This window comes from Cyanobacteria bacterium GSL.Bin1, from assembly GCA_009909085.1.
Lineage (GTDB): Bacteria > Cyanobacteriota > Cyanobacteriia > Cyanobacteriales > Rubidibacteraceae > Halothece.
Window position 1 is genome coordinate 1 of the sequence record JAAANX010000086.1, and the last position, 57,139, is coordinate 57,139.

Genomic DNA, 57,139 nt, shown 5'->3' on the forward strand with positions numbered 1-57,139 from the left:
CGAATGGCTTATGTGTAGCCTAAGAAAATGTGAGTCTCAACCGCATCGAGCGGTATCGACTCACCCGCTTTCCTCCCCCACCTGTTCCGAGGTGGGGGAGTCCCACGGATCTTTTGTTGAACTGAGTTGGCTACTCTCCCAATACTTGATCTCAAACGTAAATCATTAATCATCACTGGTTTGGTGCGCTGTTTTCTAATTCAATAGCTAACTGACTTAAGTTTTGCTTTAATGCTTGCGATCGCGCAATTAAATCGTCCACTTCCCCTGCGAGCGTTTTGAGAAATGTACTCGACATTTTGTCCTTTCTTAAACTGACGGCGAGGAGATCGCCGACAATATGATTGGCTAATGCTCGGGTTTCTTTGGCTTGATTGTAAAGGATTAATTCTTCTTTCATCACTTTATGATTCGTTCCTGTTTTAACCCGATATTAAAACGAAAATTCTTGCTCTGATCAGGAGTCAGTCATGATTCTTGTTATTATCAGGGCAAGAAGATAAGGGTAACCCAATCATGAGTCCAACTGAGTTTAAAGTTCCTGATAACGTCACGTTTGAAGATGCGATCACCCTAACTCAAGACTTAATCGTGAAGATGGAAAATGAGGAAATTAATTCCAGCCAACTCCAAGAGACCATTCGTGCTTTGGTGACAACTTCTAATGGGGCGCGGGGATTTTTTGTCACCTACCTCACCGCAGATTCTCCTGTTGCCGATCAACCTCCAGCTGCCGTGTTAGCCGGCTTAAAAACCGCTCCTGAATTAGTGAGTGAATTGTTAGTTAAAAACGTCGCCATGTCCACGGCAATGGCGATGGCACACCGCCGCCAAGATAACGAAAGTATGGCACAAGGCTCAGATCGCGTGCAACGACGCAGCATTCATTTAATCGAGCAGTTGAACAATGAATGGATACAAGAAAAAGCTCAACAAATGCGAGAGAGTGCGCTGACTGGAAAAGGAGAAGCAGCAGTCGCCTTTTTTGAGCGCTGGGGCTACGATGAAGAACAACGCAGCGCGATCGCGCAAACCTTAGAGAAAGTGGTCTCCTAATCTCACTGGGTCTTCTCTGGGGTGCATTTACTGACTCAAACGCTTAGAAATTTGACGAACAATCCCGTTCCCAATTGCCCCCAACATCAAAATTCCTAAAGCAGGAGTAAAGACAGGTTCCCAGAGTTGGTACCACAAATTCAACCCTAGGGGAATGTCTGCCGAATGTCCAATCAGCGCGATCGCGAACCAAAAGAAGCTGCCCAGCACAAGAAATAAATCGAACATCAAGACGCGATCTAACCACTGCAATAATTGATCCTTCATAAGGTTTATTTCATTTCACGTCATTATTTTACAGTTTATCAATAACCCCTGAAGTTCACGATAAAGTTATTTTATACTTTAAATCAATATTCACTGGGGTTATAGATTACTTTAAACAATGAATTTTCGTCATCCTAAAAGGCGTTCTTCTTGCCGCAAGAAGAAATATCATCGGTCTGAGTATACTAGTGTTTCTCGACTAGTCATAGGATTTGGGATTATGATGCTTTTTTTATGCCGTAATCACTTGTCTTCATTATTTCCCAATCCCACTCCTTGGTTTGATTTATCACAGCCAAAGATTATCTTTTCTGACATTAAAGCAGGGAACATTAACGCTCTTGATGATCAGCATTTGCGGTACATTGATCAAAAAGCCTTCCATCTTAAATATGAGGGATCTTCAATTCGAGAACTTGCCAAAATTTTATCCTCCAAGGCAAAAACAGAAACAGAAAAAGCAAGAATTATCTATACTTGGATTACTAATAACATTGCTTACGATGTGGGAATGTCCCTTAATAATATTGATTTAGTTGATGTTAATCCTGCCACTGTTTTAAAGGAACGCAAGACTATTTGTTCAGGTTACGCTAACTTATACCAAGCACTAGCTCAAGAAATGGGATTAGATGTAGTAATTATTGAAGGAACAGCAACTGGAAGCAGTTATATTGTCGGAGATACTGCGATTAATCATGCTTGGAATGCAGTAAAAATTCAGGATCAATGGTATTTATTAGATGCTACTTGGGGAGCAGGAACTGTTACAGAAACTCAATTTCGTAAGAAATTTAATCCCTATTATTTTGCGACTCCACCTGAACAGTTTATTTTTAATCATTTTCCTGCCGATTCAGCTTGGCAACTCCTAGCCAATCCTTATACCCGGGAAAACTTTGAAGATTTACCCGATGTTTCTCCAGGCTTTTTTCAAAAAAATATTGATTTAGTTTCTCATCGAAAAAGAGAAATTAAAATGGGAAATCAAAGTCAAATTATTTTGTCGGTTCCCCAAAAAACAACAGTAGTTACGGCGCTAAAAAAGAACAATCAAAATATACCTGATCATTACAATTTAGTGCAGAAAGAAGGAAAAACAGTTACTATACAGAGCACATTTCCAGAATTAGGAAAATATAAATTGGATATTTTTGCAAATTCAACACAATCTCAAGACTATGTTCATATTCTTACTTACCAAATAACAGCCACTTCTATTAATTCTCCTTTTCCAAAAACTTCTATTAAATTTCAAGAAAACGAAGGATATTTATACACACCCCTCACTTATCAATTACCTAACCATAAAATGGTAGAATTCAAACTAAAAGTCCAAAATGCTATAGATATACAAGTTTTAAATACGGAAACGAATGAGTGGACTCAACTCACTCGCTTGGATGATTTATTTATGGAAAAATTAAAGGTAGGGGATTCTCCCGTGAAAGTGGTTGCTCAATTTCCGGGAGATCCTCGATATTGGACATTAGTTGAATATAACTAACTTGGTTAAGAAATAGAATGAATTTTCAAGAAATTGGTCCCTTTAGTTCGTTGTACTGGAGAGCCACCCAGGATTAATATTTTATCGCCCGATGCGACCAAGTTGCGTTCTAACAAACACGCTTCCATCTGCATAATTAAGGGTTCTAACCCTTCTTCTTTTGGCTGCAATAGTAAAGGTTTGACGCCCCAAATTAAATTTAAGCGATGGTACACTGCCAGAGTCGGCGTAAAGGCAACAATGGGCGCTCGTGGGCGTTCATCTGAGGCAATCCGCGCGGTGTAACCCGTTGTAGTAAACGAAGCAATACAGCGCAAATTCATCATCTTATCAATGGAATTTAAGGCTTCACTCAAGGCATGAGTTTCTGTATTTTCGGCAGGTGGATGATCGGTAAATTCAATTTCCGGTTCCACTTGTTCGGCAATCCGCGCCATAATTTCCACCGCTTGCACAGGATATTTGCCCACAGCCGATTCTCCTGATAGCATAACCGCATCCGTTCCATCAATGATGGCATTGGCGACATCCGACGCTTCTGCACGAGTCGGGCGTGGGGAATGGATCATGCTTTCTAGCATTTGGGTTGCGGTAATCACTGGGATTCCCTTGCGATTACAAGTTTGAATAATTTTCTTTTGCAGGAGAGGGACTTTTTCTGGGCGAATTTCTACCCCTAAATCGCCGCGCGCCACCATTAAGCCATCACAAGCATCGACTAGGGCATCGAGATGTTCCACGGCTTGGGGTTTTTCAATTTTAGCGATTACAGGAATGTTAGCTTCTCGAGACTGCAAAAATCCTTTCAGGTGATGGATATCTTCTACACCCCGGACAAAACTTAAGCAAACCCAGTCAATCCCCTGTTTAATGCCAAAGTCTAAGTCTTGTTGATCTTTAACGGTTAGGGAAGGCAGACTCAAGTTTAAGTTGGGAAAGTTAACGCCTTTGCGGTTTTTCAAAATTCCACCGTTAATTACTCGACATTCGACTTGTGCGTTAGTGATCGCTTCTACTTCTAGTTCAAGCAGTCCATCATCGAGTAACACTTGCGCTCCCGGGCGCGCTTCTTCTGCTAGATGAGGATAGTCAATGGGAATGACATCTGGGGCATCGCTGGTTTCCAGGCTCGGTGTCAGGGTAACTGTTTTTCCCGCATTCAACGTCACTTCTCCTTGGGGAAGCGCTCCCACGCGAATTTTCGGTCCTTGCAAGTCTTGGAGAAGCGTAATCGGGGTATCTAGTTCTTGGGAAATCTGTCTGATCCGCGCGATCATAGCGGCATGATCATCGTAGCTCCCGTGAGAAAAATTTAAGCGAGCAACGCTCATTCCCGCTTGAATGAGTTGCCGAATGACAGCTTCTGATTGACTCGCCGGACCAATCGTGGCAACGATTTTGGTGTGATGAGGAAAAGGATTGACGGACATGATAGTGCTTGATTATTAATACTAAATCCAGCAATAAGGAGCTGAATAATTACCAATGGTCAGAAGCTGGAGCTGGCTTCAATAGAAGCGATACTCTTAGCTCTGACTCAAATCATAACTTTTTTCTAGAAAACCGTCTTCTTTTTTTTCACTATTCCCGTAGGGGATTATACAATTTTTTGGTACTTTTTATTATGTTTTATAAAATTCTATAAAAAAGAATTCTTTTTATTTGTTAAGAAACATTTATCAAAAAATAATAAGAGATAATCGAATACTTTGACAAACTTAATAGAATAAAAATATAAGAAAAGGAGGGGAAAACGATGGTCAATGCCTTGTCAAAAGATGCGGCAAATGTGAGGAAAGAAACCGCCCTCATCCTCTGGTACGAACAAGTTAATAATCAAGATGTGGGAATTGTTGGTGGCAAAAATGCCTCGTTAGGAGAAATGATCCAACAATTGAAAACCAAAGGGGTCAATGTTCCGGACGGGTTTGCCACAACCGCGAATGCATTCCGCCACTTCATTGCGAATGCCGGAATTGAAGAGAAACTACGAGAACTGTTTTCTCGGATGGATATTAATGATGTCAACAGTTTACAGCGAACGGGTAAGAAAGCGCGATCGCTGATTTTACATACTCCATTTCCCGACTCATTAAAACAAGCGATTACCGAAGCCTATCAAGAACTCTGCAACCGCTACGGGGAAGAAACCGATGTTGCCGTGCGTTCGAGTGCAACGGCAGAAGATCTCCCAGAAGCCAGTTTTGCGGGACAACAAGAAACTTATCTCAATATCCACGGGGTACAAGGGGTGTTAGAAGCGTGTCATAAATGCTTTGCTTCCCTTTTTACTAACCGTGCCATTTCTTATCGGGAAAACCACGGCTTTGATCACCTATCCGTTGCCCTTTCAGTGGGCGTGCAGAAAATGGTGCGTTCCGACTTAGCCAGTGCCGGGGTGATGTTCTCCATTGATACGGAAACCGGCTTTAAAAATGCCGCTTTGATCACCGCCGCTTATGGTTTAGGGGAAAATGTCGTTCAAGGATCAGTCAATCCCGATGAATATCTGGTGTTTAAACCCACGCTAAAAGAAGGGTATCAGCCGATTCTGGAAAAACGCCTCGGAACCAAAGGCATGAAAATGGTCTATGACATGGAAGGGTCAAAACACACCCGGAATATTGCCGTGTCTCAGCGCGATCGCGCGCAATTTTGTTTGACCGATGAAGAAGTTCTACAACTGAGTCGCTGGGTCATTGAAATTGAAGACCACTACTCCAACTTACGGGGACAAAACACCCCCATGGATATTGAATGGGCGAAAGATGGGATCACTGGTGAACTGTTTATTGTCCAAGCCCGTCCGGAAACAGTACAGTCTCAAAAAGCTGGCAATTTGCTCGAAACCTATCACCTGCAAGATCATAGCACCGTTTTAGCCACCGGACGGAGTGTGGGTGCGAGTATTGGACAAGGGAAAGCACGGGTGATTGTCAATGTGAAAAATTTAGATCGCTTCAAACCCGGAGAAGTCTTAGTCACCAAACGCACCGATCCCGACTGGGAACCAATTATGAAACAAGCCAGCGCGATCGTCACCGACCAAGGGGGACGCACCTGCCATGCTGCGATTATTGCCCGAGAAATGGGGATTCCAGCCATTGTCGGTTGTGGCAACGCCACCCAAGCGATCGCGGCTGGACAAGCGGTAACGGTATGTTGCAGTGAAGGAGAAGAAGGGAAAGTTTATGAGGGCTTACTCCCCTTTGATGTGGAACAAGCAACCTTAGATGACTTACCGCGCACCCGCACCCAAATCTTGATGAATATTGGGAATCCCGACCAAGTTTTCTCTCTGGCAAACATTCCTGCTGATGGCGTGGGATTAGCCCGCTTAGAATTTATCATTACCAACCACATTAAAGTCCATCCCTTAGCCTTACTCTATTTTGATCAACTTGAAGATGAACGCGTCCAAGATCAAATTGCCGACATTACTGCTGACTATGATTACAAACCCGATTTCTTTGTGGATCAACTTGCCCGTGGCGTTGGGATGATTGCTGCTGCCTTTTATCCCAAACCGGTTATTGTGCGTATGTCGGATTTCAAAACCAACGAATACGCGAATTTGATCGGCGGTCAGCAGTTTGAACCGAAAGAAGAAAACCCAATGTTAGGTTGGCGTGGCGCATCCCGTTACTACGATGCCAACTATCGGGAAGCCTTTGCCTTGGAATGTCGTGCCCTGAAAAAAGTCCGTGACCAAATGGGCTTAACCAATCTCATTCCGATGATTCCGTTCTGTCGCACCCCCGAAGAAGGACGAAACGTCCTGGCAGAAATGGCAAAACATGGTTTAGAACGTGGAGTGAATGACTTACAAGTCTATGTCATGTGTGAGTTACCGAGTAATGTCATTCTCGCGGATGAATTTAGTGAAGTGTTTGATGGCTTCTCAATCGGGTCGAATGACTTAACCCAATTGACTTTGGGCTTAGACCGCGATTCGGCGTTAGTGGCGCATCTGTTCGATGAACGCAATGAAGCGGTGAAACGGATGGTCAAACTTGCCATTGAAAGTGCGAAGAAAAAAGGTCGTAAAATTGGCATCTGTGGTCAAGCACCGAGTGATTATCCTGAGTTTGCCCAATTCTTGGTGGAAGCCGGCATTGACTCGATGAGTCTTAACCCCGACTCGGTTCTAAAAACGATTTTGAAGATTGCGGAGGTAGAAAAACAAGTTTAGCGAACGTTCTGTTCTTGTAATTTAACGAGAGTTGTTTCTTTCTTTTAAGCTGACTGAAATAGAAACAACTCTGTTTTTATCAGCTTCAGGTGCATCGGAGAATATGAAATACAACCGTTTAGAGGGGATGACCTGATGCAATCGCGCACTTTCCCGAAACGACAATTAACCGTTAACCAGTTCTTTAATTCATAAGTAGGGAAACCCGAATGGCAGAAGCACGGGAATTTGGGATTTGCGATGATCGCGCGATCGCGCACAATTTTGATATGACGTTAGCTGTAAAAATAAAAGAAAACCTATGACTGTTCTCGAACAGGGAAAAATCACGATTCATAGTGAAAATATTTTCCCCATTATCAAAAAATCTCTCTACACAAACCACGAAATCTTCTTACGGGAATTGATTTCTAATGCGGTTGATGCCATTAGCAAATTAAAAATGGCGTCCCTTTCTGGGGAATTCCAAGGAGAACTCGGAGAACCAGAAATCAAAATTAATCTGGATCAAGGGAAAAAACAAATCTCGGTTTCCGATAATGGCATTGGCATGACAGCTGATGAAATTAAGAAATATATCAACCAAGTTGCCTTTTCCAGTGCAGAAGAATTTATCCAAAAATACCAAGACAGTGCCAACCAATTAATTGGTCATTTTGGACTGGGGTTTTATTCCTGCTTTATGGTGGCGGAAAAAGTTGAAATTGATACCCTCTCTTATCAAGAAGGTGCCGAACCGGTACATTGGAGTTGTGACGGTTCGCCTCAATTCACATTAGAAGCTTCGGATCGGAAAACTCGCGGGACAACGATTACTGTTACGCTTTTAGAAGAAGAGAAAGAATACGCTGAACAACAGCGGGTTCGCCAACTGGTGAAAACCTACTGTGATTTTATGCCGGTTCCCATTAAGTTAGAAGGGGAAGCAATTAACCGTCAGCGGGCAATTTGGAAAGAATCTCCCCGCGATTTAACCGACGAAGACTATCTCGAATTTTACCGTTATTTATATCCCTATCAAGAAGATCCCTTACTATGGGTTCACCTCAATACTGACTATCCGTTTCTCCTCACAGGAATTCTCTATTTCCCGAAATTAAAACCCGATGTTGATGTCAGTCGGGGACATATTAAACTGTTCTGTAACCAAGTTTTTGTCAGCGACAATTGCGAAGAAATTATTCCCGAATTCTTGCTTCCTCTGCGGGGGGTCATTGACAGTCCAGATATCCCCTTAAACGTTTCTCGTAGCGCCTTAACCGCTAACCGCACCGTCCGCCGAATTGCCGATTATATTACGAAAAAAATCGGTGACCGCCTCAAATCTCTCTACAAAGATAATCCCAAAAAATATATCAGTAGCTGGCAAGATTTGGGAACCTTTGTGAAGTATGGTGCGTTACGAGATGAGAAATTTAAAAAACAAGTGGAGGATATTATTATCTTCCGTAGCACTGCTAACTTAGGAGGCAATACGCCACAAGTAGAAGTGCAAAAAGAAGGGGATGATGCTTGGGAAGATGCAACACCTACCCAACAAGCAACTGATGAACAAGGGTATTACTACACTACTCTCAAAGATTACCTGGAACGGAACAAAAACAAGCACGAAAATCGAGTCTTTTACTGTACCGATCCTTCCACACAAGGCACTTATGTGGAACTGTACAAAAATCAAGGCTTAGAAGTCCTGTTTATGGACTCGTTTATTGACAATAACTACTTCATTCCTTTCCTGGAAAAAGAATATTCTGATTTGCAGTTTACCCGAGTGGACGCTGAATTAGACGATACCTTGGTGGAAAATGACCAAGGGGGAGAAATTGTTGATCCACAGACGAATAAAACCCGCAACGAAGTGGTTAAAGAGTTATTTGAAAACGCGATTAATAACTCCAACGTCAATGTCAAAACCCAAGCGATCAAAGCGGACGATCCACAAAATTCACCTCCAGCAATGGTCCTTTTACCGGAAGCGATGCGCCGGATGCAGGAAATGACGGCATTAATCCAACAACAGTCAATGCAGTTCCCGGAACAGCACGTTTTAGTGGTTAATACCGCTCATCCCTTGATTCAAAATATTGTTAAACTCAGTCAAGGAGGAATCATTCAAAGTAGTAGTGGGCAATCCTCGACCGGTGAATTAGCAAAAATGATGTGTCGTCATGTGTACGACTTAGCTTTAATGGCACAAAAAGCCTTTGACGCCGAAGGAATGCAACAGTTTATTGAGCGTTCTAACCAAGTGTTAACTCGTCTGACGAAGTAAGAATTATCTTGAGTGGTTGGAAAGGGCGATCGCGCGATTTGGATTCGCGATTGTCCTTTTCATCACTTTTGCAAAACCTTTATGACACGACTTGGAATTTATCTATGCTGCGCGATCGCGCTTTCTTGTTTCCTGCAGAAGGGCTACCCATTGAAATGTTAAGCCGTTATGAACTGACTTTAGATTTTGGAGAATACCGTTGGAGTGGGAATTGATCATTCTCGTAATACCCTTAAAACACTGGGAATTTCAATTTGATCAATCGCTTCGAGTTGTGGCAGTTCCGCTAAGGCCTGACGGAAGTTGTCTTCCTTAACATTATGGGTAACAACAACGATTTCAGCAAGACCATTGTTAAAGTCAATTTGTACAATCGATTCTAAACTGACATTATGCTTGCCAAAGCAAGTGCCAATATTACCAATCACACCGGGTCGATCCACACAAATAATGCGAGCATAGAAACGAGTCACTAATTCAGCAATGGGAACCAGTTGTCTGCTGGGATGTTGAGGAATTTTCAGCAGAGGATTAACCGTGCTGCTGGTTTTGATCATGGCGGCAATATTCATCACATCCGAGACAACTGCACTGGCAGTGGCGCCGCCGCCTGCACCCGGTCCGTAGAACATGACTTGTCCAATGGGATCGCCTTCTACTAGAATGGCATTGTTAACGCCATCAATACTGGCCAGGGGATGATCTTGGGGAACGAGGGTGGGATGGACTCTGACTTGTAAACCTTTTTCTTCTCGTTGCGCGATCGCGAGGAGTTTAATCTTAAAACCTAACTGTTGGGCATATTGGATATCCACTGTACTGACTTGACGAATGCCTTCACAGGAAACCTCATCGAGGTTCACTTGTTCGCCAAAGGCTAAAGTGGCAACAATCGTAATTTTATCTGCAGCGTCATAACCATCCACATCGGCACTGGGATCGGCTTCTGCATAACCCAGTTCTTGGGCTTCAATCAGGACTTCTGAAAAGTTACTTCCTTCCGCTGCCATTTTGGTCAGAATGAAGTTAGTTGTCCCATTGATAATGCCTAAAATGCTTTGAATACGATTCACACTCAGTGCTTGTTGCAACGGGCGAATGACAGGAATTCCACCACCCACTGCTGCTTCGATGAGAACATAGACCCCAGCTGCTTCGGCAGCGCGATAAATTTCTTCCCCATAGCGGGAAATCACGGCTTTGTTGGCAGTAACAACATGCTTCTGATTGGAAATGGCTTTTAAAATCAGCGATCGCGCTGGTTCTAACCCTCCCATCAGTTCAACGACAACGTTGATCTTGGGGTCGCTGATTATCGCTTCTAAGTCAGTGGTTAGTACCCCTTCCGGAAAGTCTACACCTCTTAGTTTATCGAGTGTTTTCACGCCGACTTTCGCAATTTCAATTTCTTTGAGCAGGGGATGACGGGATTCTGGAGAAAGCAAAATGCCAGCCGTTGCCGTTCCCACCGTTCCCAAACCTAACAGACCAATCTTGAGCGGTTCCACCACGTTTTTCTTATATCCTCTTGACTAACCCACAGCATCCTTCATCTTAAAATATCTTTGCGGTTTGTTGTTGGTCATTGGTCATTGGTCATTAGTCATTAGTCATTAGTCATTAGTCATTGGTCATTTGTTATTACATTCCTCAAACGCTCATTCGTTGAACTGCTAAGCGATCTCAAATACCACTTGTAAATCTTTGCTCTCCCAAGGAGGAATCACTAATAAATCTTCTCCCGTATTCAGGGCATTACGGGGGGCAGTCCACGGTTCAAGACAAGCATACTCTTTACCTTTCACCGTCCAAAAAACAGCAGTTGTGTATGCTGGCGAAAAACTCAGTTTGATCTGGAAACCTCGTTCCGGGAGTCCTAATGCTGTCACTTGACGCGAGAGTGGACGCAGTTGAGCATCAATTTCATCTCGGTCGAGATTAAACTGACCCTGGTAATCATAGGTTCCTTGAGTGATGTTATCTTTATACTGGCTAGCCGGAATATCCAGTTGAATTTGATTTTTGTCTGCTACCCAAAAGTAGGGATGTAAGCCGGTGGAAAAGGGCATCGGTTGATTTGAGTAATTGCGATAAGTTTGCTCGAGGGTGAGTGTATTGCCTTTGAGGCGATAGGTAAAGGTCAGTTCAAAATCAAAAGGATACACTGCTCGCGTTTTGTCATTACTTTTCAAAACAAGGGTTAATGCTGCATCATTGTCTGTCTCTTGAGCGCTCACTTCCCACGGTAAATCACGGGCGAAACCATGACGTTTTAGGAAATACGTTTGTCCCTCAAGGGCATACCGATCCTCGGGTAAATCACCACAAATCGGGAAGAGAATGGGGATTCCACCACGAACACTTTTATCGGGATCTTGAAATCGTTCCCAGTCCATGTAGAAGATTTCTTGTCCTTGGATGGACCAACTGGTGACAATTGCCCCTCTTTCTGGGACAATTTCCAAGCGACTTTGTTGGTCTTCATCTGACAAAATATATGTCCGATACGATTCTTCTTGCTTCAGCGCGATCGCGTAACTCATCTTGATGTTTTCCTCAGCCCGAATAAAGTTAATCTATCATTTCCCTGACTCACCTCTTCAGCAAAATTCTGTGCCGCCTCCCCTAATACCTAACAGGAGTTGGCCCTTGGCTGACAAATTGAGGAATTTAAGACAATGAGCACCGATACAAAACTAAAGAAAAGCTGAGAAAATCCCCCTGCTTTCCAAAGTCATCCTTCACAATTGGAACTAACTCGCAACGTAACACCGCAAAAATTTATGACTGTTGCAACCATCGCTCAAAACAAACCCCTCTCCAACGAACAACTAGAAAAAATGCACGCTTACTGGCGGGCTGCGAATTACCTTTCTATCGGACAAATTTATCTCTACGATAATCCCCTCCTGAAAGAACCCCTAAAACTCGAACATATTAAACCCCGTCTTCTGGGTCACTGGGGAACGACGCCGGGCTTAAATTTTCTTTATGTTCACCTCAATCGCATCATCAAACAGCAAGACCTCAATATTATTTATATTGCTGGTCCTGGTCATGGGGGACCAGGGTTAGTTGCCAACACCTATCTCGAAGGCACCTACAGCGAAGTTTATCCGAATATCTCCCCGGATGAAGCAGGAATGAAAAAACTCTTCACGCAATTTTCTTTTCCCGGGGGAGTGCCTTCCCATGTTGCCCCAGAAACGCCCGGTTCGATTCATGAAGGAGGCGAACTGGGATACGCTTTAGCCCATGCTTACGGCGCAGTTTTTGATAATCCTGACTTGATTGCTGCTTGTGTTGTGGGAGATGGGGAAGCCGAAACCGGTCCTCTTGCCACGAGTTGGCACTCGAATAAATTCTTGAACCCCGTTCATGACGGCGCAGTATTGCCAATCTTACACCTCAATGGCTACAAAATTGCCAACCCCACTGTTCTTTCTCGCTTGGATGATAAAGAACTCGAAAACCTTTTTGTCGGGTATGGTTACAAGCCTTACTTCGTTGAAGGGTCTGATCCCGAAACAATGCATCAATTGATGGCGGGAACCCTTGACACGATTATGGGAGAAATTAAGAGTATTCAATCGGAAGCGCGGACCAATGGATTTACTCAACGTCCCCAATGGCCGATGATTATTCTCCGCAGTCCGAAAGGTTGGACAGGACCAAAAGAAGTCAATGGCAAGAAAACGGAGGGCTTCTGGCGTTCCCACCAAGTTCCGTTCACGGATATGGCCAATAATCCCGAACATATTACTCTCTTGGAAGAGTGGATGAAGAGTTATAAGCCGGAAGAACTCTTTGATGAAAATGGGACATTTCGCCAAGATTTGGCAGAACTAGCACCGCAAGGGGAAAGACGCATGGGGGCCAATCCCCACGCCAACGGTGGTCTCCTTTTAAAAGATCTGAAAATGCCTGATTTCCGCGATTATGCGGTGGAAGTCAGTAAGCCGGGAACGACCTACGCCCAAGCAACTCGTGTCTCTGGTGAATTTCTGCGGGATGTGATGAAAATGAACCCGCACACCTTCCGCGTCATGGGACCCGATGAAACGGCATCCAATCGCCTCAGTGCTTTATTTGAAGTGACTGACCGCACTTGGATGGCTGAACGCCTCCCGGAAGATGAAAACTTATCTCCTGAGGGACGGGTGATGGAAGTTTTGAGTGAACACCTTTGTCAGGGATGGTTAGAAGGGTATCTTTTAACGGGACGACACGGCTTCTTCTCCTGTTATGAAGCCTTTATTCACATCATTGATTCCATGTTTAACCAACATGCCAAATGGTTAAAAACAACACGGCATGAAATTCCCTGGAGACAACCCATTGCCTCTCTCAATTATCTCCTCACCTCTCATGTTTGGCGACAAGACCACAATGGCTTCTCTCACCAAGATCCCGGTTTCATTGACCATGTGGTGAACAAAAAAGCCGATGTGGTTCGCGTTTATCTTCCCCCGGATGCCAATACCTTATTATCGGTTACGGATCACTGTCTGCGCAGCCGCAACTATGTGAACGTGATTGTTGCCGGAAAACAGCCGGAACTGCAGTATCTGGATATGGATGCAGCGATTAAACACTGTACTGCTGGCATTGGTATTTGGGACTGGGCGAGTAATGATCAGGGGAGTGAACCCGATGTGGTGATGGGTTGTGCCGGCGATGTTCCCACATTTGAAACCCTCGCTGCTGTTGATATTCTGCGTCAGCAGTTCCCGGATTTAAAAGTACGAGTGGTTAATGTGGTGGACTTAATGACCTTGCAACCGGAAAAAGAACATCCCCACGGACTCACTGACCGTGAATTCGACACCATTTTCACTACTGACAAGCCGATTGTCTTTGCTTATCATGGCTATCCTTGGTTGATCCATCGTCTCACTTATCGTCGCACGAATCACAATAATCTCCATGTGCGAGGCTATAAAGAAGAGGGAACAACCACGACGCCTTTTGATATGGTGGTTCGGAATGATTTAGACCGCTTCCATTTAGTACAAGACGTCATTGATCGGGTTCCGAAGTTAGGCTACGCGGCTGCCTACGCCAAACAAGCACTGCGAGATAAACTGATTGAACATCGTCAATATGTGACGAAATATGGAATCGATATGCCAGAAATCCGCAACTGGAAGTGGCCCTATTAGAGTTCCAACTGTGACAATTAAAGGGTGAATTAATGAGTTACAGGTAACCTAGATCATTTTCTATCGCATTGATCATCTGTCTCACAACCGATTCCTGATTGCTAAATTAATCAATTTCATATTCGGGTTGGTATCGGTAAAAGGAATAAGGGTTAGCGCGATGACTTTGCTGGTTCTGCTAGTAAGCATCGCGCTTTTATTTCTGATACATTTCTTAAAATAAAAGGAGGTACCACTTATATTCAAGCATTGGTGTAATGTCTCAAGGTCAACCGACTCAATGGAAAATTAAACTGCTTTATGATGGCGAATGCCCTTTGTGTCTGCGTGAAGTCAATTTTTTGCAGAAGCGAGATGGCGGTCGCGGTTTAGTAAAATTTGTTGATATTGCTGATGAGAACTATCAACCGGAAGAGAATGGCGGGGTTGATTTTGAAACGGCAATGGGACGAATTCACGGCGTTCTCCCCGATGGAACCGTTGTTAAGGATATTGAAGTATTTCGTCGGGTGTATGAAGCTTTAGGAATGGGTTGGGTTTACGCTGTCACTAAATTACCGATTCTTGGCGCGATCGCGGATTGGATTTATGGTCTGTGGGCAGATCGCCGTTTAGCCCTGACCGGACGACCCGATCTTCAAACCATTGTCGCTGAAAAACAACAACGTTGTTCCCAAGACAGTTGTCGTCTTTAAAAAAAGAGAGAAAACTTCCTTGCCCTTTGAGTTTTAGTGTTTGAACCAGGGGCAATGATTCCCAAATCACCCATAATCAACAGCCCATGATGCAAACCCAAAAAATGGGTCCGGTGTTAACGGTTCTCTTTTTCGGTGTGGTGGGTGTTTCCACCGCGGCAATTTTTATCCGGCTTTGTTTAGAAGTGGCGGAACAAAGCGGACTGGGCTTTAGTTTATTTATTGCTGCCTCTCGCTTGATCATGGCATCGCTGATTATTGTTCCTTTCTCGAAACCTCACGATTCGCTTCCTGTTTCTCGACAAGCCTTGCTGTGGGCGATCGCGGCAGGAATCACCTTATCGCTTCATTTTGCCACTTGGATTACATCACTTTCTTTTACCTCCATTGCTGCTTCTACAACTATTGTTACCACCAACCCAATTTGGGTCACGCTTTTATCTTGGCTGTGGTGGAGAGAAAAACCTAAAGCCTTAACCCTTGTCGGAATTACAATTGCTTTATGCGGGGGATTTTGTATTGCTATTGGTGATGCGGGGAGTTTAACGGGAGGAAGCAATCCTCTATTAGGAGATGCTTTAGCCTTACTCGGGGCTTGGTCAGCCAGTCTCTATTTATTACTGGGAAAACAAGCTCAAGCCTCCGGATTATCCATTGGTCACTATAGCGCGATCGCGTATACCACCGCAGCCATTTTCTTACTTCCCCTACCCTTTTTCTTTGGCATTAATTACTGGAGTTATCCCCCTGAAATTTATATTTATCTTTTTGGGATGGCCGTTTTTTCACAAGTATTAGGACATACCAGCTTTAATTGGGCGGTTCGGTTTATTTCACCAACCTTTGTCACGTTAGCGATTTTATTTGAACCCGTGAGTGCCAGTATTTTAGGCTTTTTTATTTTTGGAGAAGTGCCAAGTTTTTTGGTTCTAGTCGGTGCGATTATTTTGTTAGTTGGGAGCGCGATCGCGATCTTAGGAGGAAAAAGGAATTATCCTTAGTGGAGATTTCCTCAAACACTCTGCAACTGTTGAAGATTTGGCAAGGCGCGATCGCGCAACTGCAAAAAGATTGGATGTAATGCTGAATCGGAAAAGGGAGTCAACTGACATGAGCTTCTCCTTCATTAAGATATTTAAACTTAACGAGATTAATCTCCTAATTTAATTCTTGGATCGACTTGTTGTAAGACTAAATCAGCTAATAAGTTGCCAACAATTAACATCAATGCCCCCATCATTAAACTTGCCATTACCAGATACAAATCTTGGGCTAAAACGGCTTGTAAAATCAGTCGTCCTAATCCTGGCCAATTAAAGAAAAATTCGGCAATAAATGCCCCACTCAATAAACTGGCAAATTCAAATCCCAGGAGGGTAATTAAGGGATTGATGGCATTGCGTAGAGCATGGACATAAATCACTCGGTTTTCTGGTAAGCCTTTGGCGCGGGCGGTTTGCACGTAGTCTTGACGTAAAACGTCTAATAATTCCCCTCGTGTAATCCGTTGTAAACCAGCAAAGCCCGTAATACTCAAAGCAATGGTGGGTAAAATCAAGTGCCAACCAATATCTAGAATTTTGCCTGCTAGGGAAAAGTTACTATGATTAATACTGGTCATTCCGCCAACCGGAAAGAGAGGAGTGGTCGCTTGAGCAATATAAAGGAGGAAAAGGGCAGTAATCAGACTCGGAAAGCCTTGTCCGAGGTAACTAATGACGCGTAAAAACCGATCAAGGGGACGATTTTGCCGAACGGCCCCAATAATGCCTAATGGGATGGCAATGAGCCAAGTAAAGAAAATTGAGGATAGGGTGAGGAGTAAGGTTGCGGGAATGCGTTCTAAAATTAACTCCGATACGGGGCGCGAGTAGACAAAGCTGGTGCCAAAGTCAAAACGGGTAATAATGCCTCCTAACCAATACCAATATTGCAAAAAAACCGGCTGATCTAAACCAAAGCGTTGTTCAAGATCGGCAATGGTTTCTGGAGAAATCTGCGGATTCTGACGTAGCGTGTCGAGATAGTCGCCAGGGGCAAATTGAATAATGGTAAAGCTAAGAACAGAAGCTAGAAATAGGGTCAATAGCGCTTGCAGCGATCGTTTATAGATATACTGGGCTGTATTATTCGTCAGCAGCGCTCCCGTTCTCGAAAAAATGTTGAATGGATTTTTGGAAACTGTTTCACTCATAGTATTTTTGGCTCAATTCCTAGGCTGACTTTGGTGACCAGAATGGCGATTCAGACAACAAACATAAAGATAAATTCTATAAGTTTTGACGATGAGGGATTATGCTTGTTGAGCTTTTAAATGATCAAGAAGATAATGGGCTAACTGTAGCTTACTGCATAAGGGAATTGACTGTTCCAATCCCGCTTTGCCCAGGATGATGCACTGATTTTGATCGCTGCCAAATCCTCCTTCTACTCGATCAATGGGATTGGCAACAATATAATCTAAATTTTTGCGTGCCATTTTCTCCCGCGCTGGCTTGACAAAATTGCCAGTTTGTGCTGCAAAGCCAACTAAAATCTGTTGCGGTTGTTTTTGTGTTCCTAGGGTTGCCGCGATATCAGGCACACTGGCTAACGGCAAACACTCAGGAAGATTGTTTTTCGGGACTTTTTCGGGAGAATAGTGAGCGGGTTTGACATCTGCCACTGCCGCCGAAAGAATTGTGTAATCCGTAGTTGGGAAATGAGCGAGCATTGTTTGATACATCTCATCTGCACTCACCACAGAAATGAGACGGAAATTGGGTGAAGGAATCATTGGCATGTCTGTGTTTCCCCCATGAACGAGGGTGACAGTTGCCCCCCGATCAATGGCGGCTTGCGCGATCGCGCGACCCATTTTTCCCGTAGCCGGATTACCAATAAATCGCACCGGATCCAGATATTCTTGCGTCCCGCCCCCATTAATCAGAACATTCTTGCCCAGAAAATCCCGTTTGCCTTGGCTGTAAAGTAAAGATTGCACTGTGCGCAACAGCTGATCCGGTTCTGCCATGCGTCCGGTGCCAGCGCGATCGCAAGCAAGTAAACCGCCCGTCGGTTCTAAAACATGATACCGTTGCTCCCCTTGCAAGATTTGCCAATTCCGTTGTACTGAGGACTGTTCCCACATTTCCGTATTCATCGCCGGTGCCACTAAAATCGGACACCGAGAGGCAAGAACCGTATTGGTGAGTAAGTTATCAGCAAACCCATAGGCTAACTTCCCTAATGTATTTGCTGTCAAAGGAGCAATCAGAAATAAATCTGCCCATTCCCCCAACTCAATATGTAAAGGACGAGCAGAATTTTGCCAGAAATGGGTGTCTGTATAAGCTTGATGACGACTGAGGGTGCTAACTGTTAAGGGGGTAATAAATTGTTGTGCTGCATCTGTCAGAATCACTCGAATCAAGACTCCCGTCTGATATAAACGAGAAATTAACTGACAGACCTTATAAGCTGCAATCCCGCCGCCAATGCCAATCAGAACATGTTTCCCCGTGGTCATTGCAACTAAGCTTCATCAAATGCTTCCACATCGAGAAGATAGCGATAAGGTTCAACGAGTTCCCAGTTATGAAATGAGATAGCACGTAGTAAATGCCAATCTTGCAACGCTTCAAACGGATTGTTGTAATCATCCTTTTCCAAACGCTCTGCCAACTGGTTGACTTGCTCGGGTGTTAACTCTTGAATTTCTTTCTGGGAAAGACTTAGCGTAGTCATGACAGCCTCCTTTCACAACCCCTCCAGACATCATCCTAACCCATGACCTAGAAAAGGAAAATAATTATTTACTGAAATTATCACACATTTATAATGATACTTAACGAGGATTACTTGCGAGTCAATGATCCCAGAGGATTAATGAGAAGAATATTCTTTGTTAAGAGAACAGTAACAAAGGATAAACCTATCATCCTATGTTTAAACTCTTAAATCGGCAACCTTAAGGTGTTTTTGCAGAACTATTCATTCTCAGGAGATACTGCTAAAATTTGGTTCAATTCAAGTTAATTCTTAAGGAAGGGTCAATATGAAAACAACTTCAAGAAAACCGCTGACACTCTCTTTAGCGGTATTAATGCTTTCCACAGGACTCTTAACCACGGCGTGCCAACAAAATCAAACCACCGATAACAATACAACCGAAGATTCCCCAGCAGAGGGTGGCGATGCTGCAGCAGGGCTTAAACTTGGGGGGTTGTTTCCCACCACGGGGGATCTCTCTTCCATTGGTCAAAATATGCCGAAAGCCGCTAATCTTGCTGTTGATACCATTAACGCCTGTGGCGGCGTTAACGAACAACCGGTAGAACTGATTCAAGAAGATACCCAAACCGACCCGAACGCTGGTTCTGCTGCCATGTCCAAACTTGCAGAAGTCGATCAGGTAGCAGGGGTCATTGGTGCTTTTGCCAGTAGTGTGTCGGGAGCAACTATTGACATTGCTGTGAGAAATGAAGTGATGCAAATTTCTCCTGGTAGTACCAGTCCTGTCTTTACTGAACGGGCGACGGCAGGAGATTTTAATGGCTACTGGGCACGAACAGCTCCCCCCGATACCTACCAAGCCCAAGCCCTGGCTCAACTTGCCAGCGATCGGGGTTTTGAACGAGTTTCAACCGTTGTCATTAACAATGACTATGGTGTTGGCTTTGAACAAGAATTTGTCAAATCTTTCAAAGAAATGGGTGGCACCGTTGTCAACGAAGATGATCCAGTGCGGTATGACCCCAAAGCAACTACATTTGATAGTGAAGCAGCTGCCGCATTTGGCAATGATCCGGATGCAGTTTTAGGGGTTCTCTATGCTGAGACGGGTAGTCTTCTCATGCGTGCCGCCTATCAGCAAGGTTTAAGTGAAGGGGTAACGGAACTGCTGACAGACGGGGTTTATTCTCCAGAATTTGTTGATGATGTGGGCCAAACCCCTGAGGGACAATCTATTATCAGTGGAGCTTTAGGAACAGTTCCCGGTGCCAGTGGTACAGCCTTAGACAATTTCCGAGAAAAATGGGAGGCTGACGTTGGAGGAGAAATCACTGCCTTTGTCCCTCATACTTGGGATGCAACGGTCTTAATGATGTTAGCAGCCGAGTTAGCTGATGAAAATACGGGAACTGCGATTAAAGAGAACTTGCGTGCGGTTGCCAATTCTCCAGGTACAGAAGTGTCTGATCCTTGCGAAGCAATGGAATTAATCCGTAATGGAGAAGAAATTAACTATCAAGGGGCGAGCGGTGATATCCAATTTGATGAAAATGGAGATACGGTTGGGAGTTATGATGTTTGGACGGTCCAGGAAGAAGGGGCTTTAGAAGTTATTGATCAGGTCACACCGGCAACTGAAAATTAATGACTTCTGCCAGCACAACTCGCAACGTACCTTCAGCTGAGCTGGTACTGTCAGACATTTCCTTATCCTAAGCTGCCTCTTGCTGCTGCAGGAGGTAGAGCTAGGGGAATCCAAATCTGACGAGGTGTATCCCAAACCCTGCGCCCAAGTTGGTTTAGCTTGGGCGGAATCTAGGGCTTCGGTGTTCAGCGTTATTGTCCAACACTTTGCACATCTTTCTTTAACTATCCACAGCTAAAAAATCGGGAGTTTGAATAATATCCCAGTACAGTAACAGGATCATCACAATGGTATAAATTGTGGAACCGACTAAACCGAGTAAAATATCCCGTTTCAGGTTAGACTGACGCTCTTCAAAGAACAAATCGATCGTTCCCCATTGCATCATCAAAATACCTAAGAGATTGGAGAGCCAGTACCCAATTACAGTCAAAATAAAGAAAGTATCGACAAATATCCAGTTCAAAAGATAGGCAAAGCCATAAGCAATAGGTAAATAAAAAAATAAATCATTCCACCACGAGAGGGGAGATAAAAGATAACCAAAGCTGACGAGAAATGTTCCTTTCGACTTTTTCAGCAAACTCATAATTCTTTCTTTATTTTTGTACCAATCCCTTTGTAACTGAAGAAGTCAGACAATAACTTATACACCTCTCTCAGAAAAGCAAACAGGAACGCTGACAACAGACTTTTATGATTCAATCATTGCTCGGTTGGGTCACAGAAGAATATGTTTGCAAGCACAAAGAAAACTTTATTCCGATTCAAAAACAAACTGTCTAACCGCTTTCTCCAAAATTTGGCGTGGTTAGGGGGGTCGCAAATGCTTAACCGTGTAGTTCGATTGGGAACTACAGCGACGATCGCGCGGTTGCTCTCTCCCACTGATTATGGGCTGGCTGCGGTTGTTCTCACTGCTCATGAGTTTATCAATGTTTTTACTCGCGGTGGTATTGTCACAAAGCTGATTCAAGCCCCCGAATCGGAATTAGAAGCCTGTAATGAGACTGCCTATTGGTTAAATTGGATTCTCTGCGGGTCACTCTTTGTGCTGCAATGTATTGTTGCTTTTCCTGTGAGTGAGTTTTATGGCAACAGCGCAATCGCGCTCCCTTTAATTGTGATGGCGTTCATTTACCTGATGCTGCCCTTTGCCTGTGTTCAAGCTGCCCTCAATATTCGAGAAAACCGCTTGCGAGTGGCAGCAACCGCCGATTCCTTGCAGTTTATCAGTGATTGTGCGTTAACCGTCATCTTTGCCCTTCTTGGGTTTGGCGCTTGGGCGATTGTCCTCCCGAAAGTTTTAGTCGCGCCGATTTGGGTGGTGATTAATCGGGAAAATCATAGTTGGCGACCTTCAGGGAAATTTACCCTGACTAAAACAAGAGAGATCATGCAGTTCGGTCGTCATATTCTGGGTGTGGAATTACTCTCCACGGCTCGTAATCATGCGGATTATCTGCTGATTGGTCGGTTTTTGGGCTTAGAAGCCTTAGGAATTTATTATTTCGCCTTTAATGCGGGTTTAGGCATTAGCTTGAGCTTAATCGGTGCCTTTAATTCTGCTCTTTTCCCCTGGCTTTGTGCGGTAAATCAGGATTTAGAGAAACTCGAAAAACGCTTTTTGCAGGGCTTAAAAACTCTATCCCTCATTGCAGTTCCCATTATTTTATTACAGTGTGTCTCTGCTCCCTTTTATGTTCCCCTTGTCTTTGGAGAAAAGTGGATCGCAGTCGGTGCCTTACCTGTCCTCATTATTATTTGTCTTTCTGCACTCCCACGACCTTTTGCAGAAGCTGCTTCTCAACTCACTCGCGCTTTAGATCAGCCCCGTTTTGATTCTCAGTGGAACATTATCTTCACAGGGATTTTATTAATGGCGCTGTTGATTGGGGTGCAGAGTGGGCTTTTAGGGGTCGCGATCGCGCTTTTAATCGCCCATTTAATCGCAATGCCGATGTTTACCCTCTGGACAACTCGTCATCTCCGTCGCACCAGACTCGCTTCCAAACTACTCTCTGCTCTCTAAATCTTTATTCAAACTTTATCAAATTAAGCGCATGACTAAAATCTCTGTTATTCTTCCGGTTTACAATGTTGAACACTATATTGCTCAAGCCGTTCAATCTGTTCTCAATCAGACTTACAAAAACTTTGAATTACTCATTATTGATGATGAATCGCCCGATCGCAGCATTGAAATTTGTCGCACCTTCCAAGATCCCCGCATCAAAATTATCCATCAAAAAAACCGTGGTTTAGCGGGAGCCAGAAATACTGGAATCCGCCATGCAACCGGAGATTATTTAGCTTTCTTAGATTCTGATGATGCTTGGTTACCTGAAAAACTGGAAAAACATCTTGCTCATCTCGAAGCGAATCCTCAAGTTGGGGTCAGTTTTAGTCGCTCTGGGTTTATGGATGAAACAGGACAACCCACAGGCTATTATCAAATGCCAAAACTAACGGGAATCACCCCTGAATATTTACTTTGTCGTAATCCCATTGGCAATGGTTCCGCGCCGGTAATTCGTCGGGAAGTCATGTCAGAGATTAGTTTTTCCGATGCGGAAGAAGTGCATTATTTCGATGAAACCTTTCGTCAATCAGAAGATATTGAATGCTGGCTGCGGATTGCCATTTTGACGGACTGGGAAATTGAGGGTTTACCGGAAGCCCTGACGCTTTATCGGGTGAATGCAGGGGGGCTTTCTGCTAGCATCTTCAAACAACTTGCATCTTGGGAAAATGTGATCGCTAAAACCCGCACTTATGCCCCAGACTTACTTGCAACTTGGGAAAATATGGCTCGCGCGTATCAACTGCGTTATTTAGCCCGGCGGGCGGTACGTCTTCAAGACGGAAAACTGGCGGTTGAGTTTGTGTATCGCGCCCTGAGAACCCATTGGCAAATTATTTTACTGGAACCGAATCGGACCATCTTGACACTGATAGCAGCTTATTGTCTGTGGTTACTCCCGCAAAACTGGTATCGAAACCTAGAAGCAAGCGCGATCGCGCTAACGGGAACGATGCAACAGCAACGGATCTCTCAGGAAGCAGCCCAGTAAACCATTACTCAATGCATCATCACTAGATCGGGCATTATGTCCGATTTTTTTATTGATGATCGCGCCTGTCTAATTTCCACAATCGTAACAAGTTATACAAATTTAACAGCAACGCCAACATGAACGCAAACGTGAGGCTTCCATACTAGAAATATAGATATAAATCACTTACACCGATAAACCTCACACCATGAAAGTTTTACTAGTTTGTTCCACTGGCGGTCATTTCGAGACCTTAAATGATTTATCCCCCTTCTGGCAACAGCGCGATCGCTGCTGGGTTACTTTCTCTTCTCGTAGCACTGAGACGGCTTTAGCAACAGAGAGAGTTTACCATGCTTACAGTCCCACCAATCGCAACTTAATCAACCTCGTCCGTAACTTTGGGTTAGCGTGGCGCATATTATCTCAAGAACGCCCAAAACTGGTTCTTTCTTCTGGTGCGGGGGTGGCAGTTCCCTTCTTAATCTTGGCAAAACTCTGGGGTTGTCAAACGGCTTTTGTGGAAGCCATTACCCGAGTGGAACAACTGAGTTTATCAGCGCGATTAACCCTTCCCTTCATTGATGCGCTGTATGTTCGTTGGCCCCAACTGCAAAACCGTTATCCGAAAGCAATGCTGATTACTGTTTAATGATTGGAGAGATTGAAAACAATGCTTTTTATTACTGTTGGTACTGAAAAATTTCCTTTTGATCGCCTCGCTCGTTGGATTAACTGTTTAATGACAGAAGGCTTTATTGATGAACCCGTTATTTTTCAATCAGGGAGTTGTCTCTATCAACCCACTGGTGTAGAAGTCAAGCCACTGCTTCGGGAAACTGACTTTCGCAACTATTTGCAAGAAGCCCGTTTAGTGATTACCCATTGCGGAGATGGGACTCTCAGACAGCTCGATCGCGCTACAACCCCGTACATTTTAGTCCCTCGCACTGTCCACTTTGAAGAGCACGTTGATGATCACCAAGTCGAATTAGCCCAAGCCTTAGAATTACTCGGTGTTCCCGTGGCTTGGTCACTAGGAGATTTAGTCCGCTTTATTGCTTCCCCCTGCTGTGTTACGCAGCGCATCTTCTCTCACGCTCCGATTAACCAACTTTGCCACGATTTAGAACAGCACGTTACTCGCGAGTCACTGGCTGGAGAATTAGCCCTTTCTGCACTGACCAGTTATCAGTGACCAGCTTGCCCTGAGCCTGTCGAAGGGTGACCAGTGAACAAACAACGAATAACAAAGAACAAAAATGATGACTCAAACAACTTTCAAACCTAATTTTACAATCACAATTCTCAATCGTTCCGCTTTAATTCAATTACCCAAACATCTCGATCGCGCTTTCATTACAACCTTAAATCAGCAATTACAATCTGTTTTAGCAACCACAAATTCCCTACAATCATTAGTCTTTGACTTTGCGAATGTGACCTTTATTGATAGCCCAGCTATCGGCGGAATTCGACAGATTATTACTTTAGCGAAAAGCCAAGCAATTAATCTGAAATTTTGGAGTCTTTCTCCCGCTATTGAAACCGCAATGACAGCCACAGGGATTATTGACCCTGAGATTTGCCAACCCGAAACCAAAGGGATTCCTGTTCAAAATACTGCTAAGAAGGCGCTTGTTACCCATGCTTCTGTTAATTCTCCGCTGAAACGGATGGTCGATATTGCAGGTGCGCTGGTGGGTTTAAGTATTCTCAGTGTTTTATATTGTCCTCTCGTGATCGCGATTAAATTAGATAGTCCTGGTCCAGTTTTCTTCAGTCAAACTCGTCACGGTTTACGGGGAGAAAAGTTTCGTGTCTGGAAGTTTCGTTCTATGGTTTCTAATGCCGAACAACTGAAACATCAAGTCGAAAATGAAATTGAAGGGGCATTTTTCAAAAATAAAAACGATCCGCGCATTACTAGCGTTGGTGCATTTCTCAGACGCTCTAGTTTAGATGAATTTCCCCAGTTTTGGAATGTTTTGAAAGGAGAAATGAGTTTAGTGGGAACCCGTCCGCCGACTGTTGATGAAGTAGAACAATATCAAGTTAATCACTGGCGCAGATTAGATGTCAAACCTGGAATTACCGGTGAATGGCAAGTGAATGGTCGCTCTGAAATTCTCGATTTTGAAGACGTGGTTCGTCTCGATTTACACTATCAAGAAAAGTGGAGCATTTGGCATGATTTCAAACTAATTTTACAAACAGTAGGACGAGTGGTGAGTAAAAATAGTGGGGCGTGCTAGAACTATCTCGAAAACCACAATCAGAAAAAAACAGAGCATGAAAACCGATGATATTTTCTATCAAATTTTTCAGCGATCGCCCTCTCTAGCGTTTGAATTAAAATTTAGTTGTATGTCCTTTGTCCTTCGTCCTTAGTTTCTATAGCCAATGACTAATGACTAATGACTAATGACTAAGAGTAATCCAAGAAAATGATCATCCAGTAGCTATAGGCTGCTTAGGGAAATTTCAAGACATTATGGATGGTTTATTTGTTGCAGCACTCTAAATGGTTGCTCTTTTTACGCCATCGGGTACTAGGAACCTCAGCAACAAAACTCACCAACTTCCCCAGAATATAGCCAAACTTAGCGTTTTCTTTGGTCAAGATTAGAAGAGGTTGTTATACTCATTTTGATTAATTCCGAACCAGATTAAAGTTAGACAGTTGACTAAATGATTCGGCTCGTTCTTTAAATTCGTTGCTAATTGTGCCGCAAACTAATTCGCAGAGTTCAAAAATCATCGGATCTTTAATCCGATAGTAAGCACTAACGCCTTGTTGTTCTCGCTTGAGAATTCCCGCTTGCGTTAAGACTTTTAAATGTTTAGAAAGGTTGGCTTGTCCTAAACCGGTGGCTTCTGCCAGTTGTTTCCCATTCATGGGTTTTTCTCTTAAACAATTGAGGATGTGAAGGCGACTCACTTCTGATAACACCTTAAAGTAATCGGCAACTAAGCCAAGGGTTTCAGGAGAGGTTTGATCTAACTGGGGCATAACAGTAAAGTAATAATACTCAAAAAGGACTTAAATCTTAATATTAGTTTTATTGTATCTTAATTTTTTTAACTATGCAGTCATGTTGACATAAAGTATAGTGTAAAACATTTCTTACCCGTGTGATTGAAGCGGGGAAGCAAGCCGGCAATTGCCTCAACCTGATTACCCTAGAAGTATCACGAGTCTTGCGGATAATGTTGGGCGAGATACTGCTGTGCTTCGGCTTTCGTTTGGATAACACCATCAAGGGTCGCGTTTAAAAGGCTTTCTAAAATTTCCCGATATTGGGGTCCTGGCTTGTAACCTAAGGCTTTAAGGTCATTGCCATCTAATGGTGCTTTCAGTTGTGACCAATCCGTGAGATATTGCCAGATTCGTCTTCTGACCTTACGAGAAGTTTGAACAGCAGTTAAGACCAGTGTCGGTAACTTATACTGATGTAATACTTTTACCAGGGTTTGGGGACGATATCCCTCTTGAAAAAGCGTATTTTTAATCGGAATTTCAAGCGTACTTAAAGGTTGCTGCAGTAGATTCGCACGTTGCTGTTGTAACGTTTTGTACAGAGGAAGCGCTTCTGCCGGTGAGATATCTTCCGATAAATGGGTGGTAATGTTTGCTTTTGCAGTTTCCAGTTCTTTGAGGCGCTTAATACTATCACTAGGGAGTTCAAGTTGTGTCGCAACGGAAACTCGTTCTTCTGTAGCGGGTAAATAAGCAAGAATCACTTCTAATCGCATTTGCCAATGCGTTAGTGTATGGTCTGGATCAAAGCGTTTTAAACACCGTCCCAAAAATTGCACTTGCCACCACAACTGTTCATCTAACTCTAACTGGGGATGTAGACAACGCAGGGCGGTTAAATCGGATAATAACTGCAGGGCCGGTCGCCAGTAAGGGGATTCTAGAATATATTTGAGTTCTGCTTTCAGGCGGGTTTGGAGGGCAGGGGCTTTGCCATTTTCGGTCCGAGAGCGATCATACGCCCCACTGGCGATCGCGTAACGAATATATTGTTCGGTTTGCGGTTCAATTTCAAAGCCCAGACGCACCGCAAACTTGACAGCACGATAAATCCGAGTCGGATCTTCAATAAAGCTATTGGCGTGGAGAACCCGGACTAAGCGCGATCGCAGATCAATCAAGCCGCCAAAGAAGTCCAACAGTTCCCCACTTTTCGGTGGCGTTAACCGAATCGCTAAGGCATTAATGGTAAAATCGCGGCGATATAAGTCTTGACGGATGGAACTGGCTTCAACTTCTGGATTCGCTGCCGGATAAGGATAAAATTCCGTTCTCGCCGTGGCAATATCCACCCACAGGGAATCTAATTCAGGATGATTATGCCACAGTAACGCTGCGGTTTGAAACTCCCCATGCACTTCTAACCGAACAGGGGGATAATCATTTTGCAGCGCCTTGGCTAATTCCACACCTGCCCCCACATCCGCAGCGCGATGAAAGCCATCCACCACTAAATCTATATCTTGCAAAAATAGCGGGGCGTTCGATTCCGTCGTCTGAGGCGGACTCGCCAGGAGAATATCCCGCACTGCCCCACCAACAATATAAAGATGCCAACCGCGCTTTTCTGCTGCTTCCGCTGCATTAGAAAGCAAATTCCAGAGGGCGGGTTGCAGACGATGCTTGAAATTAGGGAGTAAACAAGCGGAAATTAAAGATTTCTGGTCTTGATCGGAGTTATCAATCCCCCGTTCTTGATGGAGTTGCCGCAGGACATCGGTGCGGGTGACAATCCCGAGGAGTTGATTGTCTTTTAAAACCGGCAATCGTCCCACATCATAGGTGACCATGAGGTCTTCAATGTCTGGTAGCAGCGTATCCGGCGCGATCGTTTTCAGGTTACGAGTCATATAGCCGGTGACCGGGGCATGACCAAACCCATGATGGAGGGCAAGATCAAGATCGCGACGGGAAATAATACCGACCAATTGGTCCTTTTCATTCACTACCGATAACCCCGAATGTCCGTAACGAAGCAGAATGCGCTGGGCTTCAGCGATGGTGGTATTGGGGCGAATGGTACGCACCGGAGACGACATGAGTTCCTGGGCGGTGGGCGGATGCGGGATTTGCCCTTTGATCTGTGCAATCAGTTCCTGCAGCGTTGCTTCGGGATCAGCGGTTTTTAAGTTAGCAGAAGCCGCTTGACTATGCCCGCCGCCGCCAAATGGGGCGAGAATTTGATTTAAATTCACTTTCGGGAGGCGCGATCGCGCAATTAAACTTCCTCGCGGTTCATTCCCATGAGCATAAGCGTGTAGCAGTAACAAGGCATCGGCTTCAATCACATCAATTAGTCGTTCTGCGACGCTGGATAATCCCGGAACAAACTGCTCACTTTCGAGATGTACCCAAGCTAAGGTATAGCCTTGCACGGTTTCCATTTGCACCTGGTCTAAGGCTTCCGATAAAAACTGTTGCAACTGGGGGGAAAGACTCGGTTCCACATAATCGGCAATGACATTGATATTTGCCCCCACTGCCATTAACCAAGCCAAGGCTTCGGCATCACGGGGAGTCGTTTGGGGAAATGTAAGAGAACCCGTATCGCTATGAATTCCCAATGCCATCACGGTCGCTTCAATGGTAGTGAGGGATATACCCGCTTTTCTTAAGGCTTCGACAATCAGGGTTGTCGTTGCACCAACGTCATCAATGTGCGTCATCGTGGCAGGAATATCCCCTTGGAACGCATGGTGATCATAGAGGATGACATTTTTCAGTTGCGGCAGATCGAACCAACTTTGGGCTTTGCCAACGCGATCGCGCTGCTGGGTATCCACCACAATTAATGTCTCAATTTCTTCCGGGTGAACACTACGTCGTTCGATAACTGCTAATTCATCCCGATGTAAGGCTAAAAAAGATTGGACTCCCGGATGCGCCCCACCCGTTAACACCAGTTTTGCCCCCGCATAAAGACGAGTCAATCCCACCGCTGCGCCAAGAGCGTCAAAATCAGCAGTTTGGTGGCATAAAATTAAAGTAAGCATGAATGAATTAAGAGTTCCGCAAGGGATATATTTAGTGTAAACAGTTTCTCTTCTCTATTCAGTTAACAAAACCGAGTCTCAAAATTAAAAATGTACCCAATTTTAATTTTCTTGGATTTTGAGCAACCAAATTGGATTGGCTTACTATTATTTAATTGGTGAGGGAGAACGTCCATCAAAAACTCAATATTGCACCTGGTATTTTGGAGAAGATATTGAGGTTAATCTTCAATCTTTATCGAAGTTGATGAAAATAGCTAACAGAATTAGCTTGTGCTACTCAGAAATATCAGAGGAGCATGAGAAGCCAAGCCAAATCTTCTCCAACCGAATTAAAGCCCAAAGTTTCCTTAACCGTTGGGTCAAATGGGTGGATTCCAGATAGCCGGTTTGGATTGAGACGGGGTTAGGTTTTCGGGATTCGGGGATAGGGGTCAAGAAGGTTTTAGGGGATAGGGAATCGGGGTTAGGGATTCAGTAACTCCAAGGATCCCTAACACCCAACCCCCTTCCCCAACCCCGCTTTAGTCTTCATCTAAGGGAATACCAAACAAGACTTTGCCTTTCCCAAAGTAGCGACCAAATTGTAATTCATAGACCTCATCCTCATCTTGTGTTTCCACTTTCAAATCAGAACGAGGATATCCGACACAAAGAAGGTTATATCCCTCTTCTTGTAGCTGGGTGGATAAGCCCATTGCTTCTGGATGATCAATTTCTCCTGCGAGGCGTCGCACCGCACAAGTCGTGCAAGCCCCATTCCGACAGGAAAAGGGGAGCGTAATCCCCTGTTCTTCCAGACTTTTGAGAATATATTGATCATCCGGAATCATCGCTGTTTGTTCGATTCCGTTTTGACGATCATGAATGTAAATCGTGTAATAGCGTGTCATCAGAAATTTTTTCAGAAATTGGGGCACAAATGTGCAAAACGTAGAACCTTTATTGTACAATTGTAAATCGCGGTACAAACCGGGAGAGGTGGCCGAGTGGTTTAAGGCGCAGCACTGGAAATGCTGTATAGGGGCAACTCTATCGAGGGTTCGAATCCCTCCCTCTCCGCTTTTAAGCTTGAGTGCGGATGTGATTTAACGATAGATTGATTGTCCTTCTCCCGGAAAAATAGAGAGTTCACTCGGACTAATTTCTTCACCGGAAGTTACCTCAATCTCTCCATTCCAGTCTTCAATCGATAAAAGCTTGCCGTCTTCGCTTTCATAATCAAAGTAATGACATTGTTCTGCTTGCCGATTTAAGACAGACCCTTCTCGTTTCATCTTAGCGACACCAGAGTCAATACAGCGATAGGTCTTCCCTTCAAAGGTCAAGGGATTAGGCGGATTACGGGGGATATCTAAGTTACGGGTGGGTTGTAACCAACTCAATTCAATGCGATCATCCTCTTCCACAGATAACCAACGGATATCTTGTTGATCCTGTAATAAATATTCGAGCCAGGTAAAGCCATCTTCCTCGTAAATCAGTTTTCCTTCGACCACCCAGTCTCGTCCAAAGTATTCCACAATATCTCCGAGTTGGAGGTTAAAAATTGTGCGATGTTCGGGGGCATGATTTTCGGTTGTATCCGTCTGAGGAGACTGGTTACGTTGACGTAAAAAGAGGTAGATTCCCAGGACAATCAGAAGAATAATAACGAGTAAAGTGAGAACAAACATAATCTTTTTCTGTTACTACACTCACTAATATAAAACCCAGCGCCGATCGCGCTCATAATTGACAATTACCGGATGGGCCAAAGTATTCACTTCCACCTCCGCCAGCATTAGATCTTTGGGCAGGACAAATAAACTGGATAACACAGTTGGAGAAAGAAAACGAGTGTTAATAGGAATTTGGTTAACGTTTTCCGGCTGAAACGGGGTTTTTGTCGCTAAAACAAACCCCCAAGGGCCAAAACTGGGAACATTTACCGTATAAGGATGAACTTCAAATGCAGTTGCTTGCAGGGTAGTCGCAATACAAGAAAAAGCTTTTGGTGCAAAAAACGGGCTACTGCCTTGGGTGACGAAAACTCCTGTAGCAGAGAGATGCGCTTGTAATTGCCGATAAAACCCGAGAGAATAGAGTTTAGCTAAAACGTTACGGTCTGGATCGGGAAAATCAGCAATAATCACATCAAATGTGCTATCAATTTGAGAAATTAACTGAAACGCATCCCCATAGCGTACCTTCACTCTCGCATCAGTCAACGCTTTTTGATTGGCTTGTACTAAGGCAGGATAGGTTTTTGCCCATTCCACAACTTTCGGATCCAGTTCAATCAACGTGACCGTTTTCACGCTATCCCATTTCAAAATTTCCCGTAACGCTAAGCCATCGCCAGCGCCTAACAGTAAAACATTTTTCGGTTCCGCAACTGCACTCAGCGCCGGATGAACGAGCGCCTCATGATATCGATACTCATCACTAGTTGAAAACTGCAAATCCCCATCGAGAAACAAGCGAACATCACTCCCCCGTCGGGTTAAAACTAACCGTTGATAGCTTGACTGTGCTTGTTGAACAATCGGTGCGCCGTAGAGGTTTTCCTCTAACCGTTGACTAAAAGGAACCACTATCACGGCAAACAGAGTTAATAAAAGCGCGAGCGTCAGACCCAATAGTCGCCATTGGCGTAACTGGGGAAAGGCACGTCCTAATAAGAAGACCATGACGGCGGGGAAAATCCCCAAAATTGCAGCTGCTGGGAACATTCCCACTAAAGGTAACAAGATCACAGGAAACGCTAACGCCCCCACTAATGCCCCAAAGTAATCCATTGCTAACACCCCGGCCAGGGCATCTTTTACTCCTTCTTCAGCTTCCACCATCCGCGTTAACAGTGGAATTTCTAACCCAGCTAAAGTGCCTAAAATGAGAGTGACAAGGGCTAATCCTAGCCAAATTTCTCCGCCAACAATAAACAGAATAAATAAGCTGAGGGGTAATACGGCATTAAGGGGGGCAATCAGTAGTTCTACTGTCATAAACGTGGTTAACAGGGTGTCTCCCTTGTTGCCAATAAAGCGACTGAGATAAGATCCCACACCCATCGCAGCCAGAAATCCCCCGAGGGCAATACCGTAAGAGAGGGCCTCATTCCCAACCAAGTAACTGGCTAAAGTCCCTAAAAGCAGTTCGCTGGCTAAGCCACTAGCCGAAGAAATGGCAGCAGACAAAAGGAGAAGATTCTGTTGTTGAGGCGTCATATTTAGGGGAAGTTTAGATGCAAATGGATCAATGTTTGCTACCAGTTGATTCGGAGGAGAGAGAAACCAGTAACAAATGAATGAATGACTAATGCCACAATTTTATTTGACTCAAATTATAGGACGAGACTGGCACTCAATCCAAAATTGGGGACGGAATTTCTCTGTGCTGCGTTCCTAAACTTCCTTCATTTTTCCGACTCAGTAATGAGCTGCTGTACTTTTTCAATTACTGTTTCCAGATGGAGGGGTTTAGCAATATAGTCATCTGCCCCTGCTTCTAAACACCGATCGCGATCGCCAGGCATCGCCATCGCGGTAATGGCAATTACAGGAATCTCTTGCCAGTGGGGAGTGGTTCGCAGTTGCTGCAACAGTTCAAAGCCATCCACTTCTGGCAGTTGAATATCCAATAAGATCAAATGGGGCAGTAGTTCGCGCGATCGCAATTCTGCAGCAATCAGTTGCTGCATCGTTCGCCCGTCATAAATGACTTCTACCGCATATCCTTCTAATTCCAACACCTGACAAATTAAGGCTTGATTAAATGGTTGATCTTCAACGACTAAAATCCGTGGACTATTGGTGGGATCGGGCTGGTCTTGACCGAAGTGACGATTAAGGTCATCTGGTGTTTCCTCTTCTCCCACCGCCGGTGATAAGTCTGGTTTTTCTGTTCGTAACTCGGTTAAGGGTAGCCAAACCCGAAAACAACTGCCCTGATTTTCCTCAGACTCCACAGAAACGGTTCCCCCATGCAACTCGGCGAGACGTTTGGTCAGCGCTAGACCTAACCCCGTCCCTTCATGGCGACGAGTGAGGGAAGAATCCACTTGTTGAAACGGGCGGAACAATAATCCTTGCTTTTCCTTGGGAATCCCAATGCCTGTGTCAGAAACTTCTAGACATAAGTAAGGGGTACTGTCATTGACCGGACTGCGATCAGGACGAATTTCTTGTAACAATTGATGTCCATAGCGTAAATTGCCACTGAGTTTGACTTTCCCTTCTTCAGGGGTGAATTTAATGGCATTCGAGAGCAAATTAATTAAAATCTGTCGTACTCGTCGCTCATCTAGCTGCACTTGTTCAACTTGATAATCCAATTCCAGTGACAACGCAATCCGTTTTTTGTCGGCGCGGGGTTGGACCATCCGCATACACTGGCTACATAAACTATGGATGACGACTGGCTTTAATTCTAATTCGGTTTTTCCAGCCTCAATTTTGGACAGATCGAGAATATCGTTAATTAACTGGAGTAAGTGTTCACCGCTGCGTTTAATGGCTTTCACTTGCTTGAGTTGGTTATCACTCAACGGTTCTTTCCGTTGTCGTTCCAGGAGATCGGCAAAACCTAAAATACTATTAAGCGGTGTGCGTAGTTCATGAGACATTGAAGCCAAGAATTCTGACTTCATCTGTGAGGCTTGGGCTAAATCTTCATTCGCTTGACGGAGATTTTGCTGGACTTGTGCTCGTTCAATGGCAACCCCTAAAGCCCGACACGCAGCTAACACCATATCTTCTTGTAGCTGATTTTGCAGGGGATTTTCTGAGCGCGATTCTAAAGTTAAAACCCCAATAATATCACCACTATGTCCGGGAATGGGGAAAATTCCCAGTTGCCCAATCCCAGGATGACGAAAGGCAGCAACAGCTTGGGGATGATTGGCATAATTTTCAACAAATAAGGGTTTCCCTGTTTCCACAACTTGCCACAGTAGTCCTTGTCCGTAAGGAATTCCTGCTTCCATTTGTGCTTCCATATCTGGAATGGACTCACCATAAGTGGCAATAAATTGAGAAGTCATTTCATTAACCAGTAGCCCAGCTTGACGCTCATCGCCGTCACCTGTAATGACTTTGACATCACCAAAGGCAGCATTAGTGGTTTCAATCAGATAAGAGAGAGCAAATTGACCAATTTCTTCAATATCGGTAGCAGGTTGGAGACGTTCGGTTAATCCTAACAGAAAAGTGAGTCGTCTGAGTTCCCGATTCAGGAGATCCTGGGAGTCATCCGTTCCCCGGAATTCAATTCCGGGGCTTGCGGATGACCGTTGGTCGAAATTATTTGTCAGTTGCCGAATGTTAAGTATGTACCCGCCGCTGGGAGTCGCTGTCACCAGAATCTGCAAGTTTTCTCCTGAACCGAGCTCGATCGCGCAAGGGGTTGGATTGGAGTCGGCATTTTGGATCAGATCTGCAAGCATTTGGTGCTGTCTCGCTGGCCAATTGCTTTTCCTGGCCATGGCATCTAAAATGTTCCTGCCAGAAGGATTTTGTGCCAGCCAGTCGGGGGACAATTCACTCAAGTCTAAAAACACTTGGTTATAGTTAATCAGCTGATCGCTGCTGTCAAAGAGCGCGATCGCGCGATCAACTTGATTAAGAATTAAGGCTTGTTGCTCCTGTAATTGCTTTAACTCGGACTCCAGCGATTCTGATGACATTCCCAAACTTAGATCAATCAACTAAATTTTATTGAAGGGCAATTCTTAAATCTTATCAGGGCGTGTTTTTCTCTGTCTTAAGCCTAGAGAAAGAATCTTGTCTTGATCTTCACTAGTTCTTGCAAAATTTTCTCTTTTTTGTCATCCTAGAATTAATGAATTGAGAATGATTTGCAGCGTTGAGTTGGGAGAAATGACGTGAAAGCAAGCAAAAAACAAGTTACGACCTTTGTTCTCGAAGGTCGTTTTCTAGAAGCCTTGGGTAAATCGCCTTTGAAACCAAAATATATTCGCATTGCTACAGCAGCAGGGGAACAACTCCTGAAACTCAGTAAGGAAGCACGTCCTTTACTTGCTGAAACACAGTTACCGGTCGGGAGTTGGATTACCGTCTCCGGACAAGAGACTTACAAGCCAAAAAAGGGAAAACGGAAACGAAAAATTGATCAGATTGAACCCCAACAACCGAGTGCAACCACTCCTCCTTCTCCTCAGCCGACAGTAGCGAAAAAAGAGGGAAAAGAGAAAAAAGATAATATTCTGGTCTGTCAAAAATCTTCTTGCTGTAAACGGGGCGGAAAAGCGGTTTATCAAGCTGCTATGGAAGCCGTGGAAAAACACGAACTCTGTGATCGGGTTAAAGTTAAAGCAACTGGTTGTATGGGAAAATGCAAAAAAGGTCCCTGTTTAGTGATGCAAGCTGATAAATCTCGTCATCTGGGTCTTAAGCCAGAACAAGTGCCAGAATTAATTGCTCAACAATATGGTGCTTTAGTCTCTTAGTTGACATGGGTAAAAAAATTCCCCCAACCGCCACTCACTTCAAGTAGGTCGTTAGGGGAACTTTTTTTGTCGCTTGAGTTAGGACTTTTGGGAGTTATTCCCAATGACTTGTCCTTTTAAGTCATTAAACTCAGAAATTAATTCCTCACGGGTAGAAGCTCGTAACAGGTAGCGATAGATAAACCAGCCCGTATAGCCCAGTCCAACTAACTCAAAAATGGGAGACAATAAGGGGATCCCATTGATAGCGCCGAGAACAGCAAAGGTCACTTTTACGGTAATAAACGCAGCAACGAAGAGTAAAATAACAAGGAGAGGCTGCTGATAGTCGGCAAAAAACTGTCCAAGATAGCTGGGAAGTTTAGAAATGACATCAACCACGGGTTGTACTTGCTGTTGCCACTGGGGTTGGCTGCTAGCAGGAGCAAGTTCTCCACCCGCTTCAGTACTAATTTCTTGTTGGGCTTGTTTTTCTTTGTTTTCGGTTGTTGATTCCATGATTTAACAATTCCTTGTTTTTTAGACCAAACATCTAATCGCGAATTGAGACAATCGGCGAGATATGATTGTCTTGCTTTTGCTGATCTTATCAGAAAAATAACGAACCACTAAATTTTAGAAATAATCCTGAATTCAATGGTTCTCAGCCTAATTCTTACCCAAAGAGACCAGACGTTTAAAGCTTGCTCGAAAGCAAAATTATTGCCATTGTTGTGAAGTTTTGTAAACCGAATTGAGGCTGCTTCCTATGCCATTTTACTGTCAATTTTCCAAAATTGACGAATGTTAGTAATAACTTCAGGGGCAATGCGGAGATCAGCATGGGAAACACCAGAAACACAAATACATTGTGCGTATTGGAATTGCGTCGAACGAACAGAAATGGTGCCATCTGTTCCCAAAAAATAATTGCTGGCAATACTTAAAGTTGGAATTTTTTGGGCAATGGTTTCAGCCAAGTTTTTACGATTAGCAGCCAGTTCTTTGGCAACCCCAATTCCTAATCGAAACGGATCAATGATTCGCGCGAGTTCTGCCCCTTGAATGGGAGAAGCAATGAGGACTAAACTTTCGACTCTTTCCCACCAATGGGGATTTTGATTTAAAATTTCTAACCAAATTAAGCCCCCCATCGAATGGCCGATAATTCTAAGGGGGACCTTGGGGAAATTTTTGAGATAATCGTGCGCGATCGCGCTAACTTTTGCAATTAAAGGACGCATCCGCCACCAGGTCCGATAAAAACCCAAATTCGGCGTAATCACGACAGTATTTGCTAACTGTAAACGATTCGCTAAAGTGCGCATTGTCACTGAAGTATCCGCCCAGCCATGTTGGGCAAACAGAAGATAATCAGGGGTTTGGAACATATTTTGATGCGGAATTGAATTGCTTGAATCTGTTTTTTTAGGGGGGTTGGAAAAAAGTTTTTCCTTTGAGGGTTGACCTTCTTTGTGTCCAACTCAAGACGATAAAATATAAGCCTAGACTAGAGTTAATTTTAGAGGAAAAAGTGATGAGAGCGATCGCGATGACAACCAATGGGACACCAACGGTTTTGCAACCCCAAGATGTCATCAGTCCCCACATTGATGCTCCCCAAGAAATGTTAATTCGTCTGCGCGCTGCTGGCATTAATCCCATTGATACAAAATTACGGCGTCGGGGAACCTTCTATCCAGAACAACTACCCGCAATTCTCGGTTGTGATGGCGCTGGCATTGTGGAAGCTGTGGGCAGTGGGGTGACTCGTTTTCAAGTTGGTGATGAAGTCTATTTTTGTCACGGTGGACTCGGCAAAAAAGGCACGGGGAATTATGCCGAGTATACAGTTGTGGATGAACGGTTTGTGGCGGCAAAACCGAAATCGCTCTCTTTTGCTGAGTCGGCGGCTGCGCCGTTAGTGTTAATTACCGCTTGGGAAGCGTTGTATGATCGCGGACGGTTAGAAGCAGGAAGACGAGTGCTCGTTCATGGGGGTGCTGGGGGCGTTGGTCATGTGGCGATTCAACTCGCTAAATTAAAAGGGGCAGAGGTATGTACGACGGTAAGTTCTTCGGAAAAATCAGAATTTGTCAAAAATTTAGGCGCCCACCCCATTAATTATAAGGCAACAGATTTTGTAGAAGCCGTCAATGAGTGGACCAATGGCGAAGGAGTAGAACTCGCTTTTGATACCGTAGGCGGAGAGAACTTAGAGAAAACGTTTCCTGCGGTGCAACTTTACGGAGATGTCGTGACGATTTTAAGCCCCAGTGAAAGTACCAATTGGAAAGAAGCGCGATCGCGCAATCTTCGCATTGGCTTAGAATTAATGTTAACCCCGCAACTGACCCATAACCTAGATGCCCAACTGGCACAAACAAAAATCCTCGAACAATGTTCACGCTTAATCGATCAAGGGGGACTAAAGGTTCACCTCAACCAAACGTTTCCCCTCGAAAAAGCAGCAGAAGCCCATAAAACCCTAGAAGCGGGTAGCATGATCGGAAAATTAGCGCTGGTGATGGATTAAGCGTTTAGTCATTGATCATTAGTCATTAGTCATTGGTCATTGGTCATTAGTTATTAATTCTTTGTGAGTTTCTAGTCACTGTTTATTATTATCAAACTCATTATTCATTATGATCATGAATCAAACCTTAATCCCAGCAGAGACTTATACGGTTTTACAGGGGGTGCGCTGGGAAACCTACCAAGCCTTGTTGCAAGACTTAGCAGCTACCTCTGGAAAGCGCTTAAGCTATGACCAAGGGACTTTAGAAATCATGACTCCTTTACCGGAACATGAAGTAAACAAGCGACTTTTGGGACGAATGGTAGAAACAACAACCGAAGTGTTGGGGTTAGAAATTTATAGTTTGGGGTCTGTTACGTGGAGTCGCGAAGACTTAAAAAAAGGAATTGAACCGGATGAATGCTACTATATCAATCCAGAAAAGAATATACAGGGAAAACTAAAATTTGATCTCAGTATCGACCCACCGCCAGACTTAGCGATTGCAATCGATATTACAAGTAGTTCTTTGAATCGCCTCGATATTTATGCTGCGATTGGAGTGAAAGAAATATGGCGATTTGATGGAAATAATCTCTTAATTTATGTACTTGCAAGCGGAGTTTATCAAGTACGAGAACAATCTCAAGTTTTATCAGTTTTGAGAACGAATCAACTTTTACATTTTCTCAACAAACGTGGTCAAGTGGGAGAAAATGCATTGCTAAAAGAGTTTCGAGAATGCTTACAACATCAGACATAAATCGATCAGCTTCTTCGATTATCACCTATAGTCCTGCCCATACACTGGTTCCAACCTATGAATGTTTTAATCGCTGTTCTTACTGTAATTTTCGGACTGATCCCGGCAAAGATGCGTGGTTAACGCTAGACGCAGCCCGAGAACGTCTCGTTTCACTGCAAGGAAAAGGAATTTGGGAAATTTTGATTCTCGCCGGAGAAGTTCACCCGCAATCTCCCCGACGCAAAGACTGGTTTCACCATATTTTTCAATTGTGTGAGCTTGCTTTGGAATTAGGCTTTCTCCCGCATACGAATGTGGGACCCCTGAGTTATTCGGAAATGGAACAACTGAAAACGGTCAATGTTTCCATGGGGTTGATGTTAGAACAACTCACGCCCAAGCTATTGGAAACCGTTCATAAACATGCCCCCAGTAAACAACCTGAGGTGCGCTTACAACAGTTAGCGTATGCTGGAGAATTAAAGATTCCCTTTACCACCGGACTTTTATTAGGCATTGGAGAAACTGAAGCCGATTGGTGGGAGAGTTTGGGCGCGATCGCGCAATGCCATCAAAAATGGGAGCATATCCAAGAAGTGATTTTGCAACCCCATCGTTTAGGCACTCAGCAAAGCTGGCAAAAAGATCACTTTAACTTAGAAGAATTTCCGAAACTGATTGCAAAAGCCCGTGAAATTTTACCAGCAGAAATTGGCCTTCAAATTCCGCCCAATTTAATCTCTGATTCCCAGTTTTTACTCGATTGTATTCAAGCAGGTGTCACGGACTTGGGAGGAATTGGTGTGATTGATGAAGTGAATCCTGACTATCCTCACCTCCATCCCGACTCCCTACAGGCTATTTTAGGAAACAAAGGATGGCAACTCCAACCAAGACTTCCTGTTTATCCTCGGTATTATTCTTGGCTTTCTCTAAACTTGCAATCTGTCATCAACAAATATATGAATTCATCAGGATAGGTCGGGTGGAAATCTTCCTGATCCGGAAGTTCGTTACCGGGAATACAAGAGGAAGCTGATACAAGTCTTGAGATCACAAAACGTTAGAATTAGACTAAAATAGATAAGTTTTTTGTGAATTTATTTTTTAGTGTGCTTATGTTCTTCAGCGAACTGACACCAATTTTAAAAGAGCTAACCCAACAACCGATTACATTTACAGGGGGATTAGTTTCTGGGATATTACGCCTCAACCCCAATCAGGATCCCCTCAAAAGCTGGTTATCTCAGCAAGGAAAAACTTCATCTGAGTCCACCACCAATGGTCAAGGGCATCATCCTCCTCAGACAATTGATATTGAATAGTCAGAAAAGTGTTGGCAAAAAAAGTAATGAGCTGATTGTTGAGTAAGGAAGTAATCAGCAGAATTTGTCCCGATCAATCAATGCTGGTGGAAAATTAATCAACAATTTACACACACGCTCAATTGAAACGATTATGATTAGATTAAGTTGCTATTATTCAACAACTTGCCACGGTTAAGACCCTTTTCCCTGTCATTAGCGAAGGCAATGATTAAAATATTCTCAGGAGTTTCAATCAATGAGCTTCTATCTCAATGGCACGCTCAACATCGCCCTTGCTCAAAGTGTTGAGTTTTAGAGGGCTGCATCAGGGATTTGGACTGGTGCAAAGTGGATGATGAATGTGCTAAAAGAGTTAAACAGTGGCGATCAATGCAGTTATTAAAAATATGAAGCAACTCAACATGAAGGACAGATTTGGATGCTCTCTTATCTAATAGAAAAAATTGCTTCTGAGGTCAACACTTTTATCAATCCGACTCATCATCAAGAGTTGGGCAGCACTCATCGGAGTTGTTGTCATTTTGGTAAGAAAGGCTACAATCATGGCTAGACGTTTCCAGTTCAAGTCTCTCCCGCCGTGTGGACAAGCATGAATTAACCTCTAAGAGGGAAGGAGCAGGAAAAGTCACGATAAAATCTCAATTTAAAAAATGATTGATCATCATTTTCAGATGAAAACAGCAAGGAGTAAGAGGAAAACGGCATGATGCAGGTACACGCACTAACCAGCCAGCAGCAAAAAAGTGAATTAGAACGCTTAATTGAAGAACAAAGTCATGAAGCAGCGCAAGGAAATACCATTCCCCTCGAAGTGGAACCGGCAGATGCCGACTTAGAAAAAGAAGCGTTGCTCGAAGCGGAAGGATCAGAAGAAACGCCAACGAAAGCGGTTACTGCAACCAAAGAAGACAATAATAAAGAAGACAATAAAAAGAAATCTTATACAGAAGATTCAATCCGTCTTTACCTGCAAGAAATTGGTCGCATTCGCTTGCTGCGGGCTGATGAAGAAATTGAGTTAGCGCGAAAAATTGCCGATCTATTAGAGTTAGAACGTAAACGCACTGAGTTAGAAGCGACCATCGGCTGTGAACCCACCGATGAAGAGTGGGCGCAAGAGGTGGATATGCCGTTGCCTAAGTTTCGCCGTCGCTTATTGCTGGGGCGTCGAGCGAAAGAAAAGATGGTGCAGTCAAATCTGCGGTTAGTGGTCTCTATTGCGAAGAAGTACATGAATCGAGGGCTATCGTTTCAGGATTTGATTCAGGAAGGTTCATTAGGATTGATTCGGGCAGCAGAAAAATTTGATCATGAAAAAGGCTATAAGTTTTCCACCTACGCCACGTGGTGGATTCGGCAAGCGATTACCCGCGCGATCGCGGATCAATCCCGCACCATTCGCCTCCCGGTTCACTTATATGAAACCATTTCTCGCATTAAAAAAACCACAAAACTGCTTTCCCAAGAATTAGGGCGCAAACCGACTGAAGAAGAAATCGCAGAACGGATGGAAATGACCATTGAAAAACTGCGGTTTATCGCTAAATCGGCTCAACTTCCGATTTCTCTCGAAACGCCCATCGGTAAAGAAGAAGATTCTCGCCTCGGAGATTTTATTGAGGCAGATGGAGAAACACCAGAAGATGAAGTCTCTAAAAGTTTACTGCGGGAAGATTTAGAGGATGTCCTCGATACCCTTAGCCCTCGCGAACGGGATGTGCTTCGCTTACGCTACGGGTTAGAGGATGGACGCATGAAAACCCTTGAAGAAATCGGACAAATCTTTAACGTGACTCGGGAACGAATTCGACAAATTGAGGCAAAGGCTTTGAGAAAGTTGCGCCATCCCAACCGCAACAGTATTTTGAAAGAATATATTCGGATTTAAATCTAAAAGTATTATTCAACTTAAAGAGAGCAAAAGCTGGGTTAGTTGATGAACCTTGCCCAGCTTTTTGCTATAATGTTCTAGCGAATAATTTGTTTGCATTTAACTTTGGGTTAGGAGGGGAGCTAGCCCTTCTACCCAACTTTATGTCTCAATTTGGCTTAGAGGAGTCCCCAGAAATGGAGGACACCTTGTCCGCTGAGGATTTCGGTGAGGAGCGCAGCAATAAAGCCAATCATTGCTAAGCGACCGTTCCAATTTTCTGCAGAAGTATTGAAACCAAATTTGAAATCGTTACGATTCTCTTCCATGATGACCTCTTGATGATGAATAAATGCTAGTGCAATCAACTCTGTAAACAAATGTAACTAAAGTTTGCAAAAAAAGCAATCACCTGTAAGGAATAGAAGCATTGTTTTTGCAAATGTTATCAATTACACTATTTCGAGTCGATGTTAGATAAACAAACCCTTTTTGCTGCGTCTTTATTTCCCTATTTAGGTTTTCTTTGGTTTATGACGCGATCGCGCCAATTTCCTCGCCTAGCCGTAATTGGGTTTTATGTCCTGCTACTATTTGTATTGGTGACGATTCCAGCGGGAATTTATGCCCAGCGTGCCTATGGAGAGTCGCTCGCGAATGTCGACTGGTTGCATGGCAGTGCTGAATCATTTCTCACCCTCTCTAATATTTTGGTCGCCTTAGGGTTTCAAGCTGCGCTTCGACACCAAAAAACGGCTTCTTCGGATCAAAAAGAACAAACATGACGTTCTCCCCTGAAAGTAATTGCTTATCAACGCCTCCGGAACCCGCTACTGTGTTGGGGGTTCCGGTTCATCTCTTATCTGACTATGTCAGCTGGTTACAACAGCGTTGGCAGGAAGGAAAAGGAAGCCATGTGGTGACTTTAAATGCCGAAATGGTGATGTTAGCCAGAAAAGATCGGCAACTCGCCAACGCGATCGCGCAAGCGGATTTGATTATTCCCGATGGGGCGGGAGTGATTCTTTCTTTAAACCTGCAAGGAAAAAAACAGCAGCGTTTGCCCGGTATTGAATTAGCAGCTGCCCTTCTCAAACAGATGGCACAAGACAAGATTCAAGGAGAAATTCTCTTTTATGGAGGAGTTCCAGGGCGGGCGGAAGCCGCTGCCCAATATTGGCGTCAGCAATATTCTGAACTGACCATTCAAGCCGCACATGGCTATCTCTCGGAGGAAGAACAAACAACCTTCCATGAGCAATTAAGCCAACAGCAACCGCAACTGATTCTCGTGGGGCTAGGCGTTCCGCGACAGGAACTTTGGATTGCTCAACATCGTTATCTCTGCCCAAAAGCGATTTGGATTGGTGTGGGTGGCGCATTTGATATTTGGGGAGGAGCGAAATCGCGCGCACCGGCTTGGTTTTGTCAGAACAATCTGGAATGGTTATATCGTTTGTATCAAGAGCCTTCTCGTTGGCGACGGATGCTGGTGCTACCCTTATTTGCTTGGGCTGCCCTGATCACTCGCAATCGCGGTTAACCCGCCACTTTATCTAAAAGCTGCCATTGTGAATATTCCACTAATGCCTGTTGCAATAAATCAAACATTTGGCGACAGTAATTATCGGTTTGTAACGGCAGTTCCTCATTTTTCATCACTAAATTCATCCGAATTGACTCTGGGGTTGCCGTTGTGCGATCAATTAACACTTCTGTTGTCACCAGTTTCGGAAACGGCACCCGATTTGGAATTTCCCGCGCCATCATATAGTCTCCTGTGTCATAAATGATTTCGAGATGACAGGATTCTAAAATTTCAACCAGCGAGGCTTGGAGGTGCTCTAACGGAACCGCAACCGAAAATGTGCAAGTATATCGAGCCATAATGGAAGGGAAGGTATCATTTACCCATCATATTATCGAACCTTACTCCATCCTTATCAAGAGAGTTGACAATTAACGGTTCACAATTGAAAATTGACAGTTGGTTATCCGTCATTGGTCAGAAATGAATTGCATAAATAACCAATGACTAATGACAAAGGACAAAGGACAAACAATATGAAATCATATCTGGCGGCTGCAATTCAGATCACCAGTCAACCTGATTTGGAGAAAAATTTGGCGACTGCAGCAGACTTAGTGGAATTAGCAGTGCGCAGAGGGGCACAGTTAGTCACCCTTCCGGAAAATTTTTCTTTTATGGGAGAGGAAACGGAAAAGGTGCAACAAGCCAGCGCGATCGCGCAGCACACAGAAAAATTCTTGAAAACGATGGCACAACGCTATCAAATCACCATTTTTGGTGGGGGCTTTCCGATTCCAGTTGCTGATGGCAAGGTCTCCAATACCGCACTGATCATTGATGCCAATGGTGAAGAATTAGCCCGTTATGAAAAAGTGCATTTGTTTGATGTGAATCTCCCCGATGGCAATACTTACCAAGAATCCCAAACCGTAAAAGCAGGGCTCTCGCTCCCCCCTTTATTGGTCTCTCCCGATTATGGAAAAATTGGACTGTCTGTATGCTACGATGTCCGCTTCCCGGAACTCTATCGCCAGCTCTCGAAACAGGGGGCAGAGATTCTCCTCATTCCCGCTGCCTTTACAGCCTATACCGGAAAAGACCATTGGCAAGTCTTATTACAAGCCCGCGCCATTGAAAATACGGCTTATGTCATCGCCCCCGCCCAAACGGGTCATCATTATGCGCGCCGACAAAGTCACGGTCATGCCATGATTATCGATCCCTGGGGGATTGTCTTAAGTGACGCGGGAGAAGATCCAGGGGTCGCCATTGCTGAAATAAATCCCTCCCGCTTAGAACAAGTGCGGCGTCAGATGCCATCTTTACAACACAGCGTGTTTATTTAGGGCTGACTGAATAAAGCTCAAATGCCGGTGAAGTGGCAAATTAAGACCTGATTGCAGTCAAATCTGAGTCGGATCAGCTACTGTTGCCTATTGCCTATTCCCTGTTCCCTAACGACACCGATCAATTGAACGCTTCCAGCAAACGCTATCTAAACATCACCGCGAATTTCTTGGATGACCCCATCTTTAATGACCACTTCCACATTCATTTTTTGGACTAAGTTATCGCCAACTTGAATGCGAACAAAACTATCGAGTTGTCCTTGACTGACTTCTTGCCCATCTTCCAATAGCTGGACTTGTTGCAACTGTTGGAGCGCTTGGTTTTTTTGTTCAGTGACCTTGCTTTTTTGTTGATTGAGTTGGTTTTGGATGCTGCGCAGTTGTTGTTGAACTTGCGGATCGCTGGGATTACTCCCTTTTTGGGTGACTTGCGCGATCGCGCTTTGTCCTTGATTTTCTAATTGTTGAAGTTGTCCATCCTGCTGATTAATTTGCGATTGTAACTGTTGCTGTACTTCTTCTTTCCAGCGCTGGGTTACAATCACTTTTAAATTAATCGGACGCTTCAGTAATAAATTCTTACTTTCTTCGTTCATTGTTCCTTCTAAATTAACCATTACAAGCCTCAAAGCTGTTCTATCTGGACATAAACGAATTGCTGTTAGGACTGTTTTATCCCTTAGCAAACATCCCGTCAATCATATCCTGATACCGTTGATAAACAACAGGACGTTTAATCTTCAGTGTTTGTGTCATCATGCCATTCTCTGTGGAGAACGGCTCTAAAATCAGCTGAAACACACCAATGCGGTCATCGCTGCGATAGCCAGGGCGATTTTTCACTTCCCGATTTAACTCATCTCTAAACAATTTTTGAACGGCTGAATCTTGAATGGTTTCTGCTAATCTCTCTTCTGAGAAATCTAAATTGAACTGATGCTGTTGGGACCAAGTTTGTAACGCTTCAACATTGGGAACAATTAACGCCCCCAAACACCGCTGATCTTGACCCACCACCATCATTTGGTCAATATACGGACTGCGTAAACAAGCATTTTCTAAGGGTTGGGGTTCAATATTTTCGCCATTAGAGAGGACAATCGTATCTTTAGCGCGTCCGGTCAAGACTAAATCTCCAGTTGGGGTAATCCATCCTAAATCACCTGTGTTAAACCATCCCTCGTCATCAATTGCTTTTGCGGTCGCTTCTGGCTTTTTATAATACCCTTGCATCACTTGTGTGCCTCGGATTAACACTAATCCTTTTTTGCCATCGGGTAGCGGTTCCATGGTTTCCGGGTCAACAATTTTGGTTTCCGTTTCGGGAATGGCAGGTCCCGATGAACCGCGCAAGTTATGATACAAACGACGAGCATGGGTAACGGGAGAAGTTTCTGTTAAGCCATATCCCACTAGCAGAGGAATGCCAATCAGTTCATAAAAATCATCGATATGTTTGGCTAAAGATCCGCCCCCGCTAATCACGGCTTTTAAGTTGCCACCCGTGGCTTCGCGAACAGTTTGATAAACAATTTTATCCCCAAGATGATGCAAGGGTTCGAGGAGAGAACGTTGTAAACTCCCATTTAAACGGGCAAAAATAGAAGGACGCAGATTTTCGAGATCTAAGCCTTCGCTAACTCGTTTGGCTTTAATGTAGCGCTGGGAAATGCCTAAGAATAAATCAATGAGTTTTTTCTTATTCCCGGTTTGTTGATTTAAGTTCTTTTGAATACCATCATAAACCGACTCCCACAACCGAGGAACCCCGACCATATACTGCGGTTGCTGTTCGCGTAAATCTTTTTTAAATGAGCGTAAATTGGTATAAATCAGGTGACAGCCTCTAGATAATAAAAAGTATTCCGCAGCCCGTTCATAAGCGTGCCAACTGGGGAGAATACTCAACACGCGATCGCCGGCTTGGGGCTGAATCACATCACCAATGGCACGCACTTGATGTAAAAAATTGCCATGAGAGAGCATTGTCCCTTTCGGTTGTCCTGTAGTTCCGGAAGTATAAATTAAGGTTGCTAAATCATCTTTTTTCCGAGAAACCGGTGTGAATTTCTGCTCATTTCCCAGTGCCATCAATTGGCTAAAATTAAGGGTGGGATAATCTTGATTTTCTACGATTTCATCAGAGAGTAAAACGACTAATCTTAGTGGTTGGTCGACTAAGTTTGCTTTTAATTTTTCTAGGGTTGTCTTATTTTCAACAACCAGAACCGTACTATCACTATCGGTCAGAATATAAAATAATTCCGCTGCATCCGCTTGGGAGGATCTCACCACATCAACCGCACCCGCACTGAGAATGCCTTGATCCGCAATGAACCAACGGGGGCTATTATCAGCAAACAGGGCAATTTTTGTATCCGGTTGAATGCCTTGGGCTTGTAAGCCACTGGCAAATTGTTTAATTTGTTGGTTTAATTGTTGATAAGTAATCTGAACCGGCGGGTCTTGATGGGGGTCATCAAGGGCAATCAGTTTACCAGAATAAGGCGCAACTTGGGACCAAATTTCCGGTAAGGATTGTGCTGTAGAATAATCAACAAGAGTATCAGTGGGTTTAAACATAAGATAGAAAATTCAATTGAACTTTAGTTATCTACTGTACTGGTTTCTTCCCTGATCTGATCGCGCAACGCTAACCCGTTTCAGTGATAGCATAATTTTAGATCCATTTTTGAGCAGGATTCACGATGCGGCTAATTACTTGGTTACAAGGGGGAAGTGACCCCAATAATGCCACGAACTTTGAAACCATCCGTCAGTGGTGGGGCAAATTAAGCGGGAAAGAAGTGGTCGTCGCCCAACGTCTCATTCCAGAAAGTGGCGATGTGTCTAAGATTGACTGGGAACGGCAAAAGTTTGATGACCAACTCGTCATGTTCAAGTCGGAAATGAGAGGGATTACCCTGTACTGGCAAAAATCATTATCGGACGATGAACGGAGTTTTACGCCCTACAAACTAGAACTTGATACTGTGCAAGATAAGTTATATATTTATTCGCAATCGCAGCGCCAAGTCGTGATTCGTGTGGGAACGCCGGATGTTCGTTATACAACAGTCTCTTTACAAGATCCAGAAATCTTGCTCAGTGGGTCGGAGGGGGAAGAAAAAGTGTTGTTAATGCGCGATCGCGCTCGTCAAATTGCCATACAATTACCTTTAACGCCAACCACACGCCAAAAGCTACAAGACTTGCTTTAAAATTAAAAAACGAGCACGGAAGGATTTGAACCTTCGACACCCAGAACCGGAATCTGGTGCTCTATCCACTGAGCTACGCGCCCGCACTGCCATTAAGATAGCATTTTTTTTAACTCATGGCTAGAGAATCTCGGTTTTGATGAACTGAATGATCGGTGTGATCCTCAGGAAAAGGATTTTGTACCGTTAAGCGCAGATTTTGCCGAGTTGCCGGGTCGAGAAAATACTGTTGCAGTTGCTCCCACTCTTGCCATTTTTCTTGACGAAAAGCAGTCAGTTGTTTCGTTAGGTTCGGAAAGTCTTTAGCGAGTGTTTCGTCACAATACTCGCTTAAAAATTCCGCGAGAACGACACTATCTTGAATCTCTCCTAAAACGCTTTGAATCGCTTTGACTTGCTTCACATATTGTTGATAAGTTTCATCATAACAATGGGTAAACAGTTCCATTTGATAGCGAATTTTCTTTGCCGCTTTCCGTAAACTATGGAGGGTTTCTCCTTCTTGATCTAATAAGGTAGCTACATCTAAATGAGTATTTTGCCCCACAAACCAAGCGGGGTGAAGCAATAAGTTACTGACATGAGGAAGTAATAAATCCGGTAACACTTCGGCAATGGGCAAAGGCGCGATCGCGCTCAATTTAGGCTGTTCTAACCACGCTTCTAAACTAGCTTTCAGTTGTATGTATTGTTTACTTTCTAAGGCTTTAATGACTTTTTTATAGGCGTGTTGGCGTCGCTTTTCTAAATGCTTTAAAACTGACTTTAAACTGTCCTGTTCCGAAGCAGGAAGCACCGGCAAATAGTCATTTTCTAAACTTGCCTTTAAGACATCTAAATCTCTTAACGTTCCTAATTCTCTGGCAATTTTGCCCACTTTTTTTTCACGAGCGGCTTTGGGCATAACAATGGCTCGGGAAAAGCCCACAAGAGCAGTGCGCAGTCGGCGCATTCCCACGCGCATTTGGTGCAGTGCTTCCGGATCTTGATCGTCATACACGCCGGCTTCATGTTTAACCATTTTCTGGCTGTGTTTCTTTAAAGCAGCGATCGCGCACTCACCAAAGGTTTCTACAGTTTTCTCTTCGCTCATTTTTAAGCTTTCTACGACTTGCCATTCTCTCTTATTTTAACCTAAACTTAACCTGACTGAATCATTTCGGTCAATCAACTGAACGCTAACGACAAAAAACGGGAAAAAATAACGAATCTTTCGGAAGAAGTTGCAAATTCCCCTATTAGAAACGTTATAACTAAGGTTGGGATGATAACTTTATGAATTAGGGTGGAGAAACAAAGACAGAATGAAAAAAGTGGGAACTCATCTGGTCGTAGAAGCTTGGCAAACTCCAGGAGACGTACTCAATGATCCGGAGCAAATTCGGTCGGCATTAGTGGAAGCCGTGCTTGCCGGTGGCGCAACCTTGTTGAATTTGTGCGTTCACCAATTTAGTCCCCATGGCGTGACTGCAACCGCAACGTTATCCGAGTCACATATTGCCATTCATACTTGGCCAGAATATGGGTATTTTGCAGCAGATCTCTTTTTCTGCGGCAAAGGCGATCCCCATCAAGCAATGCAGGTTTTACAAAGCGTTCTCGGGGCAAAAGAAGTGGCGATGCAGGAGATTGATCGTGGCTTACCCAGTTCCGAAGTCCCCGAAGAGTCAGAGAAAGAATCGATCTTGGCTTAATTGGAACGTGAATGCAGCCGGGGAAGAGACTCCGGCTATAAAATCTACTTAAAATGCGGACGGAGAGACTCGAACTCTCACGTCAGAGACACTAGAACCTAAATCTAGCGCGTCTACCAATTCCGCCACGTCCGCTCATATTAAACCCAACGGCTTATAACGCTATCATATTTTTAGGGAACTGACAAGGAGAAAACGGTGATGAAGCGGCAATGGGGAGTCATTAGTATTTTGATCGGTCTGCTCTCACTAACTCCTCCTCATGCAGTAAACAGTCAATCCTTACCGGTTTTAACCCCCACAACGCCAGAAGCGATTGCCTATCTGAATCGGGGATTAGAAGCAGCGCAAACGGGTAATATCGAAAGCGCGATCGCGCTCTTCCAACAAGCCATCGCCCTCGATCAAAATCTTGCCCCTGCCCATTATAATCTCGGTTTAGCCCTCAGAGAACAAGGAAACTTACAGGCTGCTGCCAATGCCTTTTATGAAGCCTTATCCCTGAATCCAAAACTGGCGGTTGCTTATGCTAACGTGGGAGCAGTCCTCATCGAAGGGAATAATTTTGAGCAAGCGCAAGCCTACCTCAATCGCGCCCTTGAACTTTCACCTCAATTAGGAATTGCTCACTATAATTTAGGCTTGGTTGCACTCAAACAAGGCAACGCCCAACCTGCTATTCAACATTTCCGTAACGCACAAAAATATAATCAGCCAACCCCAGAAATTTTCTATCAACTCGGGCTCGCTTATCTCAAGCAAAAACAGTTAGAATCAGCCAGAACTGCTTTTGAAGAAGCAATTCATCTCCGCCCGCATTACAGTAAAGCTCATTACGGACTCGGACAAGTGTGGTTTCAACAACAGCAATGGCAAGCTGCCTTAAAAGCGTTTCAGAAAGGGATTGACTTGAATTCAGAATTTGCTAGTGCCTACTACGCTGCTGGTGTAGTTTTATTTCAGGAAAAAGAGTTTTCCCAAGCAACAGCCATGTTACAGCAAGCACAGCAATTATATGAACAGCAAAAGCAGCCTCAATGGGCAGTCTATGCAAAACAGCTTGCTCAGAGAGCAGCCTTGCGGATGAATCAGTAAAATCTGGTTTTTGTTGGGTTCTGTTGATACAACTGGTCTCATTCAGAGCGCACTATGCAAATCAGCGAAAGTGACTTTAATCAAAATCAAGCAAAATCCTAGTTTCGCTAAGAACTAACTTTGATTGGACAATTGCTGTTATTCTTGGTCACTTGAAATTTAAACTCGTCTAGTTCTTTAAGCAAGTCCTGCTCCTGAAGTGCTAGTTTCTCTAGGGAGTTACTGGCTTTTTCAATTTGTTTTGTTAATACTTTTAATTTAGAATCTGTCATCATTGTGTAAATGCCCATAGGTTGGTTAGCAACACGATTCATATCACCGAATCACTACTTATAGATTCTAATGAAATATTCAACTCTTTGTCAAGCATTTTAAGTGATTTATCTCATATTTTATCTAGCTTAGAAACGGACAAGACTTTCCGATCACTTTCCCCAAAATACTTAAATCTAGCAAAATCGTCACTGGAGAAGTTAAAGAGCACTTCAGGCGATCAAACTGATGAAGATTGGACTCAGGAAAAGATGATGAGTATCATTCAACTTTCTTTTTATGCCATCTTGAAGGTAAAAATAGATTATGTATAAATAGCAACATTTCCAATAGCGATTGCTACCGATCCAACTTTACTCTTCTTTGCTGAATTTGTACAGAAATTAAATATTAAGTATATGAATAAGTAAAGTACTCCGAAAATAGCGAATAGGATTCGGTGCGAGCGATTTGTCCAAACTGCTCAGCCGGACGACAGCAGTAGATGATGAGGAGGTTTCAGGATTTAAAGCGGTTCTCCTCTAAAAACTAGCTCGATCAGTTCGATAATGTCTACTTATACTTAAATACTTAGTCATTATTACAACAAAAGCGATAAACTTAAAGAAACTTTACAAACCGAATTAGCTATGAAAACTGCTCTCGTTACAGGTGCTTCCTCAGGAATTGGGGCTGCCTTTGCCGAAGCACTGGCTCGCCGAGGTTATAATCTCGTTTTAGTTGCTCGTTCTCAAGAAAAGCTCGAAAAACTAGCAAAACAATTGCAAACCAACCATCAGATTACGGCTGAAGTCATTCCTCAAGATTTGAGTGTAACGAACGCAGCACAAATACTTTTCAATATTGTCACTGCCAAAGAGATTAACATTGACTTACTCATCAATAATGCTGGCTTTGGGGACTATGGTGTATTTGCTGAGTCTTCTCTCGATAGACAACTGGAGATGATTCAACTGAATATCACTGCCTTGACTGCACTCACTCATCTCTTTCTAAATCCGATGCGTCAACAAGGTTCCGGGGGAATTATTAATATCTCTTCTATTGCTGGCTTTCAACCCCTTCCTTATCTATCAATCTACGCAGCGACAAAAGCCTTTGTACTTAGTTTTAGTGAAGCCTTGTGGGCAGAAAACCGAGACACAGGATTGACAGTGACTTGTGTCTGTCCAGGTCCCACCGAAACTGAGTTTTTTAAGGTTGCTAATTTTCCCAGTTCTGCAACCGAATCAGCCCAGCAAAACTATACTTCCCCCGAAGCGGTAGTCAAGGTAGCGCTAGCAGGATTCGACCAACAGCAAGCCAATGTCGTCACTGGGGGATTGCCGAATCAGCTGATTGTTAACCTTCCCCGCTTCTTGCCGAGAGAAGCTTTAGTGAGTGCGGTTGCTAAACAGTTTCGCCCTAACCAATGAGCTGTTAAGGACTAGAACCTCAGTTTACAAGCTGGGGTTTCCCTAACCAACATTGCCACACCTGATATCTCGGATAGTCAGGAACATGCTCGAAACTTGCGCCAGGATGCTGAAAACCGTGAGCAGACCTAGATAGCAGGGGGATCAAGCCCAACCCTCTCTCGCCTTTCCACTGTCATTAACTACTACTGAGCAAGGTCAAATGCACTCAAACTCTACGAAAGTTCTGATGACCGGAGCAGCTGGACGGATCGGTTGCTCGTTACGTCAACTTTTAGCTCATGAATATGACTTTCGTTGTCTAGATCAGGAGCCTCTCCCTCATGTGGAGGATGGGATAACGGCTGATATCCTGGATTTCCCCGCAGTTTTAGCTGCAATGACAGGGATGGAAGCGGTGATTCACTTAGCCGCCAATCCGAATCCTCAACAACCCTGGTCAGAAGTTTATACTACTGGGATTGCGGGCACTTACAATGTTTTTGAAGCCGCCAGACAAGCCGGTGTCCAAAAAATCATTTATGCCAGTACGAATCATGTGGTAGCAGGCTGGGAAGAGGAAAAAAAGCAGATTTCTTCCGAACTGCCTGTTCGTCCGGATTCTCTTTATGGTGTGGGGAAAGCCTGTGGTGAGGCTTTAGGTCACTTCTATGCCGATCACTATCATCTTTCCGTGATTTGTCTGCGGATTGGGAGCTTTCAAGTCGCTCCTCAGTTTCAAAATATCAATCAACGTAGTGCTAGAATTTGGTGCAGTCCCAGAGATTTAGCGCAATTGGTGAGTCAGTGTTTGCAGCAAGAGCAGCTTGGCTTTCAAATTTTTCATGCGGTTTCCAACAATCAACAGGGGTACTTGGATTTTCGCAATGCAGAACGCCAGGTCGGATATCAGCCTCAAGATAATTCTCGCGATCATCTCAAGCCATAAAGTTTGAATTTCCTGCCCACTCATTAGCAAGTGCTATGAAAGAGCCCTCCCACCGGCGTCGTTTCCCGAAGCTGGTTATAGAGTTTAGCTGCTAGTTGTGTCTGTAGGATATGCACTTCAATTCCTTTCTCTTTGAGCATCTCTAAGGTCTGTGGACTAACTTGCAGCCTCTTCCACATCCCTTGACTTAGAATGAGGACTTGCGCTCCCTTCTCTAATAGTTCGCTGACGTCAGCGGGTTGAATGCCGGGTCGGTGCTGCGTTCCCGTTTCTCGCCAATCCCACTCTCTTGCCCCACCTGGGAAGAGTTTAGCATCTTTGTAGCGCTGACCCTCAACTTCAATTTGTCCCCATTTGAGATCAGTAATCGGTGGCGAACTGGATGTCATCTCAGTCATGGCGATTGCTCCTAATCTCTCTGCTTTTAGTTTAGCAATCCTTGGTTCTTGCTGTTTGAAATGGGATTGGGGTTCAGATTTCTGGCATCTCTAGGTGTTGAGTGCATTGTCTTTTACGGCAAGCGCCAGAGGTGAGATCATCAATTCAATACACTTATCCGATCTTTCCCCAGTCAACCAGCTCTATCTACTGACCTTCGATGATCATTCGCTCCTTACAATGGCAAGAGTTATCCCAAGCCGATGAAGTATTTCGGCTCGCCTTTGGCACAGCTGCTAATTTATCTAATCCCTTACAAATGTTTGGCGATGCGGGATACATGCATCGCTGGTATTTGCCGACCGGTTACGCCATCGCTGCTGAACAAAATAGTCAAATCATCGGTACTAATTTCCTCGCTCGCTGGGGCACTCTAGGTCTGTTTGGTCCGCTCACCGTACATCCTGACTACTGGAATCAGGGCATTGCTTCTGAGTTAATGAGTGCTACTATCGCACAATTTAAGCAGTGGCAGACACCTGCAATTACCTTCTTTACCTCCTCTCATAGTGCCAAACATCTCTGGTTCTACAGCAAGTTTGGATTTTCTCCCGGTTACCTCACCACCGTACTGGAAAAAACGGTCACGCCAACTGTCTGCGAGCAACCCTACTGTCTCTACTCAACGCTATCCCCTCAGCAACAAGAGGAATCCCTGATTGCTTGCCAAAAACTAACGGATGCTATTTATAACGGTTTGGATTTAAAGGCAGAAATCCAACTGGTAGTGGAACAGCAATTGGGAGAGACCCTTTTACTTTGGGATGAAGTGGGCTTAGCTGCTTTTGCGATTTGTCATTATGGGGTGGGTTCTGAGGGGGGCAGTAACAATTGTTATGTCAAATTTGGTGCGGTACGCCCTGGTTCTCAGGCAGAAGAGAGATTTGAGCAACTCCTGAGAGTGTGCAATGTTTTCGCAGCCGATTGTCAATTAAACACCTTAACGGCAGGGGTCAACACTAGTCGCCACAATGCCTATCAACGAATGCTCGCAGGAGGGTTTAAGATTCGCCTGATTGGGGTTGCGATGCATCAACTGCCCGATCAAGATTATTGTCGAGCTGATGTTTATGTCTTGGATGATCGGCGATAATTTCCCTGAAGCAGAATCCTCATGCTTGACGAACATCTTGCTAAACTGATATAGGTTGATAACGCTAAATGTCTTACTCCCAGCCAGCATGACCTCTTCTTCTCTGGATTTAGAAACCCAACTGACGAATTTAAAAGCGGATGCCAGACACGCGATCGCGTCTGCTAGTGATTTAGAAAGTCTCGAACAACTACGAGTGCAATATCTTGGTAAAAAAGGACAACTCTCGCAAGTTTTGCGGGGAATGGGAAAACTCTCAGCCGAAGAACGCCCCCGCATCGGGTCCTTAGCCAATGAAGTGAAAGAAGAAATCCAAAGCGCGATCGACGAAACCCGTCAGAACTTACAACGAGCCCAACTCGAAGCGCAACTGGCTGCTGAAACCCTTGATGTTACTATGCCGGGCGTGATGCGTCCTCTCGGAAAAGTGCATCCCCTCAATGGCATGATTGACCAAATGCTGGATATTTTTGTTGGCTTGGGGTACACCGTTGCAGAAGGTTTTGAAGTTGAAAGCGATTACTATAATTTTGAAGCGCTTAACACTCCCCAAGACCATCCTGCGCGAGATATGCAAGATACATTCTATCTTCCCGATGGAAAACTATTGCGGACACATACCTCTTCCGTGCAAATTCGCTACATGGAACAGCATGATCCGCCGGTGCGAGTCATTGCACCGGGTCGGGTTTACCGGAGAGATACGGTTGATGCCACCCACTCAGCAGTTTTCCACCAACTGGAACTCTTAGCGATCGAAGAGGGGTTAAGATTTACGGATCTCCGAGGAACGATTAAGGAATTCTTGCGACAAATGTTTGGGGATGACCTGGCTGTGCGCTTTCGGGCTAGTTATTTTCCCTTTACGGAACCCTCTGCAGAAGTGGATGTGCAGTGGAATGGCAAGTGGTTAGAAGTTTTGGGTTGTGGCATGGTTGACCCCAATGTCTTGAAAGCAGTAGGTTACGACCCCGAACGCTATACCGGTTTTGCCGCTGGCTTAGGGGTAGAACGCTTTGCGATGGTTTTGCACCAAATGGATGATATTCGCCGATTGTACAATAGTGATTTACGCTTCCTCAAGCAGTTTATTTAGTTACTTTTCCCCCAACCAAAACGCTAAAGCATCTCTCGTGGGCTGACAAGGGGGCCAATTTCGCAATTCTGATTCAGAGAGTCCACCCGGAGGCGGTGGCGTTAAGCCTAAACCTAAACAGAGATGAGTAAGGGTTTCTAGAAATGCTTGATGATGTCCGGCGATGCCCACTTGGGCATGGGCGTATTCATGCGCGATCGCGCACAGCCAATCCTCGCGCACAATCCGCCCCACATCGATCAAAATGGTGATTGGCTCAGTCTTTAAATTACACAAAGCGTCAATCTTCAGATGCTGAGCAAAAGGGGTTGCAAAGATTTGGATGGCTAGCCGTCGGGGAGGGTGGAAACAGTTTTGACACAACGCCAAATGGGTTTCTAATTCTTGATTAATGGCGCGAATCCGCAGCGCGATCGTGCGATCAATTTGTTGTTTCCACTCCTGAGAAACGCTCAACTCAACTAAACTAGCATCTAAAGCTAAGCGTTGCATCTTGGCTAAGTAAGCACTTCCTTGCTC

Annotated in this window: 55 protein-coding genes and 3 tRNA genes; 31 read left to right on the plus strand and 27 right to left on the minus strand. The window is 44.2% G+C overall.

The genetic code is table 11. The features are described 5' to 3' along the window. Positions 1-172: 172 nt before the first annotated feature. Positions 173-403, minus strand: a complete 231-nt coding sequence (locus GVY04_10910; GenBank protein NBD16620.1) for a hypothetical protein — start codon at positions 401-403, stop codon at positions 173-175. Between the two features lie 113 nt (positions 404-516). Between GVY04_10910 and GVY04_10915 the strand changes: the two genes are divergently transcribed. After that, positions 517-1,056, plus strand: coding sequence for a hypothetical protein (locus GVY04_10915; GenBank protein ID NBD16621.1), 540 nt, complete (start codon positions 517-519; stop codon positions 1,054-1,056). A gap of 27 nt (positions 1,057-1,083) precedes the next feature. Here GVY04_10915 and GVY04_10920 read toward each other — a convergent pair whose 3' ends face one another. Continuing rightward, positions 1,084-1,323, minus strand: a complete 240-nt coding sequence (locus tag GVY04_10920; GenBank protein ID NBD16622.1) for a hypothetical protein — start codon at positions 1,321-1,323, stop codon at positions 1,084-1,086. A 220-nt stretch (positions 1,324-1,543) separates the two neighbouring features. On the opposite strand from GVY04_10920, the gene GVY04_10925 reads away from it, so the two are divergent. After that, positions 1,544-2,830 carry a transglutaminase gene (locus GVY04_10925; protein ID NBD16623.1) on the plus strand — a complete coding sequence of 429 codons (1,287 nt, stop codon included), beginning with the start codon at positions 1,544-1,546 and terminating at the stop codon, positions 2,828-2,830. Positions 2,831-2,835: 5 nt separating this feature from the next. Here the strand turns inward: GVY04_10925 and pyk are convergent, their stop codons facing one another. Beyond that, positions 2,836-4,260: a pyruvate kinase gene (gene pyk / locus GVY04_10930; protein ID NBD16624.1), complete on the minus strand. Its 1,425-nt coding sequence runs from the start codon at positions 4,258-4,260 to the stop codon at positions 2,836-2,838. A gap of 326 nt (positions 4,261-4,586) precedes the next feature. On the opposite strand from pyk, the gene ppsA reads away from it, so the two are divergent. The 3 genes from ppsA (at position 4,587) to GVY04_10945 (ending at position 9,509) form a co-directional block, all read left to right on the plus strand. Next, positions 4,587-7,022 (plus strand): phosphoenolpyruvate synthase, encoded by a 2,436-nt coding sequence (ppsA, locus tag GVY04_10935; protein NBD16625.1) that lies wholly within the window; start codon positions 4,587-4,589, stop codon positions 7,020-7,022. 301 nt (positions 7,023-7,323) lie between these two features. Beyond that, entirely contained in the window at positions 7,324-9,294 is a 1,971-nt protein-coding gene (gene htpG / locus GVY04_10940; GenBank protein NBD16626.1) for a molecular chaperone HtpG, read from the plus strand. Positions 9,295-9,302: 8 nt separating this feature from the next. Beyond that, positions 9,303-9,509, plus strand: a complete 207-nt coding sequence (locus GVY04_10945; GenBank protein ID NBD16627.1) for a hypothetical protein — start codon at positions 9,303-9,305, stop codon at positions 9,507-9,509. On the opposite strand, the gene GVY04_10950 is transcribed toward GVY04_10945, so the two are convergent. Together GVY04_10950 and GVY04_10955 are read right to left on the minus strand one after the other, a co-directional pair. After that, entirely contained in the window at positions 9,510-10,805 is a 1,296-nt protein-coding gene (locus GVY04_10950; protein ID NBD16628.1) for a homoserine dehydrogenase, read from the minus strand. A 162-nt stretch (positions 10,806-10,967) separates the two neighbouring features. Further along, positions 10,968-11,837: an aldose epimerase gene (locus GVY04_10955; GenBank protein ID NBD16629.1), complete on the minus strand. Its 870-nt coding sequence runs from the start codon at positions 11,835-11,837 to the stop codon at positions 10,968-10,970. Positions 11,838-12,077: 240 nt separating this feature from the next. Between GVY04_10955 and GVY04_10960 the strand changes: the two genes are divergently transcribed. From GVY04_10960 to GVY04_10970, 3 genes are all read left to right on the plus strand, one after another. After that, a complete protein-coding gene (locus tag GVY04_10960) occupies positions 12,078-14,456 on the plus strand; it encodes a phosphoketolase (GenBank protein ID NBD16630.1) in 2,379 nt (792 codons plus the stop codon). 257 nt (positions 14,457-14,713) lie between these two features. After that, entirely contained in the window at positions 14,714-15,151 is a 438-nt protein-coding gene (locus tag GVY04_10965; protein NBD16631.1) for a DUF393 domain-containing protein, read from the plus strand. An 89-nt stretch (positions 15,152-15,240) separates the two neighbouring features. After that, entirely contained in the window at positions 15,241-16,152 is a 912-nt protein-coding gene (locus GVY04_10970) for an EamA family transporter (protein NBD16632.1), read from the plus strand. Positions 16,153-16,301: 149 nt separating this feature from the next. Here GVY04_10970 and GVY04_10975 read toward each other — a convergent pair whose 3' ends face one another. From GVY04_10975 to GVY04_10985, 3 genes are all read right to left on the minus strand, one after another. Continuing rightward, positions 16,302-17,345 carry an ABC transporter permease subunit gene (locus tag GVY04_10975; protein ID NBD16633.1) on the minus strand — a complete coding sequence of 348 codons (1,044 nt, stop codon included), beginning with the start codon at positions 17,343-17,345 and terminating at the stop codon, positions 16,302-16,304. 99 nt (positions 17,346-17,444) lie between these two features. Further along, the gene (gene coaBC, locus GVY04_10980; GenBank protein NBD16634.1) at positions 17,445-18,659 is read right to left on the minus strand and encodes a bifunctional phosphopantothenoylcysteine decarboxylase/phosphopantothenate--cysteine ligase CoaBC; all 1,215 of its coding nucleotides are present in this window, start codon (positions 18,657-18,659) and stop codon (positions 17,445-17,447) included. Between the two features lie 5 nt (positions 18,660-18,664). Then, a complete protein-coding gene (locus GVY04_10985; GenBank protein NBD16635.1) occupies positions 18,665-18,877 on the minus strand; it encodes a DUF2555 domain-containing protein in 213 nt (70 codons plus the stop codon). 310 nt (positions 18,878-19,187) lie between these two features. On the opposite strand from GVY04_10985, the gene GVY04_10990 reads away from it, so the two are divergent. Continuing rightward, positions 19,188-20,510: an ABC transporter substrate-binding protein gene (locus GVY04_10990; GenBank protein NBD16636.1), complete on the plus strand. Its 1,323-nt coding sequence runs from the start codon at positions 19,188-19,190 to the stop codon at positions 20,508-20,510. A gap of 220 nt (positions 20,511-20,730) precedes the next feature. On the opposite strand, the gene GVY04_10995 is transcribed toward GVY04_10990, so the two are convergent. Next, positions 20,731-21,099: a hypothetical protein gene (locus GVY04_10995; protein ID NBD16637.1), complete on the minus strand. Its 369-nt coding sequence runs from the start codon at positions 21,097-21,099 to the stop codon at positions 20,731-20,733. A gap of 144 nt (positions 21,100-21,243) precedes the next feature. Here GVY04_10995 and GVY04_11000 point away from each other — a divergent pair, with 144 nt between their 5' ends. The 5 genes from GVY04_11000 to GVY04_11020 all read left to right on the plus strand — a co-directional run bounded on the left by GVY04_11000 (position 21,244) and on the right by GVY04_11020 (position 25,821). Further along, positions 21,244-22,542: an oligosaccharide flippase family protein gene (locus GVY04_11000; protein ID NBD16638.1), complete on the plus strand. Its 1,299-nt coding sequence runs from the start codon at positions 21,244-21,246 to the stop codon at positions 22,540-22,542. A gap of 31 nt (positions 22,543-22,573) precedes the next feature. After that, positions 22,574-23,584, plus strand: a complete 1,011-nt coding sequence (locus GVY04_11005) for a glycosyltransferase (protein ID NBD16639.1) — start codon at positions 22,574-22,576, stop codon at positions 23,582-23,584. A 190-nt stretch (positions 23,585-23,774) separates the two neighbouring features. Then, entirely contained in the window at positions 23,775-24,218 is a 444-nt protein-coding gene (locus GVY04_11010) for a UDP-N-acetylglucosamine--LPS N-acetylglucosamine transferase (protein ID NBD16640.1), read from the plus strand. 21 nt (positions 24,219-24,239) lie between these two features. Further along, entirely contained in the window at positions 24,240-24,764 is a 525-nt protein-coding gene (locus GVY04_11015) for a glucosyl transferase (GenBank protein NBD16641.1), read from the plus strand. Between the two features lie 67 nt (positions 24,765-24,831). Then, positions 24,832-25,821 (plus strand): STAS domain-containing protein, encoded by a 990-nt coding sequence (locus GVY04_11020; protein ID NBD16642.1) that lies wholly within the window; start codon positions 24,832-24,834, stop codon positions 25,819-25,821. Between the two features lie 398 nt (positions 25,822-26,219). Here GVY04_11020 and GVY04_11025 read toward each other — a convergent pair whose 3' ends face one another. The 3 genes from GVY04_11025 to GVY04_11035 all read right to left on the minus strand — a co-directional run bounded on the left by GVY04_11025 (position 26,220) and on the right by GVY04_11035 (position 30,492). After that, positions 26,220-26,579, minus strand: a complete 360-nt coding sequence (locus tag GVY04_11025; GenBank protein NBD16643.1) for a metalloregulator ArsR/SmtB family transcription factor — start codon at positions 26,577-26,579, stop codon at positions 26,220-26,222. 179 nt (positions 26,580-26,758) lie between these two features. Next, the gene (locus GVY04_11030) at positions 26,759-29,599 is read right to left on the minus strand and encodes a CBS domain-containing protein (protein ID NBD16644.1); all 2,841 of its coding nucleotides are present in this window, start codon (positions 29,597-29,599) and stop codon (positions 26,759-26,761) included. Positions 29,600-30,123: 524 nt separating this feature from the next. Next, positions 30,124-30,492: a 2Fe-2S iron-sulfur cluster binding domain-containing protein gene (locus GVY04_11035; protein ID NBD16645.1), complete on the minus strand. Its 369-nt coding sequence runs from the start codon at positions 30,490-30,492 to the stop codon at positions 30,124-30,126. An 82-nt stretch (positions 30,493-30,574) separates the two neighbouring features. On the opposite strand from GVY04_11035, the gene GVY04_11040 reads away from it, so the two are divergent. Continuing rightward, positions 30,575-30,661: transfer RNA gene (locus GVY04_11040), tRNA-Ser, on the plus strand. A gap of 26 nt (positions 30,662-30,687) precedes the next feature. Here the strand turns inward: GVY04_11040 and GVY04_11045 are convergent. From GVY04_11045 to GVY04_11055, 3 genes are all read right to left on the minus strand, one after another. After that, positions 30,688-31,275, minus strand: a complete 588-nt coding sequence (locus GVY04_11045; protein ID NBD16646.1) for a DUF4178 domain-containing protein — start codon at positions 31,273-31,275, stop codon at positions 30,688-30,690. Between the two features lie 24 nt (positions 31,276-31,299). Beyond that, positions 31,300-32,808: a polyamine aminopropyltransferase gene (locus tag GVY04_11050; protein NBD16647.1), complete on the minus strand. Its 1,509-nt coding sequence runs from the start codon at positions 32,806-32,808 to the stop codon at positions 31,300-31,302. Positions 32,809-32,996: 188 nt separating this feature from the next. After that, on the minus strand, positions 32,997-35,264 hold the full coding sequence (locus tag GVY04_11055) for a response regulator (protein NBD16648.1): 2,268 nt from the start codon (positions 35,262-35,264) through the stop codon (positions 32,997-32,999). Between the two features lie 198 nt (positions 35,265-35,462). On the opposite strand from GVY04_11055, the gene GVY04_11060 reads away from it, so the two are divergent. After that, positions 35,463-36,047 (plus strand): (2Fe-2S) ferredoxin domain-containing protein, encoded by a 585-nt coding sequence (locus GVY04_11060; protein NBD16649.1) that lies wholly within the window; start codon positions 35,463-35,465, stop codon positions 36,045-36,047. A gap of 78 nt (positions 36,048-36,125) precedes the next feature. Here GVY04_11060 and GVY04_11065 read toward each other — a convergent pair whose 3' ends face one another. Together GVY04_11065 and GVY04_11070 are read right to left on the minus strand one after the other, a co-directional pair. After that, the gene (locus GVY04_11065; protein ID NBD16650.1) at positions 36,126-36,545 is read right to left on the minus strand and encodes a hypothetical protein; all 420 of its coding nucleotides are present in this window, start codon (positions 36,543-36,545) and stop codon (positions 36,126-36,128) included. 248 nt (positions 36,546-36,793) lie between these two features. Further along, on the minus strand, positions 36,794-37,417 hold the full coding sequence (locus tag GVY04_11070) for an alpha/beta hydrolase (GenBank protein NBD16651.1): 624 nt from the start codon (positions 37,415-37,417) through the stop codon (positions 36,794-36,796). A 146-nt stretch (positions 37,418-37,563) separates the two neighbouring features. On the opposite strand from GVY04_11070, the gene GVY04_11075 reads away from it, so the two are divergent. The 5 genes from GVY04_11075 to rpoD all read left to right on the plus strand — a co-directional run bounded on the left by GVY04_11075 (position 37,564) and on the right by rpoD (position 42,505). Next, positions 37,564-38,562 (plus strand): zinc-binding dehydrogenase, encoded by a 999-nt coding sequence (locus GVY04_11075; protein ID NBD16652.1) that lies wholly within the window; start codon positions 37,564-37,566, stop codon positions 38,560-38,562. A 115-nt stretch (positions 38,563-38,677) separates the two neighbouring features. Then, complete coding sequence (locus GVY04_11080) at positions 38,678-39,307, plus strand: Uma2 family endonuclease (GenBank protein NBD16653.1); 630 nt, start codon at positions 38,678-38,680, stop codon at positions 39,305-39,307. Then, positions 39,286-40,269 (plus strand): 7,8-didemethyl-8-hydroxy-5-deazariboflavin synthase subunit CofG, encoded by a 984-nt coding sequence (gene cofG, locus GVY04_11085; GenBank protein NBD16654.1) that lies wholly within the window; start codon positions 39,286-39,288, stop codon positions 40,267-40,269. The genes GVY04_11080 and cofG overlap by 22 nt, the downstream gene beginning before the upstream one ends. 138 nt (positions 40,270-40,407) lie before the next feature. Beyond that, on the plus strand, positions 40,408-40,614 hold the full coding sequence (locus GVY04_11090; protein ID NBD16655.1) for a hypothetical protein: 207 nt from the start codon (positions 40,408-40,410) through the stop codon (positions 40,612-40,614). A gap of 709 nt (positions 40,615-41,323) precedes the next feature. Then, a complete protein-coding gene (rpoD, locus tag GVY04_11095) occupies positions 41,324-42,505 on the plus strand; it encodes an RNA polymerase sigma factor RpoD (GenBank protein ID NBD16656.1) in 1,182 nt (393 codons plus the stop codon). Positions 42,506-42,666: 161 nt separating this feature from the next. On the opposite strand, the gene GVY04_11100 is transcribed toward rpoD, so the two are convergent. Beyond that, positions 42,667-42,819 carry a chlorophyll A-B binding protein gene (locus tag GVY04_11100; GenBank protein ID NBD16657.1) on the minus strand — a complete coding sequence of 51 codons (153 nt, stop codon included), beginning with the start codon at positions 42,817-42,819 and terminating at the stop codon, positions 42,667-42,669. Positions 42,820-42,957: 138 nt separating this feature from the next. Here GVY04_11100 and GVY04_11105 point away from each other — a divergent pair, with 138 nt between their 5' ends. Together GVY04_11105 and GVY04_11110 are read left to right on the plus strand one after the other, a co-directional pair. After that, on the plus strand, positions 42,958-43,272 hold the full coding sequence (locus GVY04_11105) for a DUF3593 domain-containing protein (protein ID NBD16658.1): 315 nt from the start codon (positions 42,958-42,960) through the stop codon (positions 43,270-43,272). Beyond that, positions 43,269-44,030 carry a WecB/TagA/CpsF family glycosyltransferase gene (locus tag GVY04_11110; protein NBD16659.1) on the plus strand — a complete coding sequence of 254 codons (762 nt, stop codon included), beginning with the start codon at positions 43,269-43,271 and terminating at the stop codon, positions 44,028-44,030. The genes GVY04_11105 and GVY04_11110 overlap by 4 nt, the downstream gene beginning before the upstream one ends. Here GVY04_11110 and GVY04_11115 read toward each other — a convergent pair. Further along, positions 44,027-44,374, minus strand: coding sequence for a hypothetical protein (locus tag GVY04_11115; protein ID NBD16660.1), 348 nt, complete (start codon positions 44,372-44,374; stop codon positions 44,027-44,029). The genes GVY04_11110 and GVY04_11115 overlap by 4 nt on opposite strands. Positions 44,375-44,551: 177 nt before the next feature. Between GVY04_11115 and GVY04_11120 the strand changes: the two genes are divergently transcribed. After that, positions 44,552-45,364, plus strand: coding sequence for a carbon-nitrogen hydrolase family protein (locus tag GVY04_11120; protein ID NBD16661.1), 813 nt, complete (start codon positions 44,552-44,554; stop codon positions 45,362-45,364). A gap of 149 nt (positions 45,365-45,513) precedes the next feature. Here the strand turns inward: GVY04_11120 and GVY04_11125 are convergent, their stop codons facing one another. Both GVY04_11125 and GVY04_11130 read right to left on the minus strand, forming a co-directional pair. After that, positions 45,514-45,984, minus strand: coding sequence for a hypothetical protein (locus GVY04_11125; protein ID NBD16662.1), 471 nt, complete (start codon positions 45,982-45,984; stop codon positions 45,514-45,516). A 55-nt stretch (positions 45,985-46,039) separates the two neighbouring features. Continuing rightward, complete coding sequence (locus GVY04_11130) at positions 46,040-47,950, minus strand: AMP-binding protein (protein NBD16663.1); 1,911 nt, start codon at positions 47,948-47,950, stop codon at positions 46,040-46,042. A gap of 125 nt (positions 47,951-48,075) precedes the next feature. Here GVY04_11130 and GVY04_11135 point away from each other — a divergent pair, with 125 nt between their 5' ends. Then, positions 48,076-48,588 (plus strand): hypothetical protein, encoded by a 513-nt coding sequence (locus GVY04_11135; GenBank protein NBD16664.1) that lies wholly within the window; start codon positions 48,076-48,078, stop codon positions 48,586-48,588. A 10-nt stretch (positions 48,589-48,598) separates the two neighbouring features. On the opposite strand, the gene GVY04_11140 is transcribed toward GVY04_11135, so the two are convergent. Together GVY04_11140 and GVY04_11145 are read right to left on the minus strand one after the other, a co-directional pair. Continuing rightward, positions 48,599-48,671: transfer RNA gene (locus GVY04_11140), tRNA-Arg, on the minus strand. Between the two features lie 26 nt (positions 48,672-48,697). Beyond that, positions 48,698-49,681, minus strand: coding sequence for a CHAD domain-containing protein (locus GVY04_11145; protein ID NBD16665.1), 984 nt, complete (start codon positions 49,679-49,681; stop codon positions 48,698-48,700). Positions 49,682-49,892: 211 nt separating this feature from the next. Between GVY04_11145 and speD the strand changes: the two genes are divergently transcribed. Beyond that, positions 49,893-50,282: an adenosylmethionine decarboxylase gene (gene speD, locus GVY04_11150; GenBank protein ID NBD16666.1), complete on the plus strand. Its 390-nt coding sequence runs from the start codon at positions 49,893-49,895 to the stop codon at positions 50,280-50,282. Between the two features lie 54 nt (positions 50,283-50,336). Here speD and GVY04_11155 read toward each other — a convergent pair. After that, a tRNA-Leu gene (locus tag GVY04_11155) sits at positions 50,337-50,417 on the minus strand. Positions 50,418-50,483: 66 nt separating this feature from the next. Here GVY04_11155 and GVY04_11160 point away from each other — a divergent pair. Beyond that, positions 50,484-51,377 (plus strand): tetratricopeptide repeat protein, encoded by an 894-nt coding sequence (locus GVY04_11160; protein NBD16667.1) that lies wholly within the window; start codon positions 50,484-50,486, stop codon positions 51,375-51,377. A 107-nt stretch (positions 51,378-51,484) separates the two neighbouring features. On the opposite strand, the gene GVY04_11165 is transcribed toward GVY04_11160, so the two are convergent. Then, entirely contained in the window at positions 51,485-51,691 is a 207-nt protein-coding gene (locus tag GVY04_11165) for a hypothetical protein (GenBank protein NBD16668.1), read from the minus strand. A 588-nt stretch (positions 51,692-52,279) separates the two neighbouring features. On the opposite strand from GVY04_11165, the gene GVY04_11170 reads away from it, so the two are divergent. Further along, positions 52,280-53,065 carry an SDR family NAD(P)-dependent oxidoreductase gene (locus GVY04_11170; protein NBD16669.1) on the plus strand — a complete coding sequence of 262 codons (786 nt, stop codon included), beginning with the start codon at positions 52,280-52,282 and terminating at the stop codon, positions 53,063-53,065. A gap of 202 nt (positions 53,066-53,267) precedes the next feature. Then, positions 53,268-53,993 (plus strand): NAD-dependent epimerase/dehydratase family protein, encoded by a 726-nt coding sequence (locus GVY04_11175; protein ID NBD16670.1) that lies wholly within the window; start codon positions 53,268-53,270, stop codon positions 53,991-53,993. 23 nt (positions 53,994-54,016) lie between these two features. On the opposite strand, the gene GVY04_11180 is transcribed toward GVY04_11175, so the two are convergent. Beyond that, complete coding sequence (locus GVY04_11180; protein ID NBD16671.1) at positions 54,017-54,391, minus strand: hypothetical protein; 375 nt, start codon at positions 54,389-54,391, stop codon at positions 54,017-54,019. 200 nt (positions 54,392-54,591) lie between these two features. Here GVY04_11180 and GVY04_11185 point away from each other — a divergent pair, with 200 nt between their 5' ends. Next, a complete protein-coding gene (locus GVY04_11185) occupies positions 54,592-55,524 on the plus strand; it encodes a GNAT family N-acetyltransferase (GenBank protein NBD16672.1) in 933 nt (310 codons plus the stop codon). A gap of 88 nt (positions 55,525-55,612) precedes the next feature. Next, the gene (gene pheS, locus GVY04_11190) at positions 55,613-56,620 is read left to right on the plus strand and encodes a phenylalanine--tRNA ligase subunit alpha (GenBank protein ID NBD16673.1); all 1,008 of its coding nucleotides are present in this window, start codon (positions 55,613-55,615) and stop codon (positions 56,618-56,620) included. Here pheS and GVY04_11195 read toward each other — a convergent pair whose 3' ends face one another. Next, positions 56,621-57,112, minus strand: a complete 492-nt coding sequence (locus GVY04_11195) for a hypothetical protein (GenBank protein ID NBD16674.1) — start codon at positions 57,110-57,112, stop codon at positions 56,621-56,623. Between the last annotated feature and the right edge of the window lie 27 nt (positions 57,113-57,139).

Excerpts from the sequence above, each read along its gene's own strand:
- GVY04_10915 (NBD16621.1), top strand. The coding sequence starts at position 517 with ATGAGTCCAACTGAGTTTAAAGTTCCTGATAACGTCACGTTTGAAGAT.
- GVY04_10920 (NBD16622.1), bottom strand. The coding sequence starts at position 1,323 with ATGAAGGATCAATTATTGCAGTGGTTAGATCGCGTCTTGATGTTCGAT.
- GVY04_10925 (NBD16623.1), top strand. The coding sequence starts at position 1,544 with ATGATGCTTTTTTTATGCCGTAATCACTTGTCTTCATTATTTCCCAAT.
- pyk (NBD16624.1), bottom strand. The coding sequence starts at position 4,260 with ATGTCCGTCAATCCTTTTCCTCATCACACCAAAATCGTTGCCACGATT.
- ppsA (NBD16625.1), top strand. The coding sequence starts at position 4,587 with ATGGTCAATGCCTTGTCAAAAGATGCGGCAAATGTGAGGAAAGAAACC.
- htpG (NBD16626.1), top strand. The coding sequence starts at position 7,324 with ATGACTGTTCTCGAACAGGGAAAAATCACGATTCATAGTGAAAATATT.
- GVY04_10955 (NBD16629.1), bottom strand. The coding sequence starts at position 11,837 with ATGAGTTACGCGATCGCGCTGAAGCAAGAAGAATCGTATCGGACATAT.
- GVY04_10960 (NBD16630.1), top strand. The coding sequence starts at position 12,078 with ATGACTGTTGCAACCATCGCTCAAAACAAACCCCTCTCCAACGAACAA.
- GVY04_10965 (NBD16631.1), top strand. The coding sequence starts at position 14,714 with ATGTCTCAAGGTCAACCGACTCAATGGAAAATTAAACTGCTTTATGAT.
- GVY04_10970 (NBD16632.1), top strand. The coding sequence starts at position 15,241 with ATGCAAACCCAAAAAATGGGTCCGGTGTTAACGGTTCTCTTTTTCGGT.
- GVY04_10975 (NBD16633.1), bottom strand. The coding sequence starts at position 17,345 with ATGAGTGAAACAGTTTCCAAAAATCCATTCAACATTTTTTCGAGAACG.
- coaBC (NBD16634.1), bottom strand. The coding sequence starts at position 18,659 with ATGACCACGGGGAAACATGTTCTGATTGGCATTGGCGGCGGGATTGCA.
- GVY04_10985 (NBD16635.1), bottom strand. The coding sequence starts at position 18,877 with ATGACTACGCTAAGTCTTTCCCAGAAAGAAATTCAAGAGTTAACACCC.
- GVY04_10990 (NBD16636.1), top strand. The coding sequence starts at position 19,188 with ATGAAAACAACTTCAAGAAAACCGCTGACACTCTCTTTAGCGGTATTA.
- GVY04_10995 (NBD16637.1), bottom strand. The coding sequence starts at position 21,099 with ATGAGTTTGCTGAAAAAGTCGAAAGGAACATTTCTCGTCAGCTTTGGT.
- GVY04_11000 (NBD16638.1), top strand. The coding sequence starts at position 21,244 with ATGTTTGCAAGCACAAAGAAAACTTTATTCCGATTCAAAAACAAACTG.
- GVY04_11005 (NBD16639.1), top strand. The coding sequence starts at position 22,574 with ATGACTAAAATCTCTGTTATTCTTCCGGTTTACAATGTTGAACACTAT.
- GVY04_11010 (NBD16640.1), top strand. The coding sequence starts at position 23,775 with ATGAAAGTTTTACTAGTTTGTTCCACTGGCGGTCATTTCGAGACCTTA.
- GVY04_11015 (NBD16641.1), top strand. The coding sequence starts at position 24,240 with ATGCTTTTTATTACTGTTGGTACTGAAAAATTTCCTTTTGATCGCCTC.
- GVY04_11020 (NBD16642.1), top strand. The coding sequence starts at position 24,832 with ATGACTCAAACAACTTTCAAACCTAATTTTACAATCACAATTCTCAAT.
- GVY04_11025 (NBD16643.1), bottom strand. The coding sequence starts at position 26,579 with ATGCCCCAGTTAGATCAAACCTCTCCTGAAACCCTTGGCTTAGTTGCC.
- GVY04_11030 (NBD16644.1), bottom strand. The coding sequence starts at position 29,599 with ATGCTTACTTTAATTTTATGCCACCAAACTGCTGATTTTGACGCTCTT.
- GVY04_11035 (NBD16645.1), bottom strand. The coding sequence starts at position 30,492 with ATGACACGCTATTACACGATTTACATTCATGATCGTCAAAACGGAATC.
- GVY04_11045 (NBD16646.1), bottom strand. The coding sequence starts at position 31,275 with ATGTTTGTTCTCACTTTACTCGTTATTATTCTTCTGATTGTCCTGGGA.
- GVY04_11050 (NBD16647.1), bottom strand. The coding sequence starts at position 32,808 with ATGACGCCTCAACAACAGAATCTTCTCCTTTTGTCTGCTGCCATTTCT.
- GVY04_11055 (NBD16648.1), bottom strand. The coding sequence starts at position 35,264 with ATGTCATCAGAATCGCTGGAGTCCGAGTTAAAGCAATTACAGGAGCAA.
- GVY04_11065 (NBD16650.1), bottom strand. The coding sequence starts at position 36,545 with ATGGAATCAACAACCGAAAACAAAGAAAAACAAGCCCAACAAGAAATT.
- GVY04_11070 (NBD16651.1), bottom strand. The coding sequence starts at position 37,417 with ATGTTCCAAACCCCTGATTATCTTCTGTTTGCCCAACATGGCTGGGCG.
- GVY04_11075 (NBD16652.1), top strand. The coding sequence starts at position 37,564 with ATGAGAGCGATCGCGATGACAACCAATGGGACACCAACGGTTTTGCAA.
- GVY04_11080 (NBD16653.1), top strand. The coding sequence starts at position 38,678 with ATGAATCAAACCTTAATCCCAGCAGAGACTTATACGGTTTTACAGGGG.
- cofG (NBD16654.1), top strand. The coding sequence starts at position 39,286 with ATGCTTACAACATCAGACATAAATCGATCAGCTTCTTCGATTATCACC.
- GVY04_11090 (NBD16655.1), top strand. The coding sequence starts at position 40,408 with ATGTTCTTCAGCGAACTGACACCAATTTTAAAAGAGCTAACCCAACAA.
- rpoD (NBD16656.1), top strand. The coding sequence starts at position 41,324 with ATGCAGGTACACGCACTAACCAGCCAGCAGCAAAAAAGTGAATTAGAA.
- GVY04_11105 (NBD16658.1), top strand. The coding sequence starts at position 42,958 with ATGTTAGATAAACAAACCCTTTTTGCTGCGTCTTTATTTCCCTATTTA.
- GVY04_11110 (NBD16659.1), top strand. The coding sequence starts at position 43,269 with ATGACGTTCTCCCCTGAAAGTAATTGCTTATCAACGCCTCCGGAACCC.
- GVY04_11115 (NBD16660.1), bottom strand. The coding sequence starts at position 44,374 with ATGGCTCGATATACTTGCACATTTTCGGTTGCGGTTCCGTTAGAGCAC.
- GVY04_11120 (NBD16661.1), top strand. The coding sequence starts at position 44,552 with ATGAAATCATATCTGGCGGCTGCAATTCAGATCACCAGTCAACCTGAT.
- GVY04_11125 (NBD16662.1), bottom strand. The coding sequence starts at position 45,984 with ATGGTTAATTTAGAAGGAACAATGAACGAAGAAAGTAAGAATTTATTA.
- GVY04_11130 (NBD16663.1), bottom strand. The coding sequence starts at position 47,950 with ATGTTTAAACCCACTGATACTCTTGTTGATTATTCTACAGCACAATCC.
- GVY04_11135 (NBD16664.1), top strand. The coding sequence starts at position 48,076 with ATGCGGCTAATTACTTGGTTACAAGGGGGAAGTGACCCCAATAATGCC.
- GVY04_11145 (NBD16665.1), bottom strand. The coding sequence starts at position 49,681 with ATGAGCGAAGAGAAAACTGTAGAAACCTTTGGTGAGTGCGCGATCGCT.
- speD (NBD16666.1), top strand. The coding sequence starts at position 49,893 with ATGAAAAAAGTGGGAACTCATCTGGTCGTAGAAGCTTGGCAAACTCCA.
- GVY04_11160 (NBD16667.1), top strand. The coding sequence starts at position 50,484 with ATGAAGCGGCAATGGGGAGTCATTAGTATTTTGATCGGTCTGCTCTCA.
- GVY04_11165 (NBD16668.1), bottom strand. The coding sequence starts at position 51,691 with ATGAATCGTGTTGCTAACCAACCTATGGGCATTTACACAATGATGACA.
- GVY04_11170 (NBD16669.1), top strand. The coding sequence starts at position 52,280 with ATGAAAACTGCTCTCGTTACAGGTGCTTCCTCAGGAATTGGGGCTGCC.
- GVY04_11175 (NBD16670.1), top strand. The coding sequence starts at position 53,268 with ATGCACTCAAACTCTACGAAAGTTCTGATGACCGGAGCAGCTGGACGG.
- GVY04_11180 (NBD16671.1), bottom strand. The coding sequence starts at position 54,391 with ATGACTGAGATGACATCCAGTTCGCCACCGATTACTGATCTCAAATGG.
- GVY04_11185 (NBD16672.1), top strand. The coding sequence starts at position 54,592 with ATGATCATTCGCTCCTTACAATGGCAAGAGTTATCCCAAGCCGATGAA.
- pheS (NBD16673.1), top strand. The coding sequence starts at position 55,613 with ATGACCTCTTCTTCTCTGGATTTAGAAACCCAACTGACGAATTTAAAA.
- GVY04_11195 (NBD16674.1), bottom strand. The coding sequence starts at position 57,112 with ATGCAACGCTTAGCTTTAGATGCTAGTTTAGTTGAGTTGAGCGTTTCT.